Source organism: Enterococcus sp. DIV0682 (assembly GCF_051712685.1).
Lineage (GTDB): Bacteria > Bacillota > Bacilli > Lactobacillales > Enterococcaceae > Enterococcus > Enterococcus faecalis.
Window position 1 is genome coordinate 741545 of sequence record NZ_JBIOPK010000001.1, and the last position, 57399, is coordinate 798943.

Sequence of the window (57399 nt, forward strand, 5' to 3'; positions counted from 1 at the left end):
ATGAACTACATTAAAGCACAAAAAGTGAATCAAAAAGTCACTGTTCAATTTACTCAAGATGGCAAAGCAAAAGAAGCGACCGGCAAATTAATTGAATTGCCAACAGATAAAAAAGCGGGGATTGGTATTGGTTTGACCGATCATACAGAAATTGATTCTTCTATCCCAGTATCTATTGAAGCGGGTGATATTGGTGGGCCATCGGCTGGGTTAATGTTTACTTTGCAGACCTATGAACAATTAAGTCATAAAGATTTACGTAAAGGTCATGAAATTGCTGGAACAGGTACGATGAACAGTCAAGGAATCGTTGGTAGAATCGGAGGCATTGACAAAAAAGTTGTAACTGCCAGTGAGAACGGCGCAGAAATTTTCTTTGCACCCGATGATGAAATAACTTCAGAAATGAAAAAAGTTGAGCCGAAAATCAAATCGAATTATCAAGAAGCACAAGAAGCTGCGAAAAAAATTGGGACAAAAATGAAAATTGTCCCAGTAAAAACGGTTCAAGATGCCTTGAACTATCTAGAAAAATTAAAATAAAAGTGTGCCTGGGCCAAAAATTACTAGTGATTTTTGGTCCAGGCGCATTTTTTGTTAAAAAATGCGTAATTATATTTTGAAGGGAGGACAAACGATGGATTGGTTGAAACAGTTACCCAAAAAGTGGCTATTGCTAGGTAGTGGCGCGTCTATAGTTATTTTGATAACTCTATTAGTGGGCATTTATTTGATGGTTAATAAGGAGCCACGAGTAGACACCACAATGTGGGAGGAGACAAGTCTGACCACTACGGCAGAGGTCGCCACAGATGCCACAAAAGAAAGGGCAGAAACAATGATCTATGTTGATATTAAAGGCGCAGTGAAAGTACCAGGAATCTATCAACTAAAAAATCAGCAGCGGATTTGGGATGCTTTAGCTTTAGCTGGAGGTGTGAGCGAGGAAGCTGATACTACCCAGGTCAATTACGCTCAAAAAGTAAAAGATCAAATGATTATTTACGTGCCCAAAAAAGGAGAATCAGTGGCACAGTCATTAGAAACGCTGCAGGAATCAGCACCTGCTCAGCAAAATCAGGAGGAAAAAATCAACCTTAATACGGCAACAGAAGCAGAGCTACAAACGATTTCAGGAATCGGTGCGAAAAAAGCACAAGAGATTATTCGCTTTCGTGACGAACAAGGACCGTTTAAAACCGTCGAGGAACTGAAAAATGTTCCAGGTATTGGAGAGAAAACAGTAGATCGTTTAAAAGACATGTTGACAGTGACTGGCTAACTTTTAACAGAAAATTCCTGAGAATTCTTGACTATGGGATGCGGATAACATACTATTTGTAATAAGATTAAATGATTTGGCAAATCGAACACAGGAGTCATTAAAAATAAAGGAGGTTTATTATGGAACGAATTCCATGGGACCAATATTTTATGGGACAAAGCGTCTTATTATCATTAAGAAGTACTTGCACACGGTTAACTGTCGGAGCAACCATTGTTCGCGACAAACGAATTATTGCAGGAGGTTACAATGGTTCAGTCAGTGGCGGAACGCATTGTATTGATGAAGGATGCTATGTTGTTGATAATCATTGCGTTCGAACAATCCACGCAGAAATGAATGCAATTTTACAATGTGCGAAGTTTGGCGTCCCTACAGAAGGGGCAGAAATTTATGTGACACATTTCCCGTGCCTGCAATGTACAAAGATGATTTTACAAGCAGGGATTAAAAAGATTTATTATTTAAAGGATTACCGTAATGATGAGTATGCCCTAAATTTAATTGAACAAGTAGGTGCCACGGTTGAAAAAGTGACTTTAGTACCAAAATATTTTGCCGAATTACAATGGGGAGAAGAATTTGCCACACTTGAGGACAATCCTTCCTCAGCTGAGGAATAATTGGTTCTTCATAGCTCTGCTGACTAGTTGTGGGCTGTGGTGTTTTTTCGCACCTAGTCTATTAGGAGCTCTTCTTCTTTCTATCACTGTTATCCGTATTGTCTGTACAAAAAGTTTTCCTGTTATATTGGGAGGTTTTTTGTGCAGTTTTTTAATAGTAGGGGGCATATTGATTTTCCAGTGGTTAAAGCCAGTCTCTTTGTTGCCTAAAGAAGTCCGCTTGTCAGGACAGCTAACGATATTGCCAGATGAAATACAAGTCGATGGTGATCAAGTAAAATTTCCTGCCAATTGGATCGTAAAAGGCAAAAGGCAGAAAGTACTGGCATTTTATCAATTAAAAAGTGTGAAAGAAAAACAGCAATGGCAACAACTAACCACAACCATTCAGGCAACCGCTGTAGGTATTTTAGACTCGCCCCAAGGTCAAACCAACAAAAATGGCTTCAATTATCAACTATTTTTAAAGAATCAAGGAATCGAAGCTATTTTATTCATTGAGGAGATAGGACAACCGCGTTCCTTTTTTTCTTGGCGGTTTAAAGAAATCATTAGCGGCTGGCGGAAGTGGGCGATGGTACATATTCAGAAAAATTTTGGTGATACTAGTGCAATGTACATGAATGCGTTGCTTTTAGGTTTTCGTAATGAAGAATTTGCTGAAATAAGCGATAAATTTTCAGCATTAGGCATTTTGCATCTTTTTAGTTTGTCAGGGATGCATGTTTCTTTTTTCCTTCGTTTATTTCGCTTGCTAATGCTAAGAATTGCTCGCCGAACGCAAGAAAGTTATTTTTTGTGGCAATGCGCTTTTTCACTGATATATGCTGGTTTAACAGGATTCTCAGTCAGTGTCATGCGGGCGCTTTTACAAACAAACCTCAATACGTTCAATCGACGGTTTAATTGGCAGGTTCCGGCCCTCGATTGTTGGAGTTTAACTCTCTTAGTGCACTTGATTGTTCAGCCAACCCTCTTTTTTTCAGTCGGCGGTCAATTTAGTTATTTACTTTCCTTTGTTCTGCTGTTTTTAGAGCAAACATTGGTCGGTTATTCTTCGCCTTTCATTAAAAATTGTGTAGGCTCTTTCCTATTGGCTGTGGCTTCCTTACCTATTTTAGTCCAATCATTTTATGAATGGCCCTTGTTAGGAAGTTTCTTAACATTTCTCTTGTTACCAATTTTTGAACGGTTCTTGTTACCGCTTTTGACGTTGAACTTTTTTCTAGTGATTATTATGCCAGCACGTTATTTAGCAGCCTTGCTCGAACCACTATTTTTAACAATGAATGGCTTATTTGAGTGGGTGCTAGTTCACTTAAATCCGAAGCTGACCATCGGCTATTTAAATGCTTGGATACAAATTAGTTTGTTATTACTAATCGGACTTTCAATGATTTATTTAGCAGACAAGTCTAAAAAAATTCTTTTCTCAATCGGACTACTAATTGTTTTGATAAATAGTAAATACCTTTCGCCAATTGGCATTGTTGCAATGATCGATGTAGGCCAAGGGGATAGTTTGTTTATCCAAGCGCCTTTTCACAGAAAAAATACACTGATCGATACAGGTGGTCGGTTGTCTTTTGACAAAGAAGCTTGGCGGCAACGGAAAAATAGTCGATCAGGAGCGGAATATTCAGTGATTCCTTTTCTCAAAAGTCAAGGGGTCAAACGTTTAGATGAAGTGATCATCACACACGCACATGAAGACCATTTTGGCGATTTATTAGCCATTGCGCAGAAGGTTCCAATTTCTGTTCTTTATTTCCCTAAAGGAGCAGCTGAAGCCAATTTTTCGTTTCGCCAAGTCTTGAAACAACTCCAAAAAAGCGGAACAGACTGTCGGCCAATTTTAGCATCCAAGCGAATTAATGGGCCCGTTTCTTTTCAAATTTTATCACCAAATAAGAGCAGTATTGGGGGCAATAATGACTCGATAGTGTTTTCCACACAATTAGGCGGACGGCATTTTTTATTTACTGGTGACTTGGAAGCCGAAGGAGAAGAACAAGTGTTGGCTCGCTATCCCCAGTTGAAAATCGACATCTTGAAAGTCGGTCATCATGGTAGTAAAACGTCGTCTACTAAAAGATTTATCAAACAGCTTAATCCGCGAGAAGCATTGATTTCAGCTGGACTGAATAATCGTTTTAAACATCCTCATCAGGAGACATTAGCGACGCTAGAGGAGCAAAAAATAAATTATTATCGGACCGATCTTCAAGGAATGATTTATTATCAATGGTTACCTTGGCAAGGGCTTTCTAAAGCCAAATTTGTTAAAGAACAAGACTAGTATTTCCAGAAGTAACATGATAGGATAAACAAGAGAAACGAGAAAAGGAGCGAGCCAATGGAGTTACAAAAAGCTTTGAAAGAAGTGCGAGAGCAAAAAATCGCTCCAGTGTATTTATTAATAGGAACAGAACTTTATTTAACTGAATTATTTAAAACAACATTGATGAAAGAATTGTTGACGGAAGAGGATGATCAATTTAACTTTTTCTCATTTGATATGGAGGAAACACCTTTAAGTGCAGCGATTGCTGAAGCGGAAACAATTCCGTTTTTTGGTGATTATCGCCTTGTCTTTGTGGAAAATCCTTACTTTTTAACTGCCGAAAGAAAAACAAACGGTGTGGAACATGATGTCAATCTTTTATTGAATTATTTGGAAAGTCCATCACCAACAACTGTTCTTGTTTTTATGGCCTCATATGAAAAATTAGATGAACGCAAAAAAATTACCAAAGCATTGAAAAAAAATGCCACAGTAGTTGACGTCAATCCAATGGATGAAAAGGCTATTCGTCAGTACATTTCTCAAACGATTGAGAGCGAAGGGTACACTATTCGCTCCGATGCTTTTGATTTATTACTTCAATTGACAGACTTGAACTTATCAAAAATTATGGGAGAATTACAGAAGCTGTATTTATATGCCCTTGAAACGAAGACAATTACACGAGGTGCGGTTCAAGAATTAGTCCCTAAGTCTTTGGAACATAATGTTTTTGATTTAACCAACGAAGTACTTTCTGGAAACAGTGAAAAAGCTGTTCAATTGTATGAAGATTTACTTTTACAAGGAGAAGAAACCATTAAGTTAAATGCAATCTTATTGAATCAGATTCGCCTTTTTCTGCAAACAAAAATTTTGGCTAAGATGGGCTATCAACAAGCGAATATCGCTGATACATTAAAGGTTCATCCTTATCGAGTCAAGTTAGCGTTACAACAAGTCCGACGATTTGAATTGTCTCGATTAGAAAGACTTTATGATGAATTAGTTGAAAATGATTACCGCATGAAAACGGGCCAAATGGATAAAGAATTACTATTCCAATTATTTATTTTAAAATTGACTGCGCAAGCAAAATAAGAAAGTACCAGAGACAATCGTCATACAACGATTGTCTCTGGTACTTTCTTATTATTTAGCTCCTAATAGTTCTTCTTTTCCATGAACAAGCTGTGTCAACATGGCACAGAAAGGTGTTGCTACGTTGTATTTTTGTCCTTTGCGCCAAACAGCACCATTAATGTAATCAATTTCTGTGAGACGATGATTTTTAATTAAATCTTGATACATAGACGGATAGTGCAAGCCAATACCGTTTGGATCATAAGTTTGAGCAATATGTGTATAGACTTCTGCTTGATCTAAATGAATGGCTTCTTTTTCTGCGACTGCTGCAAATTCACTGATTAATGTTTTAACAAGGGATTCACTAACAGGTAGTGCGCCAAATTCGGCAATATTACAATCAAGGATTGTACACAAACCGTTTAGCGTACCATTGACACAGGCTTTCCGCCAAATAGAGTAGCGAACATTGCTACTATAGCTTGGATTTAAACCAGCTTTTTGGAAGACATCAACGACTTCTAAAGCAAATTCTTTACCAGAAGGATCAATATTTTCTAATTCAATTTCGCCATCACCTAAAAGTTTAACACGTCCCGGTCCTTCTAAACCAGCTGTCCACATGGTAATGCCAACCAAGATGTTTTCTTTTGGCACATATTTTTCTAGTACATCTTCATGACCTAAGCCATTTAATAAACATAGTACATACGTTTTTTCAGTAATCATTGGTTGAATCGCTTTAAACATTGCATCTAATTGTTGTGCTTTGGTTAAAGCAATAATTAAATCTACTTGTTCATTTTGATGGTCAATTTCTTCTGGTGAGAAGATTGGTAGTTTTGCGACAACTTCTTCTCCATTAAAATCAGCGATTAAACCATGTTCACGAATGGCTTCAATGTGCGCGGGCCATTGATCGATTAAAGTTACATCATTTCCGCCTTGATGCAACATAATTCCTAAACGGCTGCCCATAGCGCCGGCACCAGCAATTGCAATTTTCATGTGTATCCATCTCCTTAAAAGTTCTTTAACCGTTATTATTATACAGCAACTTTCCTAAAAATGAATAAATGGGACTTGCAAATTTGTTATTTTTTAAATGTTTCCTAAAAAGTAAGGATTGCATCAAATGGTAAAGTAAGCTAAAGTAAAGCGTGGAAAAGTTTATAAATGAAAGTAGAGGAATCGTTAATGACGAAAGAAAAATTTTGTCGAGAATCACGAGTGATTCAAACACATCGTGTATTTCCCTTTGATTTAAATCCCTTTGGTGCACTATTTGGTGGGAAATTAATGTCTTTAATTGATGATGCCGCATCCATTTCCGTTTCACGACATTGTCGGAGAGGGGCAGTTACAGCATCTTTAGATAACTTGAATTTTTTAAAACCTTTAAAAGAAAATCACTCAGTGTGTGTTGAAACGTTTGTTTCTGGCGTGCATCATAAATCGATGGAAGTATTTGTTAAAGTTGTAGGAGAAGATTTAACAACTGGAGAGCGTTATTTAGCGGCGACTTGTTTTACAACTTTTGTAGCCATTCCGTCTCATATGAATCCTGAAAGTGACTTCCAATTAGCGGCAGTCGTCCCAGAAACTGCAGAAGAAAAGTTGATTTGTTCCAATTATGAAACGAGAAGACAACAACGTTTAGCTTTGCGAGAAGAGACTAAATTATTTAGTCAACATCTCACAACAGATTTACCGTGGATTGATTCACCTTTATAAAAAAATGTCCGAGTCTTTGTGAAAACAGACTTGGACATTTTTTGATGAAAAAAGAAGCTAACATGAATGCTAACTTCTATCTCACATTATTTAGCTAATTTGCTTAAACGAATTTTATCGCGGTTAGCTTTGTTTTTATGGATTAAACCTTTAGTTGCAGCCATATCAACAGCTTTAACAGCTTCGTTGTATAAAGCATCGACGTTATCAGCTCCAGCAGCTACAGCTTCTTCAAATTTCTTGATTGCTGTACGCATTGCGTTTGTTTGAGATGAATTTTTCGCATTCGCGTTAGCACTTGTACGTACGCGTTTGATTGCAGATTCGATATTTGGCATTTGTTTCACCTCCGATGATTTAGGTTTTACACTGGTCAGCCAATGTAATTCAACAGTAATCATTATACCTAATCCATTGTTCCATTGCAATAAAAGACGACAAGTTTTTTTCCTTAACAGACAATTTCAAGAAAAAAATAAGAAAATTTGCCAGAGCCTTAAGAAAAAAGCATACATTTTTTTTAAAACATGCTATGATAAAATAGATAAATGAAAAATGGTGGTGTCTTTGTGAGTATTGCATTATTGGTAACGATTACTTTGGTAATGGGTGTAATTTTTGTTAACGGTTGGACGGATGCGCCGAACGCAATTGCAACCGCTGTCTCGACTCGGGTGTTAAAACCGAATGTCGCAATTTGGATGGCTGTTGTGATGAACTTTTTAGGTGCATTAGTCATGACCTTTTTTAATGCCCAAGTAGCTGAAACGATTAGCAACATTGTTAGTTTTGACGCAAATGGAAACGCTTCACAGGTGGCTTTGGCTGCTTCGCTTTTTTCAATTGTGGTTTGGGCAGTTGCTGCGTGGTATTTTGGTATTCCCACAAGTGAAAGCCATGCGTTAATTGCCGGCTTGACTGGTTCGGCAATGGCATTAGGTGGTTTGGGTGCAGTCAATGGCTCGGAATGGATCAAAGTGCTTGTTGGTCTAGTTGTTTCTACCGTTATGGGCTTTGGCGGCGGTTATTTGATTGCCAAACTTGTTGTGAAAGCTTTCTCGGCTGTGCCTAGAAGAAAAGCCAACAAATTTTTTACAGTTGGACAAGCCTTTGGTGCAGGAGCTAATGCTTTTTTACATGGTGCGCAAGATGGGCAAAAATTTATGGGCGTGTTCATGTTAGTGCTTTTTTATAATAATTTAGTCGAAAAAACAGGTGGCGGTTTTGTGATTCCGTTATGGGTTATGGTTCTGTGTTCCATTACAATGGGCATTGGAACTTCTGTGGGCGGCATGAGAATCATTAAATCAGTCGGGATGGATATGGTAAAACTTGAACGCTATCAAGGCTTCACTGCAGATTTAAGCACGGCTATTTGTTTATTTTTAGCATCGGCTTTTGGGATTCCAGTTTCAACTACTCATACAAAAACAACAGCGATTATGGGAGTAGGTGCTTCTAAGCGAATCTCAAGTGTTGACTGGCGTATCGTGAAAGAAATGCTGATAGCATGGATTTTAACTTTCCCAGGATGTGGGCTGATCGCTTATGTGATGTCAAAATTATTTATTGCAATTTTTTAAGGAGAGAAAAACATGGCACGTAAAAAACAATTTGATTATTTTGGAGAATTAAACCAGTTAGCAACAAATGCTTATGAAGCGGCAAAGGTTTTGCAAGAAATTGTAGACAATTATTCATTAGAAAACTTAGTAAAAAAATCAGAAGTGATTCATCAATTGGAAAAAGAGAATGATGAAATTGTTCGCAAAATTTTAAATGAACTCTATATTTCCTTTATTACGCCGATTGATCGAGAAGATATTGTCGATATTACGGATCACTTAGATAACATTATTGATAGCATTAATAGTTTGTCTTATTTACTTGATCATTTAGTTGTCGAAGAAATGATTGCGCCCGCGCTAGAATTAACTGCTTATATTGTTAAAGCGACAGAAGGCGTTAAATCAGCAACGAAGGAATTTGCAAAATTTAAGAATTCTAAAACGTTAGTTTCATTGATTGATGAAGTGAATACGATTGAATCTCAAGGCGATAAATTATACAGTAGCGCCATGAAAGATTTGATGACCAACGAAAAAGATTTATTAAAAGTTATCAAGTGGAAAGATGTTTACGATCAGCTTGAGCGCACGATTAATGATTGTGAATCAGCTGTTAATATTATTGTCGGAATTGTCATCAAAAATACGTAAAGAAAAGAGGGGGAGCTGTTGGTTAAAGTAATTATTGATGCTGATGATTTTGGGATGTCAGAAGCGATTAATCATGGCATTATCAAAAGTTATGTCGATGGTTTAACAACGTCGACACTTTTGATGCCCAATTTACCAACAGCAGAACACGCCGTTGCGTTAGCAAAAAATTATCCAGGCTTATTTGTAGGTCAGCATACGAATTTTTTATTAGGGAAACCTTGTGCGGACCCATGTATGATTCCTTCACTGGTAGATGAACAAGGCAATTTTCATCGCTCTTCTTATTATCGTCAACAAAAGCAAGTAACCTTCGTATATGAAGAAGTACGACTTGAAACGATTGCACAATTGACGCGCTTTAAGGAACTAACTGGACATTATCCTGAACATTTTGATTGCCATTCGATTGGTGATGAAGTGGTTGATCAAGTATTTTTAGAATTAGCAGAAGAGTACGGACTTCATACAACCCTGAAATATAGTGGGGAAAAAGAATATCCACCGCAACAAGGTTATTTCCAGGTGACACATTTGTTAGAGTCTGGCGCGTTATCTTATATTCACGAAGGCGTATCAGTGGAGAATTTTTTAGAAGATGACTTTGGTTTATTACGGATGCCGGAATCGGCAATTGCTGAGATGCATTTTGATGTTGGGTATTTGGATCAATTTGTGTTAGACAATTCTTCTTATACCACTTTACGCTGCAAAGAATTAGCAACGATTTGTGATCCTCGTGTTCGTCAGTGGTTTGAAGAACAGGGGATTGAGCGGATAACGTTTGGCGATTTAAAAAAATAAAACCGTTGCTTTCAATAGTGAAAGCAACGGTTTTATTTTTATGAGAATAACCAGTAGCCAATTAAAATCGCACCTAAAATTACACGATACCAACCGAAAACTGTAAAATCGTTTTTCTTCAAGTAATTCAATAAGAATTTAATCGCAATGATGGAAACAACGAAGGCAACAATAGAGCCAGTTAATAAAATAATGATTTCTTCTGACCCAAACGTATTTCCTTTGGCCAAGAATTTAAAGATTTTTAAAAAACTTGCTCCAAACATTACTGGAATTCCTAAGAAAAATGAAAACTCTGTTGCAACAAAACGTGAGGCCCCAATTAAGATTGCCCCTAAAATGGTCGCTCCTGAACGTGAAGTTCCTGGAATTAATGCCAGTACTTGGAAAGCACCAACGATTAAAGCGGCTTTATAAGTGAAGTCTTTTAGATTAGTACACTTCGGTGCAACATTTTTATTTCGTTTTTCAATGATAATAAAAGCAATCCCATAAACAATTAACATAATCGATACTGTTAAAAAGTTATAAAAATGTGCATCTAAATAATCATCAAATTTTAGACCAATAACTGCCGCTGGTAAACAAGCGACTAAGACTTTAGACCAAAGAATCCAAGTATCTTTTTTCTCTTCGCCATTTTTCTTTGGTGAGAAAGGATTCAATTTGTGGAAGTATAAAATAACAACCGCCATAATCGCTCCCAATTGGATAACGACGTTGAACATTTCCATAAAATCTTTACTTAGATCGAGTTTAATAAACTCATCCACTAAAATTAAATGTCCGGTACTACTAATTGGAAGCCACTCGGTAATTCCTTCGATAATACCAAGAATAATTGCTTTCCATAGGTTAGCAAAAAGCATGTCACCATTCCTTTCTGAAATAAATGCAAAATACATCAAGTATAAGTATACCCGCTGACAAAGTAAATGCCAATGCAAATTCTTATTTTAAAATAAATTTTAGAATTATACAAAGGTGCCACTTGTAATTCATGAAACTTTTTTCTATACTAGTGATACTTTAAAAAATGGGGGAAGAGAAATGTTTGGATTTTTGAAGAAAAAGAATGAAGTTGTCGAAAATAATACAATGTATGCCGTTGCCAATGGAACCGTTATCCCAATTAGTGAAGTGAATGATCCTGTTTTTTCACAAAAAATGATGGGAGATGGCTATGCAGTAGTTCCAGAAAATGGTGAAATTTATGCACCTATTGAAGGAGAAGTTTTAAGCGTTTTCCAAACAAAACATGCCATTGGTTTAAAAATGACAAACGGTCTTGAAATTTTATTACACATGGGTATTGATACGGTAGAGTTAAACGGGGCACCGTTCACTATTAAAGTGAAAGAAGGCGACCAAGTGACTGCAGATACGGTGGTCGCAATTGCTGATTTAGAGGCAATTAAAGCAGCTGGTAAAGGAACTGAAATGGTTGTCATTATTACCAACATGGATAAAGTAGCACAATTTTCGTTAGAGAAAACTGGCGTGGTTACAGCTGGTACACCAGTTGGCTCTGCCACAGCCAATTAATGTAGTAGACGAGGTCGGGACAGAACCGTTTAGCTCCGAGAAATAAGAAGAAATTTCCGAAAATTGATCTTTGATTTTTGGAGACCAAGTAGGTATTGTTCATCATCGAATCACTACGTTCTTCGTGATTCTCAACAATTTCGGCTTATTTCCGAAGGACCTTCAACTCTTAGAGCTTTAGCACTTAGAAGTTGTTGAGATCGGAGCAACGCGGAGTGTTGCTTCTATTCCCGCCGTTTATCAGTTTTTGAGCGTGGAGCAAAAATCCAAAGTGATTTTTGTTCCACGCTCGTTTTTTTTGAACAGAAATAAAATTTTATTTTGGAATTAAAAAATATTTAGAAAAATAGTTGAAATTTTATTTCAAACAAGTTATAATGAAAGCGTATTAGAGAGGAGCTAAAAAGATGTATGGTATTTCAGTTTTTCTTGGTGAAGAGATTACAAACGATACAATTATTTATATCAAAAAGATGAAAGCGCTTGGATTTGATGGTATTTTCACTTCTTTACACATTCCAGAAGATGATACTTCCCTTTACCGCCAACGCTTGACTGATTTAGGGGCAATTGCTAAGGCAGAAAAAATGAAAATTATGGTAGATATTTCAGGTGAAGCGTTAAAAAGAGCGGGTTTTTCTTTCGATGAATTAGAGCCTTTAATTGAGTTGGGCGTAACTGGCCTCCGGATGGACTATGGCATTACGATAGAACAAATGGCTCATGCTTCACATAAGATTGATATAGGATTGAATGCTAGTACCATTACACTGGAAGAAGTAGCTGAGTTAAAGGCTCACCAAGCGGACTTTTCTCGCTTAGAAGCTTGGCATAATTATTATCCAAGACCTGAAACAGGCATTGGAACAACATTTTTTAATGAAAAGAACCGCTGGCTTAAAGAATTAGGCTTACAAGTTTTTACTTTTGTGCCAGGAGATGGGCAAACAAGAGGCCCAATTTTTGCTGGTTTACCAACATTAGAAAAACATCGGGGGCAAAATCCTTTCGCCGCTGCCGTTGGTTTGATGGCTGATCCTTATGTCGATGCTGTTTATATTGGTGATCCCACAATTAGTGAGCGAACCATGGCTCAATTTGGTTATTATCACCAAACCAATCAATTTCTGTTAGAAGTAGCACCTAGCAAGAGCCACTATTTGAAACGAATACTTGGGACTCATACCAATCGTTTAGATGCTGCAAGAGATGTTTTGCGAAGTGAATTATCAAGAACGAGTGAAATGTTCAGAAAAGATGAAATTGCAACGATTGAGTCAGAGCAGACTGAAGCACGTCCAGTGGGAACCGTAACGATTGATAATGAAAAATATGGTCGCTATATGGGAGAAATTCAAGTCACACTTGTGGACTTGCCGAAAGATGAAAAAGTCAATACGATTACACGAATTATTGAAAAAGATCAAACGATATTGCCGTTAATCAAGGCAGGCAATCAATTTACGCTAGTCACGGAAGGAACGATAGAAAATGAATTTAGAAAACTTAACAACTGAACGTAGAAATGAAAATACAATGGGCTTAGATGAGATGAGTGTCAAAGAAGCTTTACAAAAAATGAATCAAGAAGACCAAAAAGTTGCAATAGCAGTGGGTCAAGAATTAGCAGCCATTGAACCAGTGGTAGAAGCCATCATCAAAAGTTTCAATCAAGGCGGCCGCTTGATCTACATGGGCGCTGGTACGAGTGGTCGGTTAGGTGTCTTAGATGCAGCCGAATGCGTACCAACTTTTGGCGTCGAGCCAGAGATGGTTCAAGGCCTCATCGCTGGTGGTCAAAAAGCAATGACTGTCGCAGTAGAGGGTGCCGAAGATTCAAAAGAACTAGGTCGTCAAGATTTAGTTGATCTAAAATTATCAGCAAATGACATTGTTGTTGGGATTGCAGCCAGTGGTCGGACGCCTTATGTAATTGGCGGTTTAGAATATGCTACAACGGTGGGAGCAGCTACCGCAACTGTGGCATGTAATAAAAATGCCGAAATTAGTAAATATGCGCAAATGCCGATTGAAGTAGATGCAGGACCTGAATTTTTAACAGGTTCGACTCGCTTGAAATCTGGGACAGCTCAAAAATTAATTTTAAATATGTTATCAACTATTTCCATGATTGGTATTGGGAAAGTCTACAATAACTTAATGGTTGATGTAAAACCAACCAATGAAAAATTAGTGGAGCGTTCCAAACGGATTATTATGGAAGCAACGGGTTGTAGTTATGAAGTTGCCGAACTAAAATTTGTAGAGGCAGAAGAAAATGTGAAGTTAGCAATTGTAATGATTTTAACTGATAGTACTAAAGAAGAAGCAACACAAAAATTAATTGACGGGAATCAATTTATCAAGAATACATTAAATTAAGGAATTAGGAGGGTGTTTTAACATGGCAGAAGAAAGAATTAAACGCATTGCTGATGGGATTTATAAAGAAGTTGGTGGTCAAGAAAACGTGGACAAAGTCATTCATTGTATGACTCGTGTTCGTATGGATATCCGCGATTATGACAAAGTGGATATTGAAGGATTGAAAAAAATTGATGGCGTTATGGGCGTCGTAGAAGATGATACGTTACAAGTAGTTGTTGGTCCAGGGACTGTTAACAAGGTTGCACAAGAAATGGTAGATCAAGCAGGTGTCAAATTGGGAGAACCATTTAATCATGACACCTCAACTGATGCTTCAGCAGGCAAATCTGGAAAAGATTTAGTAGAAGAAAAAGCCGCTCAAATGAAAGCACAACAAAAAGCGAAACAAAATAACACTTCACCATTTAAAAAAGTATTAAAAGCTATTTCTAGTATCTTTGTTCCGATGATTCCTGCCTTTGTTGGGGCTGGTATTATTGGCGGGATTGCAGCTGTTATGTCTAACTTAGTTGTTGCTGGTGATATTTCAGCTTCATGGCAACAATATATCGATGTCTTAAATATCATTAAAAATGGGATTTTTGCTTATTTAGCTCTTTACACTGGGATTAACAGCGCCAGCGTTTTTGGTGCAACGCCAGCGTTGGGTGGTGTTATTGGGGCAGTCACAATGTTGACAGGAATGAATCCGGATGCTCCAATCAGTAATATTTTCACTGGGGGAACATTATCTGCAGGACAAGGCGGAATTATCGGTGTTATTTTTGCCGTATGGTTATTATCATTGTTAGAAAAACAATTGCATAAAATTGTCCCAGAATCAATTGATATTATCGTAACGCCAACCATTTCACTTTTAGTGATTGGCTTAGCAACTATTTTCTTAATCATGCCTGTAGCCGGAGCTATTTCTAATGGCTTAGTTGGTATTATCAATGTTGTCTTAGAAAAAGGTGGCATGGTTGCTGGCTTTACTCTTGGTTTAACCTTCTTGCCAATGGTAATGTTTGGTTTACATCAAATTTTGACGCCAATCCACATTGAAATGATTAATCAAACAGGGATGACTTTGTTATTACCAATTCTGGCCATGGCTGGTGCGGGACAAGTCGGTGCAGCTTTAGCATTATGGATTCGTTGTAAATCAGATAAAAAATTAGTTGAAATGATTAAAGGTGCCTTGCCAGTTGGGATTTTAGGTATTGGTGAACCATTAATCTACGGAGTTACTTTACCATTAGGACGTCCATTCATTACTGCTTGTATCGGCGGTGGTATTGGTGGTGCAGTAATTGGTGCCTTCGGTAATGTTGGTGCGATTGCTATTGGACCAAGTGGGGTGGCTTTAATTCCATTAATTGCCAACAACCAATGGCTTGCATATGTATTAGGTTTATTGGCTGCTTACGCAGGTGGTTTTGTAGCAACGTTATTCTTTGGGATTCCTAAAGATATGCAAACAACTAAATAATAAATAGAAAAAAGGAGAACTTGGCTTCTCCCTTTTTCTTTGTTAAAATTTAATTGCGTAGGAAATGGTGTATCAGGAGGGGTGTTTATGCAACAAAATATTGTCTTATCTATCCAAGATCGTCTACAACAATTACCAAAATCAGAACGAAAAATCGCAGAATATATTTTAAAAAATACAGAAACAGTTATTTCAATGAATGCGCAAGAGCTAGCGAAACAAGCAGGATCAAGTCCAGCGGCAATTATTCGCTTTTGTCATTCTATGGATGTGAATGGCTTCACAGAGTTGAAACTTTTATTATCTGCAAATCTTGGCCAAATGAAGCAGCAAATGTATACTGAAGTTACTAAAGGGGAATCAACAGCTGATATTAAACAAAAGTTACAGGCGCGCTTTGTTCATGTGGTTGAGCGAAGCGGTCAGACATTAGAGGATGTCGCAGTGAATGAAGCCGTTGATTTGTTGGAAAAAACAGAAGTAATTTTTGTCTATGGGTTGGGCGCCTCTTCGTTGGTTGCTCAAGATATTTATCAAAAGTTTACGCGCTTAGGCCGAACGGTATTTACAACATTGGATCATCATTTATTTGCTTCTATGTTAGGCTCAACAGAAAAGCCTAGTGTTTTTATTGTTATTTCTAATTCTGGAACGAATAAAGAAGCAAGTACTTTAGCTGATTTAGCGAAGCAGCAAGGGATTCCTATTATTAGTATCACACAAGATGAAAAATCAGTGATTGGTGAAAAAAGTGATATCGTCCTTCAAACCTCTAGTGGGGAAGACGTGCCATTGAGAAGTGCGGCTACTGTTTCCTTGGTGGCACAATTGTATGTAGTTGATGTTTTATTTTTTGCTTATGCAGCAAAAAACTATAAGGAAACCTTAGAAAAAATTCAAATTTCAAGAAAAAACGTAGAACGTTTAAAAGAATAAATAAAAAGAGAAGGTTATCTGTCATTTTGACAGATAACCTTCTCTTTTTTTACAACAAACGGCGCTTTTCAGCGATCTTTTTTCCCTTTTCAATATAAGAAATATCATTAATTCCTTGAATGGTAAATGTTCCTTTTTCGTAAGTTAAGGTCGTCACGCTACCATTCTCCAGCGCCATCTGCATAGGCAAACTTGCATCAATTAAGGAAAGTAAAAAGGAAATTGTTAGTCCATGGGAAACCACCATGACTTTGCCGCCACCATTTTTTTCTCGATGATGAGCGATATCTTCGAAACCAGACCAAACACGATCACGGATAACTTCATAAGGCTCCGCCCAGTCAGCCGTATCGGCTTCAATAATAGCATTTGCTAGCTCACGATAGGTAATCTTCGTGGTCATCATGTCCTCATAACTTTTAAAAGCTAAAATGCGTGGCACCACACCCCAAAGTTCACCATCATAGCCACCATCTAAAGAACCAAAACACCACTCACGAATCCGTTTATCGGTTAGGTAAGGAATCTTTTGGTGGTTTTGATGTTCTTGTAAAATAATCTGAGCGGTTTGCATGGCACGACCACTATCACTACTATAGGCTTCCTTAAAGTCTATATCCCTAAGACCTAAGCCTAAATGATAAATGCCTTCTTCTCCTTGTTTGGTTAAGGGGGTATCTGACCAGCCTTGGGTTCGGCCAATCGTATTAAACATCGTTTTTCCGTGACGAATAATATAAAGTGTCGTTGCTTCAGTCATTGCTACTCCTCCTAAGTTTCTTTAAATAGTGAATAAATCTCTAATTAAAAAATGGGTTTGTGGCTTTTTCATGTTGAATGGTCGTGGCATCACCATGGCCTGGATAAACAGGAAATTCTTCTGGTAAAGTGAATAGATAGGTCGTAATGCTGTGTAATAATTGTTGCATATCACCAGTGTGTAAATCGGTACGACCAATACTACCTTTAAACAATGCATCCCCAACAACAACAAAATCATCAAAGACAAAGCTGACGCTACCAATTGAATGACCAGGTGTTGGGACTACGGAAAATTTCATGCCGCCAATTTCATAATCGGTTAGTTTAAATTCATGTTCGGCGGGTTGAACAATAATATTTGCTATATCGTCATGTCTGCCTAATCCTGAAAGATTCAAAATAGGATTGGAAAGCCACGCTTGTTCTAATGGACTAACATAAACAGGGATTTGATAATGATGGCGCAATTCTTCTACCGCACCAATATGATCATAGTGAGTATGTGTTAATAAAATAGCGGCTGGGTTCTTCCCTAAACGGGTAATTTCTTGAATTAGTTTTGCTCCTTCTGCACCTGGATCAATAATTAATAATGCTTCTTCATTATAAACAAGATAACAGTTTTCTTGAATAACACCTGTTCTAATTTGTTCGATCTGTATCATCTCAGGACCTCCTAAAGTTCTAACGATTCTCTTCAAGTATACCGAAGAATCTTAAGAATAGAAAGTTTTCTTGTTTATCCAAAGAAAAAATAAATCATTCTTAGAATGTTCGGTTTTTGCTTGTTTGAACACGTATTTTTTTAAAAAAAATCACATTTTTATAGTTATTAAGCGAAAGTTTATGTATAATCTTCATGTGATAGTAAGGAGGAGTATTAAATGTTTCATTTTGTAATAAAAGGAACAGGTTTTTCTAGTAAAAATTTGCAAGAGATTAAAGTTTATGAAGAGACACTTTTTTGTATAGATGAGGCCGGAGTAATTCAGGAAATAATTGAACCAGATGCTGAAGCGTATGAAACTGTGCTAGCAGAACAAAAAGAGGCACAACGTTTTCAAGAATTGCCCCAAGATTCTTATCTTTTACCCGGCTTTGTTGATTTACATGTCCATGCACCTCAGTGGGCACAATCAGGGACCGCCTTGGATATTCCATTGTATGAATGGCTGAATACGTACACGTTTCCTTTGGAGTCCAAATTTGCAGATTTAGCATTTGCCCAACAAGTCTATGATGAATTGGTAACCCAATTGTTAGCTAATGGGACAACAACAGCCCTTTATTTTGCAACCATTCATTATGAAGCTAGCCGTCGTTTGGCAGAGATTTGTGCGGAAAAAGGGCAGCGTGGCTTAATTGGTAAAGTTGTAATGGATGATCTTAATGAGAATCCAGAATACTATCGTGATCAAACAACGCAACAAGCATTAGAAGAAACGGAACGGTTTATTCAAGAAATTCAAACATTAGCGCAGCAAACAAAACAAGGCGTGTATCCCGTTGTAACTCCGCGTTTCATTCCAAGTTGTACAGAGGAAGCACTTAAAGGATTAGGAGAATTAGCAGCGAAATATCAAGTCCATGTTCAAAGTCATTGTAGTGAGAGTGATTGGGAACATCAATTTGTTCAAGAACGTTTTGGAAAAAATGATGCCCAAGCATTGAATGATTTTGGTTTATTAACAGAAAAAGCAGTGATGGCACATGCAGGCTTTTTAGAAGAAGCAGATATGAATTTATTCCATGAAACAGGGACGGCTGTGGCGCACTGCCCAATCTCTAATGCTTATTTTGGCAATGCAGTGACACCGATTGCAAAAATAGTACATCAACATCAAGTAGAAGTTGGTTTAGGTAGTGATCTTTCAGGTGGTTTTTCACCAAGTCTTTTTGACAATTTAAAGCAAGCGGTTATTTCTTCTAGAATGTTAGAAGATGGTGTCGATGCTACAAAAAAACCAGAAGTACGAGGTGTTAAAACAGCACGGATTACCGTAAATGAAGCGTTTTATTTAGCTACTGCTGGTGGTGGTCAAGCGCTAAGTTTACCAATTGGAAAATTAGAAAAAGGGTATGCTTGGGATGTTCAAATTATTAATACAAGCTTGTCACAAGCACGAATCCCTAAAAATCCAGGGGAATCATTGCTTGATATTTTCCAAAAAATCTTATATTTAGCACGACCAGAAAATATTCGAGAAGTCTGGGTACAAGGTGAAAAAGTACATGATAAAAATTTAATGTCAGCAACTAAAGGAGTATAAAAAATGAGTGAAAAGAAACAAAATAATCTTCATTTAACAGTGGGGCCAGAAGATTCAGTATCTTTTGGGCAGGCCACTATGTTAGGGATTCAGCATGTCTTAGCAATGGACGTGTACGTCGTACCTGTGATCATTGCTTCAATTATTGGGATTAGCACAGCACAAACGTCTTCTTTAATCCAAGCAACATTCATAGCAGCAGGACTTGCCACGATTATTCAATCTCATTTTTGTATGAGATTACCAGTTGCGCAAGGCCCTTCATTTATTCCAATCGGGGCAATTGCAGGAATTTATTTTGCCAATAACCAACAAGGAAATGGCTGGGGCGCAGTTTTAGGTGCTAGTTTAGTGGGGGCAATTGTTGTTATTATATTAGGATTTACTGGTATCTTTAATCGTTTAATCACTAAATTTGTTCCACCAATTGTGGGAGGAACAATTATTTTTGTGGTGGGGCTTTCGTTAATGCCAGTCGCTTTATCGGATAATATTTACCACGCAAAAGGGGAATTAGGACAAAATATTTTATTAGCATTTATAGCAGCGGGTACGTTGATCTTCTTTGCGCTCTTAGGTTCTGCTTTGAAAAAAGGGCGGATTTTCCGCGTTTCTTCTGTCATTTTGGCATTATTATTTGGGAGCATCGCGGCACAATTATTAGGAGTACTTGATTTATCAGCCGTTAGTGAAGCGGCTTGGTTTAGTTTGCCTCAGTTACCATTAGTTAACTTTTCTTTCCAATTTGACTGGTCAGCCATTGCCACGATGTTAGTTATTTATCTGGTTTTAATGGCGGAAACAACAGGCACTTGGTTTGCTGTGAGTCATGTTGTCGCTGAACCTTTGACCGAAGAAAAAATTAATCGCGGCGTAATTGGCGAAGGCTTAGGTTGCTTAGTTTCTTCATTCATTGGCGGCACGCCAGTAACTAGTTACTCTACAAATGCTGGGATTATTTCAATCACTGGAGTTGCTAGTCGCAAGGTTTTTGTGGCTGCAGGTGCGTGGTTTGTCTTATTTGGCTTATCTGGAAAACTTTCCACCTTGATTTCGGCCATTCCGGCACCAGTTATCGGCGGTGTTTTTGTGGTTGTTTGTGGCATCATTTCTGTAAGTGGAATGAAAGTCATGAGTGATGTAACAATTCATGAAAAAGAGATGTATGTAATTGCCGTTCCGATTATTATGACGTTAGCGTTGACATTGTTACCAAAAGAGTTTTTGGAAACTTTACCACAATTTTTACAATATTTATTTAGTTCACCCGTGGCAACTGCCTCAATTGTTGCTATTTTATTGCAGGCCATTTTACCAAACGTTCAAGAAGGGTAAAAAGATTAATTTTCGTTAAAACGCCTTTGACAAGTGGCGGTAAATAGTGTAAATTAACAATGGTGTTTGTAAACACGAACGTTAAATGACCGAATGTTCGGTTTTTACGTTATTTTTGTAAATAACTAGGAGGCAGTAAGTATGAAAGTTTTTGATTATGAAGATGTCCAATTAATTCCCAATAAATGTATCGTGAATAGTCGTTCTGAATGTGATACTACAGTAACTTTAGGAAAACATTCGTTTAAAATGCCTGTCGTTCCAGCGAACATGCAAACAATTATTGATGAAACGATTGCGGAAACCCTTGCTGAAAATGGTTATTTTTATATCATGCATCGGTTTGATGAAGAGGCGCGAGTGCCATTTATTAAAAAAATGCAACAAAAGGGCTTGATTACGTCAATTAGTGTGGGTGTGAAAGAAGGGGAATACGCTTTTGTTGAAACGTTAGCCCGAGAAGGTTTAGTTCCTGACTACGTGACAATTGATATCGCCCATGGTCATTCAAATGCGGTGATTAATATGATTCAACACTTGAAAAAATCTTTACCAGAAACGTTCGTTATTGCGGGCAATGTTGGAACACCAGAAGCCGTTCGCGAATTAGAAAACGCTGGAGCCGATGCCACCAAAGTGGGGATTGGACCAGGAAAAGTTTGTATTACTAAGATTAAGACTGGCTTTGGGACAGGTGGCTGGCAGTTAGCGGCTTTACGTTGGTGTGCCAAAGCTGCTCGGAAACCAATTATTGCAGATGGTGGGATTCGGACCCATGGAGACATTGCAAAATCTGTGCGTTTTGGGGCAACTATGGTCATGATTGGTTCACTATTTGCTGGACATGAAGAATCACCAGGTGAAACAAAAGTGGAAGATGGCGTTGTTTACAAAGAATACTTTGGTAGCGCCTCTGAATTCCAAAAAGGCGAAAAGAAAAACGTTGAAGGTAAAAAAATCTGGTTACGCCATAAAGGGAAGTTGGCAGATACTTTAGTCGAAATGCAACAAGATTTACAATCTTCCATTTCATACGCGGGAGGTCGCGATTTAGAAGCGATTCGTAAAGTTGATTATGTGATTGTAAAAAATTCTATTTTTAATGGTGATACCATTTAAGATTCAACTATAGACTGAAAAGAAGACAGCACGTAGTGCAGAAATTAAAATGATTTCTGCATTACGTGCTTTTTTTACTTTACCTATCGTAGTAATCGTGTTAAGATAATTACAACGACAGACGTAGTACGATAGTTGAAGTACTTGAGGGAGGAATTTATGTGATTGGTAGTGATGCAATTCGAGGATACAACGATACCTTTATTCTCTCAATCTTACAATCCGGCGCTTCATATGGTTATGCGATTTCTAAACGCATTCGTGAAATTTCTAAAGAACAATATTCGATTAAAGAAACGACACTTTATTCTGCTTTTACACGTTTAGAGAAAAATGGCTACATTGAATCATTTCCAGGAGAAGTAACGCATGGCAAAAAGCGGACCTATTATCAAATAACCCATGCAGGAGAGTGTTATTTAGAGGAAAAGTTACTAGAATGGGAAGTAACAAAAGACGTCGTCGAAGCATTTGTAAAGGAGATGGGAAAATGAAAATTATAGAAGAATTTATTGATAGCTTATTTTCAGGCGTTGTTGAAACATCTGAAACAAAACAATTAAAGGCGGACTTATTAGCAAATGCTGAGGATCGTTATGAAGATTTGCTCAGCCAAGGAAAATCGGAAAATGAAGCAATTGGTACAATTATTTCTGAATTTGGTACTATTGATGAATTAATGGAAGAATTGAATTTAGAAAATAAACAAGTGGATGAAACAAACGATTCAATGAACGGTTTGCCAGAAATTTCAGTGGAGGAAGGACTTGACTATTTAGCTGTCCAACGTAAAGGTGCTATTCAAATTGGTCTTGGTGTTGTTGCAATCATGGTGGGTGTTGGCTTGCTGGTTGGTATGCGTGGTGTTCTTTCTAACGGTCTTGGTTTAGTTTGTCTTTTCATAGGTGTGGCAATCGGCGTTCCATTATTTATTGTTGCTGGTAATCGGTTTGTTGCAATGGACAAACAACTGGGGCAACGATTGATTCCGATTAAGTTAAAAAAAGAAGTTGCACAAAGAGAACAAAGTTTTCAACGATCATTTATTTTTTGTATGGCAGCGGGCGTCGTTTTTTGTATTTTGGGTTTAATCCCAGTTGTTGTCTTTAGTAGTGGTCTTCATCTGATGATGCGCCGTTCCATGCATCAAATGATGGGCGGACAATATTATAATGGAACGATGGGGATTAGTTGGCTCTTCTTTTTAGTATCGGTTGGTGTCTTCTTGTTTATATTTGGTGGAGTAATTAAAGGAAGTTTTAATAAATTGTTGAATGAAACTTATTTTTATTCAGAACATGTTGGTCATCCTGATTTTGCCCCTCAACAAACAAAAACAGAGGAAGGACCTGTGGGAAATCCTGTCGGTGCAATTATTGCATCCGTTTATTGGCCCTTAGTTGTTGCACTCTATCTATTTATTAGTTTTGTTTTAGGGGATTGGCGGTTTAGTTGGTTAATCTTTATGTTCGCAGGAATCTTTTATAACACCATCCAAGCATTTTTACACAAACATTGAGACAAACCTGTTAATAGTAAAACAGAAAAGTGGGACATTCGTCAAAACGGCTGTCTCACTTTTCTTGTATTTTCGATTGACAAAAGCATTAAACTGGATTACTTTTAACTCATCCAATTGTTGAGGTGATTGCTATGTGGCAACTTAAAAAAGAACAAAATGTTCCCATTTATCGCAGTATTATGGAAATGATTGTTCAAAAGATTCAAACTGGCGAATTATTACCAGGCGAAAAAATCCCTTCGGAACGTAAACTGGCAGAGTACTTGTCTGTCAATCGTTCAACCGTTGTTCATGCATTAGACGAACTGGTGGACTTAGGCTGGATTGTGCGAAAAAGAGGGAGTGGAACGATTGTCAACGAAGGGAAATGGGGGGTAATGATGACGCCACGAACGGATTGGCATCGTTATTTAGAACAAAATGTGTTCAAACAAGTACATCCCTTGGTGGCAGAGATTGAGTCACGTGCTAAACAAAATTTGCCGACTGACTTAGATATGTATACAGGTGAGTTGCCGTTAGACTTAATTCCCAGTTTCGATTTTCCAGCATTAAATTGGAAACAATTTTTAAAAGAGGAAGCACAAGATGAATTAGGTTATTTTCCGTTAAGAAAAGAAATCCAAGCCATTACAGCAACGGAATATCAGCTTCATTTACCAAGTGAAAGTTTATTGCTTACTTCAGGTGCGCAACAAGCACTTTTTTTAGTTTTGCAAGTTTTATTGAGACAAGGAGATAGTGTTGCCGTAGAAGATCCATCTTTCTTCTATGCCTTACCAATTTTCCAAGCTGCTGGTGTGCGCTTATTTGGTGTGCCCATGACAGAGGAAGGGATTGATCTTGAAGCGCTAGAACAAACAATCCGACAACATCGCATCAAAATGGTTATGGTTAATCCTTCCTTTCAAAATCCCACTGGGACAGTGATGCCTTTAAGAAAAAGAGAACAGCTCGTGAAAGTTTGTCAAACGTATCAAGTTCCTATTTTAGAAGATGATGTTTTTGGGCAGCTAAGTTTTATCCCGAAAACAGAAATTCCTCCTTTAAAAAAATTAGATCCAGATAATGTCTTGTATATCGGTTCGTTGTCAAAAATTTTAGGTTCGACCACGAAAATTGGTTGGTTAAGTGCGCCCGCCTCTGTGACGAAACAAATTGCAGAAGCCAGAAAAATGATGGATGTTTCGTTGAGTATTTTTCCGCAGATGCTCGCTAAAATGGCGATTGAAGATCCTTCTTTTTCTGAAAAAATTACGTTATTAAATAAACAAGTGGAACAACGAGCAACAGATGTGTATCAAGTATTTAAATCGTTGCCAGAATGGGAAGTTTCGCCAGTAAAAGGTGGTTTTTATTTATGGGCACATTGGCGTCAAGGGGCACTTAAGCCAGAAGATTGGCAAGTGTTTTTACGAGAAGGTGTTTTGGTAGCACCAAGTGTAGCTTTTAGTGAAAAACGTGGAAGTATTCGCTTGAACTGTTCCCGAATTTCACCAGAAGAAATGCCTCTTTTTTGTGAGCGAATGGTACGGATTACACGACAGCTTTCTGAAAATAGACAAACAAAAATAGAACACTAAGTAAGATTTTTCTTATAAAAATCATTTGCTGAGAGAAAACGCTACAACTTCCCTTTTCTAAACGAATATCCAATGCTATACTTAAAAAGTAAAAACAAAAAAACAAATGAGGTGTTTTCCATGTCTTGGGAACAAGTTTACCAACAATGGTTAAATGAAGAAAATATTCCAGAAAATTTAAAAAATGAATTAAAGGACTTAAATACAGACCCTGAAAAATGTGAAGATGCATTTTACGCACCATTAGAATTTGGGACTGCCGGGATGCGCGGGATTTTAGGCGCCGGTATTAATCGAATGAATATCTTTACGGTTCGTCAAGCGACAGAAGGGCTTGCACGTTTTATGGATACGCAAGATCCTGAAACGAAACGTCGCGGTGTAGCCATTGCCTATGATTCACGTCATATGTCTCCAGAATTTGCAATGGAAGCAGCTAAAACATTAGCTAAACATGATATTCCTTCTTTTGTGTTTGAAAGCTTACGACCAACACCAGAATTATCTTTTGCGGTCCGCTACTTTAAAGCTTTTGCGGGAATCATGATTACGGCTTCTCACAATCCAGCTGCCTATAATGGCTACAAAGTCTATGGTGAAGACGGTGGTCAAATGCCGCCAGCTGATGCAGATGCATTAACTAAATATGTTCGTAGTATCGAAAATCCTTTGAAAATTGATGTCTTATCAGATGAAGAAGTTGCCCACAGCGGTTTAATTAACATTGTTGGTGAAGAAGTCGATAACGCGTATTTGAAAGAAATTAAAACAGTTACGATTAATCAAGAATTAATTAACGAAATGGGTAAAGAATTAAAATTAGTTTACACTCCCTTACATGGAACTGGGAAAATGTTAGGAGAAAAGGCATTAAAACAAGCCGGTTTTGAAAAATTTGTTTTAGTACCTGAGCAAGCCGTTGCTGATCCTGACTTTACTACAGTTAAGTCACCAAACCCTGAAGAACATTCAGCTTTTGAATACGCGATTCGTTTAGGGGAAAAAGAAGGCGCTGATTTATTGATTGCAACAGATCCAGATGCTGATCGTTTAGGTGCTGCTGTGCGGATGCCAAACGGAGACTACCAAGTATTAACAGGAAATCAATTAGGTTCAATTATGATTCATTATATTTTAGAAGCCCATCAACAAGCAGGCACGTTGCCTCAAAATGCTGCGGTTCTAAAATCAATCGTTTCTAGTGAACTTGCTACAGCGATTGCTGAGAAATATAATACGAAGATGTTTAATGTTTTAACAGGTTTCAAATTTATTGCTGAAAAAATTCAACAATACGAAGAAGACCACAGTCAAACGTTTATGTTTGGTTTTGAAGAAAGTTATGGTTACTTAGTGAAACCTTTTGTTCGTGATAAAGATGCAATTCAAGCGTTAGTTTTATTAGCAGAAGTAGCGGCTTTCTATAAAAAACAAGGAAAAACATTATACGATGGCTTACAAGATATCTTTGAAGAATTTGGTTACTTTGAAGAAAAAACTATTTCCGTAACAATGAGCGGAATTGAAGGCAGCGGTAAAATCAAAGCTTTAATGGCAAAATGTCGTGAACAAGCGCCAACTGAGTTTGCCGGGATTCAAGTTGCTCAAACGGAAGATTTTAAAGAATTAACACGCACTTTTGCAGATGGTCAAACAGAACAATTACAAACGCCTCCTTCTGATGTGTTGAAATATCATTTAGAAGATGGTAGTTGGATTGCTATCCGACCATCAGGAACAGAACCAAAAATTAAATTCTATCTAGCGACAAAAGCAACAAGTAGTTCAGAAGCTTCTGAAAAAATTGCTGCGTTTGAAGCAGTCGTTAATGAATTAACAAAATAAAATAAACGAAACAGGCTGTACGGAAAAAAGTACGAATGTTAGTGTTTGTGTCAAAAGCTAATTGACTTTTGACACAAACACTTTATTTAACTAAGGAGGGAATGCTATGAAAATTGGCTTTATCGGTGCTGGCAGTATGGGCGGTGCCATGATTAAAGGGTTACTGAAAGCTGAGGCAGTCAAGAAGGAACATTTATATGTGAAAGGCGGCTCAAGTGGAACCGCAGAAGCACTTCAAAAAGAGTGGGGCTTTCAACTTGTCACAGATTATGCACTTTTCCAAGAATGTAAGGTTATTTTTATTGCGACAGGAGCAAAGGTTGTGTTACCTGTCCTTCAGGAATTAGCCCCTCATTTTTCCAACGAAAGTCTATTGATTTCTGTTGCAACAGGTCATACCATACAAGAAGCACAAATGGCCCTTGGCAATAAAGAAGCCAAAGTTGTTCATGCCATTCCTAATACACCAGTTAGCGTGAATCAAGGCGTGATTGGCGTAGCCTTGGCACCAACAATTGAAGGCCAAACGAAGGAACTGGTAATGGAACTTCTTGCTACTTTAGGGTTAGTCAAAGAAATTCGTGAAGCACAACTAGAAACTTTTGGCACTGTGGCTGGTTGCAGTCCAGCTTTTGTTGATATCTTTATGGAAGCATTGGGAGATGCAGCAGTCTTAGAAGGGCTACCAAGGAACTTATCTTATGAAATTGTCGCTCAAATGATAAAAGGAACGGCGACCTTAGCCTTAGACACGAAAAAACACCCAGGAGCATTGAAAGATGAAGTGACTTCTCCAGGAGGAAGTACGATTCGCGGTGTCGTAGCTCTAGAAAAAAATGGCTTCCGTTATGCCGTGATGGATGCAGTTCAGCAAGCCAACCACGAATAGATGAAGAAAGTTGGAAAATCGACAAGTTTGTCATTTTTCCAACTTTCTTTGTGCCATATTTTTCGTAGGAAAGAACAATCGCAGTTCTTATTTTAAAAAACTCTGTGTTATAATGAGTGCAAAGTGAGGCGACTATAATGAAACAAATGGAAGAAATCAAACAAGTAAGTCAATTATATAAAGTATTAAGTGATCCAACACGTTTAAGAATTTTGCTACTTTTAAAAGAAGGCGAGCATAACGTAACGGCGATTAGTGAACAATTGGGAATGGAACAGTCCGCCGTTTCTCATCAACTAAAATTATTAAGAGATAGCCGGGTTGTCAAGGCACGTCGTGAAGGAAAAACGATTTTTTATACATTAGATGATCATCATGTAATAGATATTTTAAATCAGACCTTTGAGCATATTGAACATCGATAAAAAGTAGGGAAAAAATAGCGTAACTAGAATAGCGCTGTTGATGGAGGTAAAAATGAAGGATACCTTAAAGATCGGGTTACTAGGATTAGGGACTGTAGGCACTGGCGTTTTAACTCTTTTGAAAGAACATCAAGAGAAAATTTCACAAGTGACAGGAATGAATGTAGTCATTGAAAAAGCATTTGTCCGAAATCTTGAAACGAAACAAGCGCAAGCGGAAGAATACGGTCTGTCTTTAACAACTTCAATTGATGATATTTTAGAAGATAAAGAGATTCAAATCGTTGTGGAATTAATGGGAACCATTGAACCAGCCAAAACGTATATCATGAAAGCTTTAGAAAAGGGCAAACATATTGTGACTGCTAATAAAGATTTACTGGCGCAACATGGGAGTGAATTAGTAGCGTTAGCCCAAAAACATCATTGTGATTTATATTACGAAGCAAGTGTTGCTGGCGGGATTCCTATTTTAAGAACAATTGCTAATAGCTTAGCGGCAGACAATATTCAACAAGTTTTAGGGATTGTGAACGGTACGACGAATTATATGCTTACGCAAATGGTTTCTGCTGATAAAAGTTATGAAGAAGCTTTAGCAGAAGCGCAAGCGTTGGGCTTTGCTGAAGCGGATCCGACAAATGATGTCGATGGAATTGACGCAGCCTATAAAATGGTTATTTTAAGTCAATTTGCTTTTGGGATGAATGTTTCATTACCACAAGTTGATATTCGTGGAATTCGCGGATTGTCTTTAGATGATGTCGCCATGGCTAAACAACTGGGGTATGAAATCAAATTGATTGGCTCTGCTGAACAAAATGAGAATAGTATCTCGGTGGAAGTGGCCCCTATGCTAGTCAATCAAAAGCATCCTATTGCATCTGTTCGGAATGAGTACAATGCAGTATTTATAAAAAGTGCAGGCGTGGGCGAATCAATGTATTACGGTCCAGGAGCTGGCGCTAAACCGACAGCAACCAGTGTGGTCAGTGATTTAATTACGATTGCTAAAAACATTCGCTTGGCAACGACTGGCCATATGTTCAATTCGTATCAACATAAAACCCAATTGACGAGTTCCGAAAATGTATTTGGGCAGTACTATTTTTCATTAGATGTTCCAGATACACCAGGACAATTTTTGCAGTTGACGCAATTAATGACTAAAGCAGAAGTCAGTTTTGATCAATTAGTTCAACAGAAATCAGATGGACAGCGAGCAAGAATTGTTGCCATTACACACCAGATATCAAAAGCACAAATGCAACAAGTTGTGACAGCTATTCAAAATACGGAAGCCTTTCAGTTATTGAATGTAATGAAGGTTATAGGAGATGAGTAAACATGTATGAAGGTTTGTTAAAACAGTATCAAGCGTATTTGCCCGTAACAGAAAAAACACCAATGATTTCTTTAGCCGAAGGAAATACGCCACTGATTCCTTTACCTAATTTATCCAAAGAATTAGGTATTCAATTATATGGAAAATACGAAGGCTTAAATCCCACTGGCTCATTCAAAGATCGCGGGATGGTGATGGCTGTAGCAAAAGCGGTAGAAGAAGGTGCCAAAGCGATTGTTTGTGCTTCTACAGGAAATACTAGTGCCGCCGCTGCTGCGTATGCCACAAGAGCAGGCATTAAAGCGTATGTAGTGATTCCAGAAGGAAAAATCGCACTGGGAAAATTGGCGCAAGCTATTATGTATGGGGCGGACATTATTTCGATTCCAGGTAACTTTGATGAAGCATTAAAAGCGGTGCGAGAGATTGCGAAAACTGAGGCAGTTGCGCTAGTTAATTCAGTGAATCCTTATCGCTTAGAAGGGCAAAAGACAGCAGCTTTTGAAGTTTGTGAACAATTAGGTCAAGCGCCCGATGTCTTAGCGATTCCAGTTGGAAATGCCGGCAATATTTCCGCTTACTGGAAAGGCTTTAAAGAATGGCATGAAAAACAAGGAACAACTTTACCAAGAATGCATGGTTTTGAAGCAGAAGGTGCCGCAGCGATCGTGAAAGGCCAAGTGATTGAGCAACCTGAAACCGTGGCAACAGCGATCCGGATTGGAAATCCTGCTAGTTGGCAATTAGCAGAACAGGCACGCGATGAATCGGGTGGTTTCATTGATGCCGTGACAGATCAAGAAATTTTAACGGCTTACCGAAAAATTGCTGCTCAAGATGGGGTTTTCATTGAACCTGGTTCGGCTGCCTCATTAGCTGGAGTTATTCAACATGTTAAAAACGGTAAAATCAAAGCAGGTGAAACCGTCGTGGCAGTCTTTACTGGTAACGGACTGAAAGATCCTGATACAGCAATGGAGACAGAAGTAACTATTTCAAAAATGAGTGACGTGGAAGAAATGCGTCTGCACTTACGAAAAGGAGTCGCAACACTATGAAAATAAGAGTACCTGCCACTAGTGCCAACTTAGGACCTGGCTTTGATTCATGTGGCATTGCATTATCCGCTTATTTAACAATCAACGTTTTAGGTGAAAGTGAATTTTGGGAAATTCAACATACTTTGGGAGAAGAAATCCCTACTAATGAAGAGAATTTATTAATTCAAACGGCATTGAAAATTGCACCAGAATTAACACCAAAAGTTATTCGGATGGTTTCTGATATTCCCCTTGCAAGAGGACTAGGCAGTAGCTCAAGTGTGATTGTAGCAGGCATTGAATTAGCTAACCGACTAGCACATTTAAATTTGTCCCCTAAAGAAAAAGTCCGTTTGGCCACAGAGATGGAAGGACATCCGGATAATGTTGCCCCAGCTATTTTAGGAGATTTCGTGGTGGCTAGCCATGTAGAAAACCAAGTCTACCATGTCAAACATCATTTTCCAATGTGTGATGTCATTGCATTTATTCCAGAGGAACCATTATTTACCGAAAAAAGTCGCGCTGTTTTGCCCGAAAAATTGGCTTATAAAGAAGCAGTCGCGGCCAGCTCAATTGCCAATGTTATGATTGCCGCAATTTTAAACGGGGATTTACCTTTAGCAGGCAAAATGATGGAACAAGATAAATGGCATGAAACGTATCGTCGTTCATTGGTTCCTCACTTAAAAGAAATTCGTCGTTTAACTCAGCAAAGAGGTGCTTATGGTTCTTTCTTAAGCGGTGCTGGTCCAACTGTGCTAATCTTGTCGCCAGAAGAACGAACCAACGAAATTGTTCAAAGCTTGGAGAAATTATCTACCAAAGCGAGCATCCAAATTTTCAATATTGATCAAGAAGGCGTTCAAGTCTTTTAAAAAAACGAGAAAAAATCACTAGTGATTTTTTCTCGTTTTTTTTTAATCCTCGGAGGTTTCCGTGGAATAATAACTATGATCTTCTAAGTTCAAAGCATTAAGAATCATTGAGGCAGTTTCTTCAATTGAAAGAGAAGCGACATCAATAACGATACAACCTAATTTTTGATAAAGATCATTAGCAAAAGCCAGTTCTCGCCGAATTTTTTCAATATCTGAATAAGAAGTATTTTCAGGTAATCCATATGCGCGCATTCGTTCTTTACGAATCCCGTTTAAAACATTGGGATCATTGGTTAAGCCAACAATTTTTTTAGGGTCCATTTCGAATAATTGTTTCGGTAAATGTGCTTCAGGAATTAGTGGCAAATTAGCAACTTTTAAGTTCTTGTTGGCTAAAAAGAGACTTAGCGGTGTTTTAGAAGTTCGGGAAACGCCAAGAAGTAACACATCCGCTTCTAAAAAGCCTCGTGGGTCCTTGCCATCGTCATATTTGACAGCAAATTCCATTGCTTCAATTCGTTTAAAATAATTTTCATTCAGATGATGTAAGGCACCTGGTTCCCGCATGGGCGCGACACCTGTTAATCGTTCGATTTCCGCAACTGGTGGTGTCAAAATGTCAAAATGGAACAATTGATGCTCATTGAAAAATTGATTAGCAATCGCCACGAGATGATCATTAATAATAGTATGAAGTACCATGGCTTCTGCTTTTTTGGCATCTTCTAACGCTTGCACCAGTTTATCTTCGTCTTTAACGAATGTTCGTCTAATCAAAGTAAAATCAACAGTGGGGTACTGGGCCATTGAAGCAGCCGCCAATTTTGAAGCGGTCTCGCCAGCAGAATCTGAGATGACAAAAATCGTCACACATTTTTTTTCTTCAGAAATAGTCATAGAGGGTAAGTCCTTTCTTGCATTTTTAATAATTTTATTATACCATAAGTCCAGAATCTATTTCGTAATGATTCTGATTTAGGTTGGTGAGGGAGGAAATGGCGATGGCACCAGTAAAAACCAATATTGAACAAGCCTTAGAAACCATGAAAGCCAGTGGATTAAAATATACTAAAAAACGAGAATTACTGATGAGCTATTTGATTAAGCGAAATCGGTATGTTTCTGCACGTGAAGTGTATGAATTTATGAATGAAACCTTTAAAGGAGTCAGTTATGATACGGTTTATCGTAACTTGCATGACTTTGAGCGCTTGGAATTGCTGGAAAAAACAGAATTAAATGGCGAGCAAAAGTTTCGCTTCCGTTGTTGCCAAGAGGTGGAACATCATCATCACTTTATTTGTACGGTTTGTGGCAAAACGGAAGAAATTCACATGTGTCCGATGAATTTTTTTGAAGAACAGTTAAAAGGTTGTTCAATTGAAGGACATCGCTTTGAAATACTTGGTCGTTGTGCCGATTGTTGCGAAAAATAGCGAATAAGACGAAAAATCAAACAAAAATTTCGTATTTTATCAGTAGAGTGGTTGACGGTTATTTATGCTTTAGCTATAATATAACAAGGACAGTATTTTAATTTGTGGGTTTTTCCCACAAATAAGAAAAACGGTTACTTTTTAAGCTCGGAGGGAGGGAATAACATGTCAAAAACAGTCGTTCGTAAAAACGAATCTCTTGATGATGCTCTTCGTCGCTTCAAACGTTCCGTTTCAAAAGCGGGTACTTTACAAGAATCACGTAAACGTGAATTCTACGAAAAACCAAGTGTAAAGCGTAAGAAAAAATCTGAAGCAGCTAGAAAACGTAAAAAATTCTAGTTTTGAATGAATTGGAGTTGGTGGTATGTCATTGCTAACCACATTGAATGACGACATTAAAACAGCGATGAAAGCTAAAGACAAAGAAACTTTAGCCGTACTTCGTATGTTAAAGACTGCCATTCAAAATGATCAGATTAAAGCGGGCCGTGAATTGAACGGAGAAGAAGAACTCACTGTATTGTCTCGTGAGATGAAACAGAGAAAAGATTCTTTATCAGAGTTTGAAAAGGCGGGACGCGACGATCTTGTTGAAAAAGTAAAAGTTGAAATAGCAATTGTTGAAAAATATATGCCTCAACAACTAACGGAGGAAGAAATTCGTCAACTAGTTCAAGAGGTAATGACGCAAACTGGCGCCACTTCACCAAAAGATTTTGGTAAAGTGATGGGCGCTATGATGCCGAAAGTCAAAGGCAAAGCCGATGGCAACCAAGTTAACGCAATTGTGAAAGAATTATTACAAGAAAACTAAGAGCGTTATCGAAACTAGGACAGGATACTGTCCTAGTTTTTTTATACAAAGAGAAAACCGGTAGCTTTTTCCGGTTTTCTCTTTTTTGACTTTCAAAGTCAAATCAGGTACGACTTCTTTTTAAACAGATAAGAATGTGGTATCATTGTAAAGGACTATATAATAAAGGAGATGGACGTTTTTTGACAGATAATCAGTCAAAATCTTTGGAATTAATACTTACTGATTCTGATGATGCACACATGCTTTTAGGAACACATGATAAACATATCAAATTTTTAGAAGAGAATACCCACGTAACGATTAATAGTCGTGGCGAAGTTATTCAGTTAATTGGCGAATCATCAGAGGTAGAGTTAGTCGCTTCCGTGTTAAGAGCGCTACAAACATTAATTCAACGAGGCATCAAAGTGCATACGCCAGATGTCGTTTCTGCTTTAAAAATGGCCAAAGCTGGAAATTTAGAGGCGTTTATTGCCATGTATGAAGAAGAAATTATGAAGGACCATCATGGTCGGGCAATCCGAATTAAGAATGTTGGTCAAAAAAAATATATCGATGCAGTTAAAACTCATGACGTCATTTTCGGGGTGGGACCTGCGGGGACAGGAAAAACCTTTTTAGCCGTGGTGATGGCAGTAGCAGCCTTGAAAAAAGGCGAAGTACAAAAAATTATTTTAACTCGTCCAGCGGTGGAAGCTGGCGAAAGCTTGGGCTTTTTACCAGGTGACTTAAAAGAAAAAGTCGATCCTTATTTACGTCCAGTTTACGATGCCTTGTATCAAATTTTTGGTATGGATCATACAAATCGTTTAATGGAACGCGGCGTTATTGAAATTGCCCCGCTTGCTTATATGCGTGGTCGTACATTGGATGATGCTTTTGTCATTCTAGATGAAGCACAAAATACTACGGTTGCCCAAATGAAAATGTTTTTAACTCGTTTAGGGTTTAGTTCAAAAATGATTGTTAATGGAGATACTAGTCAGATTGACTTGCCACGTGGTGTAACAAGTGGTTTAGTTAACGCCGAGCGTACGTTAAAAGACATTGAAAAAATTGCCTTTGTAAATTTTGAAGCCAGTGACGTTGTGCGTCATCCGGTTGTAGCACAAATTATTCAAGCCTATGAAAAAGAACAACAAAAGCATTCCTAAGCAGTTAGGGAAGGAGTGAAAGTACCTTTTGAAAAAAGTACTTACAAAGTTAGGGGATCGTTTAGGTAAAGCCTATTTACCTATTTTATTAGCCGTTTTTTCTCTTCTTTTATTTATGATTATGTTTGGCAGTGTCCATCAGAAAAGAGTAGAAATTAAAGAAGGTCAACTGGCCGAGAAAACCATTCGTGCAAATAAAAATATCGAGAATACCTACGAAACAGAACAAAGAAAAAAATTGGCAGCAGAAGCTGTCACACCCGAATATATTTATCAAGAAGATACGGCATCTGTCCAACATAATCGTATTGATAAATTATTTAAATTGATTGATTCTGCGAATGAAAAAGTAGACAAAGAGTACAGCAACAAGCAAGCGAAGGCCAAAAAGGAAGAAACGATTCCTGCGCCGACCGTGGAAGAACGAGTGGCTAGCTTAAAATCATTGTTTGAATCTTTACCGCAAGATGAAGTTACGTTTTATCAAAGTTTTCCTAATGTTTTTTATCAAACAATCTTTACATTAACCTCTGAGCAATTAGATAAGGTTCGTTCAGAAAGTTTGATGTTGGTGGATGACGCAATGCAAAATCACGTTCGAGAATCTGATTTGGATAAAATTCGCCAAGAAGCTAACGGTAAAATTCAATACTTAGATATTACGAGTACCATGCAACAAGTCATTCGTTACATTGTTAACCAAGGGATTGTGGTAAACGATATTGCCAATGAAAAACGAACAGAAGAGCTACGCCAAAAAGCGATGAATGCTGTTCAACCCGCAATGATTTATCAAGGCGAAATTATTGTTCGTGAAGGTACTCAAATTGATGCAAAAGCGGTCGAAAAACTTGAGTTACTAGGAATGACTAGTCAAAATACCTCTATTTTTCCGATGGTGGCATTAGCATTAGCTATTTTACTTCAAGTTGAAGTGTTGATTTTCTTTACAAAACAAGTGACTGAGCCTTCGCGACAACGCTCGTTTATTATCTTTTACACGGGTGCTATGCTAATCAGTGTTATTTTAATGAAATTCTTCCAGATTTTCCAAACAGAGCAGTTGATGTATATTCCCTTGTTCTATCCGGCAGCCTTTGCGCCGCTGATTCTAAATCATTTTGTAAATCGTCGTTCAGGGATAATCGCTGCCATTTTCCAAGTCGTTTTTGCGTTATTTATCTTTTATAATTCTATCGGCACAAACTCGTTGACGGTTATTCTGATTATGTACTTATTCTCAGGATTTCTAGCAACAGTTGTTAAACGGAAACGGATGAGTGAGCAAGTTTTCCCAGCTTTAATGTGGGTAGTGGTCTTTCCTGTTTTCATGGCGGTTGTCTTAATGATTTATCAAGGGATGAGTTTAACAGATGGTAAAACGTGGACAGCTTTAATTTGTGCAAGTGCAGGAACGGTACTTTCATTTTTAGCAACAATGGGCTTGCATCCATATATCGAATTATTAGTGACCGATGATAGTATGATTGTCTTGAATGAATTAAGTAATCCGAACCATCCGTTGTTAAAACAACTGTTAGAAGAAGCGCCAGGTACCTATCATCATAGCATGATGGTGGCTAGTTTGAGTGCTAACGCTGTTGCTGAGATTGGCGGGCGGTCGCTATTAACACGAGTTGCTTGTTATTACCATGACATTGGCAAAATTAAACACGCCAATTTCTTTGTGGAAAACTTACCTGCTGGTGCAGAAAATCCACATAACTTTTTATTACCAGAAGATAGTAAACAAATTATTTTTGGCCACGTAATTGATGGCGCCAAAATTTTAGAAGAGTACAATATGCCGCAAATGGTGATTGACATTTGTCGTCAACATCATGGCACAACATTGATGAAATTTTTCTATGTGAAAGCAAAAGAACGCAATCCTGAAATTAAAGAATCCGACTTCCGTTATCCTGGGCCACGTCCACAAACACGAGAAGCAGGGATTGTGAGTATTGCTGATACTTGTGAGGCTGCTGTGCGGGCGATGGATCATCCGACCAACGAAAAAATTCAAGCCTTTGTGCATAATGTGATTCAAGATAGAATTTCAGATGGCCAATTAGATGAATGTGGGTTAACGATGAAAGAGATTCGCATCATTGAAAAATCATTAATTAATGGATTATGCAGTACCTTCCATTCACGGATTAAGTATCCAAAAATGAAAGCTGAAGCAGAAGAAATGAAAGATGAACAAGAAAAGAGAGATGACTAATGGATATTACTTTCATTGATGAAACCGAGAAAGTACCAACAGAAGAAATCAAAGAAATCGAAAACTTGCTGCAATTTGCAGCGGGTTTTCTAGAAATTGCCGAAGATACGGAGATGTCGGTGACTTTTACAGATAACGCAGGTATCCAAGTGATTAATCGTGACTATCGGGGCAAAGATATGCCTACAGATGTCATCAGTTTTGCTTTAGAGGATGAAGGGGAAGACGAATTGCCAATTATTTTTGATGATGAAGAGTTGGCAGAGCTACCACGGAATCTAGGTGATTTAATTATTTCAACAGAGCGAGCAGCAGAACAAGCAGTTGAATATGGGCACACATTGGAACGAGAAATGGGCTTTTTGGCAGTACATGGCTTTTTACATTTGAATGGGTACGATCATATGGAACCTGAAGATGAAAAAGAAATGTTTGGTTTACAGAAAGAGATTTTAGATGCGTATGGCCTTAAAAGATGAGCAAACAGGAAAAAATAAACATTTTATTAATTCATTAGAATTTGCCTGGCAAGGAATCAAAACAGTTTTTCGAGAAGAACGTAATATGCGCAAACATGTGGCGTTTGGTGTCACGGCCATTGTGTTTGGTTTCTTGTTTTCCTTAACACTTGCTGAATGGCTGTGGTTGTTATTGGCTGTTTTTCTTGTCTGGTTGGCAGAAATTATCAACACAATTTTTGAAAATGTCGTAGATATGTTTACGGATTTTCACTTTCATCCAATCGGAAAAAAAGTCAAAGACATGGCCGCAGGAGCTGTTTTATTAACAGCCGGTTTCGCAGTGCTAGTAGGACTAATTCTATTTGTACCAAAAATTTTACAAATCATTCAAATGTGGAAATAAGAGGAGAAATACAATGACAACTGAACATAAATCTGGTTTCGTAGCCATTGTCGGCAGACCAAATGTTGGAAAATCAACATTGTTAAATCGAATTGTCGGCCAAAAAATTGCAATTATGAGTGACAAAGCACAAACAACTCGTAATAAGATTCAAGGAATTTATACAATTCCTGAAGCACAAATTGTTTTTATCGATACTCCAGGGATTCACAAACCTAAACACCGCTTAGGCGATTTCATGGTGGAAAGTGCCTACAATGCGATGCGTGAAGTAGATGCTACTTTATTTATGGTAAGTGCTGATCAAAAACGCGGGAAAGGTGACGACTTTATTATTGAACGATTGAAAAATAATAATAGTCCAGTCTACTTGATTATTAATAAAATTGACAAAGTCCATCCAGATGATTTATTGAGTATTATTGAAGACTATTCGAAACAAATGGACTTTAAAGAAATTATTCCCATTTCTGCCACTGAAGGAAACAATTTTGAGCATTTAATGGATGTTCTCGTTGAGCAAATGCCAGAAGGACCACAGTATTTCCCTGATGACCAAATTACGGATCATCCAGAATATTTTATCGTTTCTGAATTAATTCGTGAAAAGGTGTTACTTTTAACAAGAGATGAGATTCCTCATTCTGTCGCTGTCGTTGTGGACTCAATGAAACGAGATGAAAACGATAAAGTCCATGTTCAAGCAACCATTATTGTGGAACGGGACAGTCAAAAAGGCATCATCATTGGCAAAGGCGGAAAAATGCTGAAACAAATTGGTACCAAGGCGCGTCAAGATATCGAATATTTATTAGATGACAAAGTGTATTTGGAGCTTTGGGTAAAAGTCCAAAAAGACTGGCGTGACAAAAAAATCTATTTACAAGATTTTGGTTATCGCAAAGAAGAATATTAAGAAAGTAGTGTTTGGGAAGCGAGTGTATAAACGAACTTTCCAAACACTACACTAATTTACATAAGAAATGGAAGTGAATTGAATGGCATTAGGGGAGACCAAAGGCATTATTTTATTTACGAAGGATTTTAAAGAGAAGGATAAACTCGTCAAAATTTTTACAGAATCCTATGGAAAATTGATGTTTTTTGTGAAAGGCGCGCATCGAAAAAATAATCCTCTTTTGCCAGCGATTCTGCCATTTACAGAAGCCGTCTACATCGGAAACTTTAGAGAAGAAGGCTTATCTTTTCTCAATAGCAGCAAAGAAGTTCAACCTTTTCGAAACATTCAACAAGACATATTTATTAACGCATATGGAACATATATTTTAAACTTAGTCGATGCAGCAATTGAAGATCAGCACTATGACCCTAATTTATTTCAATTTACCCACATGGCATTATCCGCTTTAAATGAGCAAAAAGATCCGGAAATCATTACAAATATTTTTGAAATTCAATTGTTAGAACGGTTTGGTGTACGACCAGAATGGCATCATTGTGTGGCTTGTGGCGAAACACAAGGGAAATTTGACTACTCTTCAAAGTATAGCGGTGTGCTTTGTGAAAAACATTGGCATTTAGATGAACAGCGCTACCATGCAGATCCTAGAGCAATTCATTTTATTCGCTTATTTTCGCAAGTCTCCTATGAAAAAGTCCAAAACATTCAAGTAAAAGAAGAAACTAAGAAGAGTATTCGAGAAACGATTGATATGTTATACGATGAATATGTCGGTTTGCATTTAAAAAGCAAAAAATTTATTGATCAAATGAAAACGTGGGAAAATACGTTGAAAATTCCACCACGAAAGAAGGAAGAAAAAGAAACATAAACAAGCAGACGTTTTTCTGAAAAAAAATTTGACAACTTCCCTCAGACACCGTATTATGATAGAGAAGTTAAATACGTACGAAGAAAAAGAGAAGTAAAAAGAACCCTCTGTTAAGCGAATCTGGGAGAGTGGGAGCCAGAAACACGGAACTTTTGAAAGGCACTTTGGAGTACGACAAACGAAGCTGCCGATGAACACATCGGAAGTAGGGTGGAACCGCGATAATTATTCGTCCCTATGTCTATTAATAGGCATGGGGACTTTTTGCATGTTCCTCACTGCGACTGACACAAAGTGTCAGAGCAGATGTGGAACAGTACAAGGTGACCAAAGGGAACGTTGTCTCCTCTATGTTAAAACAAACTGCTTAGCCAAAAACATGGAGTAGATGATGAACAGTACAAGGTGACCAAAGGGAACGTTGTAACCGAATAAAAAAAGCAAACAGTTAACACCAAAAGAAAAAATAGTAACGTTTATTCAAAAAAGCTCAATTGGCGCAAATGCGACAGAGTAGATGATGAACAGTACAAGGTGACCAAAGGGAACGTTGTCTCCTCTATGTTAAAACAAACTGCTTAGCCAAAAACATGGAGTAGATGATGAACAGCACAAGGTGACCAAAGGGAACGTTGTCTCCTCTGTGTTAAAACAAACTGCTTAGCCAAAAACATGGAGTAGATGTGGAACGTTATAACAGCATAAAAATTATCCCATTCTACAAAATTGTTTCTCTGTAGCCCTTTTTAAATTTACATTCCCGAAGCAAAGCCAATCCCTATGTCTATAAAAAATATTCCAAGGAGGAAAACAATGAAAAACAAGTTAACCGTACAAGAAATGATTTTAACCTTGCAAAAATTTTGGTCATCTAATGGCTGTATGTTAATGCAAGCCTATGATACAGAAAAGGGAGCCGGCACCATGAGTCCTTACACGTTTTTACGTGCCATTGGACCTGAACCATGGAATGCTGCCTACGTAGAACCTTCTCGTCGTCCAGCTGATGGACGCTATGGTGAAAATCCAAACCGTCTATACCAACATCATCAATTCCAAGTTGTAATGAAGCCTTCTCCTGAAAATATCCAAGAACTTTATCTAGAAAGTTTGAAATTATTAGGAATTGATCCATTAGAACATGACATTCGTTTTGTAGAAGATAACTGGGAAAATCCCTCAATGGGTTGTGCTGGTTTAGGTTGGGAAGTTTGGTTAGATGGCATGGAAATTACCCAATTTACGTATTTCCAACAAGTTGGCGGCTTACAATGTCATCCTGTCACTTCTGAAATTACTTACGGGTTAGAACGCTTGGCATCATATATCCAAGAAGTCGAAAGTGTCTATGATTTAGAATGGACACAAGGCGTTAAATATGGTGAAATTTTTGTGCAACCTGAATATGAACATTCAAAATATTCCTTTGAAATTAGTAACCAAGAAATGCTTTTAGAAAACTTTGACAAATTTGAAAAAGAAGCTAAACGCTGTATTGAAGAAAGCTTAGTTCATCCAGCCTATGATTATATTTTAAAATGTAGCCATACATTCAATTTATTAGATGCTCGCGGCGCTGTCTCTGTAACGGAACGTGCAGGATATTTAGCCCGCATTCGGAATATGGCTCGTTCCGTAGCGAAAATTTTTGTGGCTGAACGTGAAAAATTAGGGTTCCCATTATTAAATAAAGATCAAAGTGTATCCAAGGAGGCAGAATAACATGGCAAAAGATTTATTATTAGAAATTGGCTTAGAAGAAATGCCCGCACATGTTGTCACACCAAGCCGTATCCAACTTGAAGAAAAAGTAATCAAATTTTTAGATGAACATCATTTAGACTATGAAACAGTGCAATCCTTTGCCACACCTCGTCGCTTAGCCGTGAAAGTAACTGCGATTCCTGAAAAACAAGCAGATGTTGAAGAAGAAGTAAAAGGTCCAGCGAAAAAGATTGCTTTAGATGCTGAAGGAAATTGGTCAAAAGCTGCACAAGGTTTTGTACGCGGCCAAGGAGTTACAACTGAGGACATTGTTTTCAAAGAATTAAATGGCGTCGAATATGTCTATGTGACGAAGTTTACCAAAGGCCAAAGTGCCAAAGAGGTATTAACAAAATTAAATGACGTGATTACAAGTCTAACTTTCCCAGTAACAATGCACTGGGCAAACTATGATTTCGAATATATTCGTCCAATTCATTGGATTGTGGCACTACTTGATGATGAAGTAATTCCTTTCAAAGTGTTAGACGTGACGACAGGGCAAACTTCTCGTGGCCACCGTTTCTTGGGAGACGATGTGACGTTCCAACATGCTAATGAATATGAAACAAAATTAAAAGAACAATTTGTAGTGGTTCAACCGAATGAACGGAAACAAATGATTGTTGATCAAGCGAACGCACTCGCTGCAGAAAAAAATTGGCAGTTAGCTTTAGATGAAGAGTTATTGGAAGAAGTTACGAATTTAGTGGAATATCCAACTGCATTTGTAGGCAGTTTTGATGAAAAATATTTATCTGTTCCAGATGAAGTATTAGTGACTTCTATGAAAGAACACCAACGTTACTTTGAAGTTCGTAACGACCAAGGCTTATTAATGCCGCATTTTATCGCTGTTCGCAATGGGGATAATGTTCACCTTGAAAACGTGATTAAAGGAAATGAAAAAGTGTTAATTGCTCGTTTAGAAGATGCAGAATTCTTTTACAATGAAGATAAAAAATTAACGATTGAAGCATGTGTTGAAAAACTAAAAAATGTGACTTTCCATGAAAAGATTGGCTCAATTTATGAAAAAATGCAACGGGTTGCTTTGATTGCACAAATCATTGGTCGAAAAGTTGGCTTATCTGAGGAGGAATTGGAAGATTTAAAACGTGCCTCTGAAATTTATAAATTTGACTTAGTAACAAATATGGTTGGTGAATTCCCAGAATTACAAGGAATTATGGGAGAAAAATATGCCTTATTACAAGGCGAAAAAACAGCCGTAGCAACGGCGATTCGAGAACATTATCTACCAACTTCCAGTGAAGGTGAATTGCCAGAAACAGCAATCGGGGCTGTTTTAGCCTTAGCCGATAAGCTTGACAGCGTCTTTTCATTCTTCTCAGTTGGTATGATTCCAACAGGTTCTAACGATCCTTATGCACTTCGTCGTCAAACCTATGGCGTTATCCGAATTATTGAAGATAAAGGCTGGACCTTCCCATTAGTTCAATTACAAACAGAAGTTGATGCAGCAGTGAATCAAGATGTTGAGAAATATGGCGTTTTACTAAACGAAGGACAAGCAGAAGTCGTTGAATTTGTGAAAGCTCGCTTACGTCAATTATTAATGACGAAAAATGTTCGCCATGACATTATCGATGCAGTGGTGTCTGCTGAGCAAGCCGATTTATCGAAATTATTTGCTTCAGCGAATATTTTAAAAAGCCATTTTGAAGATCAAGATTTTAAACCATCAATGGAAGCCTTAACGCGTGTTATTAATTTAGCGAAAAAAGGTCAAGAACTTTTAGGTGATACTGAAGAAGGGATTGATCCAAGTCTGTTTGAAAATAAGGCAGAAAAAGAACTGTATCAAGCAGTTAACGATTTATCTGAAGCATTTGCGACACGCACGATTGCAGAAAACTATGAAGCACTAGTAAATCTACGTCCGTTAATTGATGCGTACTTCAATGAAACGATGGTTATGGTTGAGGATGAAAAAGTTAAACAAAACCGATTAAAACAATTAATGCAAATTGCTAAAATGGCGTTATCAATTGCTAGCTTAGATTTATTAATTGTAAAATAAAAAGCGCTGTTTTTCGACCGCTAAGGAGGAACCGACAGCATGTCTGAAACAACGTTTGAACAAATTTTAACACAATTATCAAAGCCAGCTGTTCGTGCACTAACGAATGAAAAAATCAACAGTGTGGATGAACTCTACGCACGAGGCCGAAAAGCGTTACTTTCGTTGCATGGCTTTGGTCCAAAGTCTATTCGAACTATTGAAGAGATGACTGGGAAAGAATTGAAGTAAAAAAAGGATCGCCGTTTAGAGGCGATCCTTTTTTTATTTACGTTTTTGTTTTCCAGCATTGCGACCTTTATTGCCGTTTGCTTTTGGTTGGTTCGTTTTTTGCGTTACTTTGTTTGTTTCTTTTGGTGTCACATCCTTAATAGGAGTAACCACTTGTTTTGGTGGGTTATTTTTCAATTCTTCTTGTACTTGTTTTTTAATTCTTGGACGTAAGAGGATATTTGTGATGGCAGATTGAATACATGTGAAAATACCACCAACTACCCAGTAAAGCGCTACGCCTGCAGGTGAGCTAAAGGACATGAAAACAATCATTAATGGTGAAACAATCAGCATTGATTTCATTGTTTTCTTTTGTTCTTCAGGAATACCAATCATTGAAATATAGCCTTGAGCTAAATAGGCTAAACCAGCTAATGCCACTAAAATCATATTTGGTTGCCCTAAATTCATTCCTAAGAAGCTTGCTGTGGCAATACCTTTTGTATAACGAGCAGCAAAGAACAGAGATGAGAAAATAGGCATTTGAATTAATAAAGGCAAACAACCAATTCCGCCAACCATACTCACATTGTTTTCTTTATAAATCTTTTGTAGTTCTGCTTGTGCGGCCATTTGTTCTTCACGCGTACTTGCTTGTTTCATTTTTGCTTGTGCAACATCCACTTGGGGTTTGATTGCTTGCATTTTTTCCGTTTGGATAAAGCTTTTTTTCGATTGATGTAAGCCTAACGGTAAAATAATGATCCGTACAATAATGGTGATAAAAATAATCGCCCAACCATAGTTCCAATTAAAGTTATCGACAAGATAAGTAATTGCATTACTCATCGGTAAAACAAGGAAGTTATAGACAAAACCTTCACCAGTTGGTTGTCCATCTGCTCCTGTTTTCACACAGCCTGATAAAAACATTACTAAAAATAGTAAGCCAGAGCCGTAAAGCCATCGGTTTAATTTACGCATGTAATTCGGTCCTTTTCTAAAAAATTTTTACATGGTTAACTATACTTGAAACAGCGCTCTTTTTCAATCAAAATCGAAAAGAAGCTCTTACAAAAATCAATAAAAATCAGGAACTACTTGCTGTTCAAGGCTTCTTCCCAAAGAAATCAATCGTTAGAAAGTAAGTTTATTGAATCACTTTAAATTGTTCCGTTTCTTCTAACAAAGGGTCTTCTTGAATATCAACATACGTTACACGTCCCGCTGGACTGGGGGAATCTTTGATTTTTTTGATAAATGTTTCCATTATGTCTTCGGGTGCAATTGCTGTAATTGAAACGGACCCGTCGTCTTCGTTCCTCACTGAACCAGTGACACCTAATTGATCTGCCACCATTTTGGTCATGTAGCGGAAGCCAACACCTTGGACACGCCCTTGTACATTCATTCTTAGTTTTTCCATGAGAGACACTTCCTTTGCTTTTTTCTTTATGATAGCGATTTTTCTTGGTTCTAGCAAGTATCCAAGCAAGCTAGAAGCATGCTATAATACAAAGGCGAGGTGACTTATGAAAGAAATTACATCAACGAAAAATAACCAATTAAAAGAATGGAAAAAATTACACAAAAAGAAGTACCGAGAAGAACTGAACCAATATATAATAGAAGGATTTCATTTAGTTGAAGAAGCTGTGAAGGCCAATGCCGATGTCCAGTGGATTTTGTTTAACCAAAGAGGTCAACAAGAATGGGGAACTTGGTTAGCTGAACAAGAAACAGAAAAATTAATTTTTGTAAGTGATGAGGTTTTAAATAGTTTGTCGGAGCTGCCAACTTCACAAGGAATTTTGGCAATTGTCACCTTGGAAACGCAACAAGAGCAGTCGCTTTCTTTTAAAGGTGGTTGGTTACTTTTAGATAATATCCAAGACCCTGGTAATGTTGGTACGATGATTCGCACAGCTGATGCAGCGGGTTTAGCAGGCGTGATTTTAGGTAAGGGCACAGCAGATATTTACAATACAAAAGTGTTGCGCTCAATGCAGGGAAGCCACTATCATTTACCAGTTCTTCAACGAGAGTTGACTGAAGTGGTTCAGGCATTCAAGAAGCAAGGTCTACCAGTTTTCGGTACAGAACTAAATGAAGCTGCGATTGCTTATTATGAACAAGAGGCAGTGGAAAATTATGCGTTGATTTTAGGCAATGAAGGTAGCGGGGTTTCGCCAGAATTGTTAGCAGAAACCACGAAAAATCTTTATATTCCAATGAAAGGTCAAGCGGAATCATTGAATGTCGCTATCGCAGCAGGCGTGTTAATGTTTTATTTTGAAAATAATCAATAACAGAAACGAGTGTCAAAAAATGCTGACTATCAAAAAGACAACCCAGTTAACAGAAAAAGAATTAGAAACCATTATGGCTATTTGGCTGCAAACGAATCTAGAAGCTCATCCATTTGTCGCACCAACTTATTGGCAAGAAAATAAGGCATTTGTCCGCGCTGCGTTGCCAAAAGCAACACTGATCTTAGCGGAAGAAGAGGGTCAGATAATTGGGTTTTTAGGCTTAATGGATAACTATATCGCAGGAATTTTTATAAAAAAAGCGTTTCAAGGGAAGGGCATCGGTCAGAAATTACTGCAAGTAGCAAAAGAAGAACAGGACATCTTATCTTTGGCTGTTTACAGGGAAAATCAAGCAGCTTACGCCTTTTATCAAAAACAAGGCTTTGTCCAACAAAAGCGAACCATCGATGAAACGGGAAACGAAGAATGTCATCTTGTTTGGCAAGCGCAGTAGGAGCGACATTTCTAGTTTTAAGGCTTGCTATTTTTCTGAAAATATCTTATACTGTTAAAGGTGTGATTTTCACACACGAAATCCACATTCTTTTCCATCTGCGAAGTGGTGCTACTACGGTAGTTCTTCAAGGAGTTGACGAAAAGAAGAGGAAAATAAAAACCAAACTGGAGGAAACACAACATGGCAGTAATTTCTATGAAACAATTACTAGAAGCCGGCGTACACTTTGGTCACCAAACTCGTCGCTGGAACCCAAAAATGAAGAAATATATCTTCACAGAAAGAAACGGTATCTACATCATTGACTTACAAAAAACAGTGAAATTAGTAGATGCAGCTTACGATTACATGAAAAACGTTGCAGAAGAAGGCGGCGTTGCTTTATTCGTAGGAACTAAAAAACAAGCACAAGAAGCAATCAAAGATGAAGCAATCCGCGCTGGTCAATACTATGTAAACCATCGTTGGTTAGGTGGTACGTTAACTAACTGGGATACAATCCAAAAACGTATTGCTCGCTTGAAAAAAATCAATGCAATGGAAGAAGACGGCACTTTCGAAGTTTTACCTAAGAAAGAAGTTGCTGGCTTAAACAAAGAACGTGAACGTTTAGAAAAATTCTTAGGTGGTATCGCTGATATGCCAAGAATTCCAGATGTAATGTACATCGTTGACCCACGTAAAGAACGCATTGCTGTTCAAGAAGCACACAAATTAAACATTCCAATCGTTGCAATGGTTGATACAAACTGTGATCCTGATGAGATCGATGTTGTAATCCCTTCAAATGATGATGCAATCCGCGCCGTGAAATTAATCACTGCTAAAATGGCTGACGCTTTCATCGAAGGTAACCAAGGGGAAGACCAAGCAACTGAAGAGTTATTCGTTGAAGAAACACCAGAAGCAACTTCAATCGAAGAAATCGTTGATGTTGTTGAAGGAAATAACGAATCAGCTGAATAATAATGATTACGGAGCTGTCTCAAAGGCTAGGCGACAAAAAGCCTGATTCTCCTTTGAGATAGCTTTTTTAAAAAGAATTGATAATATCCGAGGAGGACACAAATAATGGCAGACGTTACAGCTAAAATGGTAAAAGAATTACGCGATATGACTGGCGTTGGAATGATGGACGCTAAAAAAGCATTAGTAAAAGTAGAAGGCGACATGGAAAAAGCCGTAGACTTTTTACGTGAAAATGGTATGGCTAAAGCAGCGAAGAAAAATGACCGCATTGCGGCTGAAGGTTTAGCAAACGTAGCAACTGTAGGTAACGTTGCAGCAATCGTTGAAGTAAACTCAGAAACTGACTTCGTTTCTAAAAACGAAATGTTCCAAGATTTAGTTAAAGATATTGCGACTAAAGTTGCTGAAAACAAACCAGCTACGATGGAAGAAGCAATGGCTATTAAAACTGAAAAAGGCACAATCGAATCTGATTTAATCGAAGCAACAACTGTTATCGGTGAAAAAATCAGCTTCCGTCGTTTTGAAGTTGTCGAAAAAGCTGACAATGCTGCATTTGGCGCTTACTTACACATGGGTGGCCGTATTGCTGTATTAACAGTTATCGATGGCACAACTGACGAAGAAGTAGCGAAAGATGTTGCTATGCACATCGCGGCAATCAACCCTCGCTATGTCAACGAATCTCAAATTCCTCAAGAAGAATTAGAACACGAAAAAGCTGTGTTAACTGAACAAGCATTAAACGAAGGTAAACCAGCAAATATCGTTGAAAAAATGGTTGTTGGTCGTCTACAAAAATTCAAAGCAGAAATCGCTTTGGTTGACCAACCATTTGTTAAAGATCCAGATATGACTGTCGAAAAATTTGTTGCTTCTAAAGGCGGCGAAGTGAAATCATTCGTACGTTTTGAAGTTGGCGAAGGTATCGAAAAACGTGAAGATAACTTTGCGGATGAAGTAATGAGCCAAATGAAAAACTAAGAGCATCAAACGCTCGGTTGAAAAGCCGTGAATCATAAGTATCTAAACAGACAGCGCTCCCCAAAGGAAGCTGCATAAATTGATTACTGCTTGATTCAAGGCAGTCTTTCAGCCATTTGGGAACGCATAACTTTGATATGCGCTCCCTTTTTTTAGGCAAAACCAGTGGATCGCACTGCTTGGTCTAAAAAATCATTTTGGTGAAAAGTCATCTAAATGAGGAATTGAATGATTTTTAGAGAATCTTGGAGGGAATTATGATGGTTAAACCTAAGTATCAACGTGTCGTATTAAAGTTAAGTGGAGAAGCGCTAGCCGGAGAAGACGGTTTTGGCATTAAACCACCAGTCATTAAAGAAATCGTCCAAGAAATTAAAGAGGTCCATGAATTAGGTATCGAAATGGCCATCGTGGTTGGCGGCGGAAACATCTGGCGTGGACAAATTGGTGCTCAAATGGGCATGGAACGTGCACAAGCTGATTATATGGGCATGTTAGCTACTGTGATGAATGCCTTAGCATTGCAAGATACATTAGAAAATCTTGGTGTGCCTACACGTGTTCAAACATCAATTGAAATGCGTCAAATTGCAGAACCATACATTCGTCGTCGTGCAGAACGTCATTTAGAAAAAGGCCGCGTTGTTATTTTTGCCGGAGGAACAGGAAATCCTTACTTCTCGACAGATACAACGGCTGCGTTACGAGCTGCAGAAGTAGATGCGGATGTCATCTTAATGGCGAAGAACAATGTTGATGGTGTTTATTCTGCGGATCCACGTGTGGATGAAACAGCGACAAAATTTGAAGAACTAACACATTTAGATGTTATTTCTAAAGGGCTGCAAGTAATGGATTCAACAGCAAGCTCATTAAGTATGGATAACGATATTCCTTTAGTTGTCTTTAACCTAAATGAAGCAGGAAATATCCGTCGTGCCATCCTTGGTGAAAATATCGGAACAACTGTAAGGGGGAAATAAAGAATGTCTAAAGAAGTTTTAGCAACAGCCAAAGAAAAAATGACAAAAGCGGAAGAAAGCTTACGCCGTGAATTAGGTCAAATTCGTGCTGGTCGTGCGAACGCAAGTCTATTAGACCGTATTCAAGTAGAATATTATGGTGCACCAACACCAGTTAACCAATTAGCAAGTATCAATATCCCAGAAGCACGGGTATTAATGATTACACCGTTTGACAAAAATTCTATCGCTGACATTGAAAAAGCTATTCAAATGAGTGATATCGGCATTAGCCCAACCAATGATGGAAATGTCATCCGTTTAGTGATTCCACAATTAACGGAAGAACGTCGGAAAGAATTAGCCAAAGACGTGAAAAAAGAAGCGGAAAACTCAAAAGTTGCTGTCCGTAACGTTCGTCGTGATGCAATGGATGAGTTGAAAAAAGCTCAAAAAAATGGCGACATCACTGAAGATGAATTACGTTCATTTGAAAAAGATGTTCAAAAATTAACAGATGATAGCATCAAAAATATCGATGCGATTACTGCTGAAAAAGAACAAGAACTTTTAGAAGTATAAAACCAATCACTAATAAAAATTATTGAATCCAGAGAAGCAAATGCTCTGGATTTTTTTGTATAGATGAGAAAGGCGTATCTCAACGCTCTCTTTGCGAAAGTCATTCTAAAGTAATTATTTAAGAAAACGCTTTCTTGAATAAATTTTTTTATTCTACCAGAATTTTTTTCTTTGTGTAGGGACGATCACTTAAAAATATAGAGAAACTTTGAAATATCAGCCTTTTAAAATTTTCCTTCACAAATTGAATCCTAAAATTTGATGATAAGAGTTGTTATTTTTAGCAATTGTAATTTGCGATTCATTCTCAATTAGGCTAAAATGAGTGAGAACGGAAAAACGATTAAAACAAGTTGGAGGGAATTGTACATGTCTGTGTTAGAAATCAAAAATTTACACGTATCAATTGAAGATAAAAAGATTCTAAAAGGGGTCGATTTAACAATTAATACTGGAGAAATCCATGCAATTATGGGACCTAATGGAACTGGTAAATCTACTTTATCAGCAGCAATTATGGGAAATCCTAACTATGAAGTCACAGAAGGAGAAATTCTATTTGACGGCGTCAACGTTTTAGATTTAGAAGTAGACGAACGCGCTCGCTTAGGTTTATTCTTAGCAATGCAATACCCAAGCGAAATTCCAGGAATTACAAATGCTGAATTCATGCGTGCAGCAATCAATGCAAAACGTGACGAAGACAACAAAATGTCAGTCATGCAGTTCTTAAAAAAATTAGATAGCAAAATGGAATTATTAAATATGCCTGAAGAAATGGCTGAGCGGTACTTAAACGAAGGTTTTTCTGGCGGCGAGAAAAAACGAAATGAAATTTTACAATTATTGATGTTAGAGCCTACGTTTGCCATTTTAGATGAAATTGATTCAGGCTTAGATATCGATGCGTTAAAAGTAGTTTCTAAAGGGGTTAATGAAATGCGCGGCGAGAACTTTGGTGCGTTAATTATTACCCATTATCAACGCTTATTGAACTATATCACGCCAGATGTTGTTCATATCATGATGGAAGGCCGCGTTGTGAAAACCGGTGGGGCTGATTTGGCAAAACGTTTAGAAACAGAAGGCTATGCTGGTATCAGCCAAGAATTAGGTATTGATTACAAAGAAGAAGCGTAAGGAGGACAAGATAAATGAAAAAAGTAAATCTAATGGATTATCTTGACGAAGTCACCGCTTTTTCACTAGAACATGAAGAACCAGCTTGGATGACTGAATTGCGAACAACGGCTTTAAGAAACGCTGACGAAAGTGAGTTACCACATATTGATCGTGTGAAATTTCATCGTTGGCCTTTATTAAATGTTCACATGGAAAGTTATGTGCCTTCTGAAGGAAATGTCGCAAGTTTTGATCAAATGAAAGACAATCCTTTAATTGTTCAACAAGGATCTTTTCATGCTTTTGAGCAATTGCCAGCCTCATTAGCGGAACAAGGGGTAATTTTTACAGACATTTTTACTGCTTTACAAGAGCACCCAGAATTAGTTAAAGAATACTATATGACTAAAGCTGTATTACCAGAAGAAGATAAGCTGACAGCAGCTCATGCAGCTTTCATGAATAGTGGCGTTTTCTTATACGTTCCTAAAAACGTAGTGATTGAAGAGCCCATTGAATCTTTGTTTATTCAGGATTCAGATAGCAACCAACCTTTCTTTAAACATGTTTTAATCGTTGCAGATAATCATAGTGAATTCAGTTATTTAGAACGTTTTCAATCAACCGGTCATCACGCAGAGAAAGCTTCGGGAAATATTGTTGTGGAAGTAATTGCCAAAGATGGCGCAAAAGTTAAATACTCAGCTGTGGATCAATTAGGGAAAACTGTAACGACTTATATGAATCGTCGTGGCTATATTATGCGGGATGCCTCTGTTGATTGGGCTCTAGGCGTCATGAATGATGGCGATGTTGTGGCTGATTTTGATTCTGATTTAGTTGGCGAAGGTGCTCATTCAGAAGTTAAAGTCGTTGCAATTAGTGCAGGTAAACAAACACAAGGCATCGACACACGAGTGACAAACAAAGCGCCACATTCGATTGGTCATATTTTACAACATGGAGTCATTCGTGAACGTGGTACTTTAACGTTTAACGGAATTGGCCACATTTTAAAAGGCGCAAAAGGAGCCGACGCACAGCAAGAAAGTCGTGTTTTAATGCTGTCTGATAAAGCTCGTGGTGATGCCAATCCAATTCTTTTAATTGATGAAAATGAAGTGACTGCCGGACACGCAGCCAGCGTTGGTCGAGTAGATCCAGAAGAAATGTATTATTTAATGAGCCGCGGCTTGCGTAAAGAAGAAGCGGAACGTTTGGTGATTCGTGGCTTCCTAGGTTCTGTCATTACAGCAATTCCAGTTAAAGAAGTACAAAATGAATTTGTAGAAGTAATTGAAGGGAAGTTAAACGCATGATGGATGCAGCAACCATTCGTCAATCGTTTCCTATTTTATTTCAAGAAGTTAATGATGAACCGCTAGTTTATTTAGACAATGCTGCGACAACCCAAAAACCAACGGCAGTTTTAGATGTTTTACGACATTATTATGAAACCGATAATGCCAATGTTCATCGTGGGGTGCACACGTTAGCCGAACGAGCAACGAAGGACTATGAAGCCTCCCGCGAAAAGGTTCGCCAATTTATCCATGCCAAAGAAACAGCGGAAGTTTTATTTACACGAGGAACAACAACCAGTTTGAATTGGATTGCCAAAAGTTATGGTGACTTGGCAGTTACAGCTGGGGATGAAATCGTCATATCTTACATGGAACATCATTCAAACATTATTCCCTGGCAACAATTAGCCAAACGTACAGGAGCCATTTTGAAGTATATAGACGTCACTGAAGACGGCTTTTTAGACATGGCAAGTGCACGTCAACAAATTACAGAAAAAACGAAAATTGTTTCGATTGCTCATGTTTCAAATGTGTTAGGGGTCATTAATCCAATCGAAGAATTAACACAATTAGCCCATCAAAATGGCGCTGTGATGGTGGTAGACGGCGCGCAAGCAGTTCCTCATATGCCTGTGGACGTTCAAGCCATCGATGCTGATTTTTATGCATTTAGTGGTCACAAAATGTGTGGACCAACTGGAATTGGTGTCCTTTATGGCAAACGTCATTTATTGGAACAAATGGAACCTGTGGAATTTGGTGGCGAAATGATTGACTTTGTTCATCTTCAAGAAAGTACTTGGAAAGAGCTTCCTTGGAAATTTGAAGCTGGCACACCTAATATTGCCGGGGCAATTGCCTTAGGTGCCGCCATTGATTATTTAACAGAAATTGGTTTAGAGGCCATTCATCAACATGAAGCAGCCCTTGTTCACTATGTTTTGCCGAAGTTGCAAGCTATCGAGGGCTTGACGATTTATGGTCCACAGAATCCAAAAGACCACACAGGTGTGATTGCTTTTAATATTGAAGGTTTACATCCACATGATGTGGCTACGGCGTTAGATATGGAAGGGGTCGCTGTCAGAGCGGGTCACCATTGCGCGCAACCGCTATTAAACTATCTGAGCGTGCCAGCAACTGCACGGGCAAGTTTTTATTTATACAATACCAAAGAAGACGCAGATCGCTTAGTTGAAGCGATTAAAGCGACAAAGGAGTTTTTCCAGCATGGCACTTTCTAAATTAGATAACTTATATCGCCAAGTCATTTTGGACCATTCTAGCCACCCACATCACCACGGAACGCTAGATGCGTCTAGCCAAACAATTGAACTGAATAATCCTACTTGTGGAGATGTGATTGAACTGGATGTGGCCATTGAAGACGGTGTGATTAAAGATATCGCCTTTCAAGGAAGTGGCTGTTCCATCAGTACCGCAAGTGCTAGTATGATGACTGATGCGGTCTTAGGAAAAACAATCGCCGAAGCAACGGCCTTAGCAGAGGATTTCTCTCAACTTGTTCAAGGAAATGAAGTGGCCGAAGATGAAAAATTAGGCGATGCAGCAATGTTAAGCGGCGTAGCTAAATTTCCAGCTCGGATTAAATGTGCAACCCTGGCTTGGAAAGCCTTAGAGCAGGCTGTTGCTAATAACGGCCAAGGCGAAGCCGGTCATTTACATTGTGAAAAATAAAGAAAGGGTGACGACGAATTGAGTACAGTACCTGAATTAGAAGAATATAAATTTGGCTTTCACGACGATGTGGAACCAGTCTTTAGTACCGGAGACGGCCTAACAGAAGACGTCGTTCGCGAAATTTCTCGCGTGAAAGGCGAACCAGAATGGATGCTTGACTTCCGTTTAAAATCGTTAGAACAATTCAATAAAATGCCCATGCAAGAATGGGGTCCAGACCTGTCAGATATTGACTTTAGTAAAATTAAATATTACCAAAAACCGAGTGATAAACCTGCGCGCGATTGGGATGATGTACCTGATAAAATCAAAGAAACCTTTGAAAAAATTGGGATTCCCGAAGCTGAGCGTGCTTATCTAGCTGGGGCTTCTGCTCAATATGAATCAGAAGTTGTTTATCATAACATGAAAGAAGAATTTGAAAAATTAGGCATCATTTTTACAGATACTGACTCTGCTTTAAAAGAATATCCTGACTTATTCAAAGAGTATTTTTCAAAACTTGTGCCACCAACAGATAATAAACTGGCCGCTTTAAACTCAGCTGTTTGGTCAGGTGGAACCTTTATTTATGTACCAAAAGGCGTTCGAGTTGATGTACCATTACAAACATATTTCCGAATCAACGCTGAAAATACCGGCCAATTTGAACGGACCTTGATTATTGTCGATGAAGGGGCCAGCGTTCACTATGTTGAAGGCTGTACGGCACCCACGTATTCAAGTAACAGCTTGCATGCGGCCATCGTAGAAATTTTTACTAGAAAAGATGCTTATTGTCGTTATACCACTATTCAAAACTGGTCAGATAACGTCTACAACTTAGTAACCAAACGTGCTAAAGCTTACGAAGGTGCTACTGTCGAATGGATTGATGGTAACCTAGGAGCTAAAACAACTATGAAATACCCAAGCGTTTACTTAGATGGCAAAGGCGCCCGTGGCACGATGTTATCGATTGCCTTTGCTGGTGCTAACCAAATCCAAGATACTGGGGCCAAAATGATTCACAATGCGCCGAATACCTCTAGCTCAATTGTTTCAAAATCAATTGCTAAAGACGGCGGCGAAGTTAACTACCGTGGCCAAGTGACTTTTGGCAAAGACAGCGCAGGCTCGATTTCCCACATCGAATGTGACACGATTATCATGGACGAAAAATCAAAATCAGATACGATTCCGTTTAACGAAATCCATAACAGCCAAGTGTCCTTAGAACACGAAGCCAAAGTTTCAAAAATTTCTGAAGAACAATTATATTATCTAATGAGTCGCGGCTTATCTGAAGCCGAAGCGACAGAAATGATTGTTATGGGCTTTGTTGAACCATTTACGAAAGAATTACCGATGGAATATGCGGTTGAGTTGAATCGGTTGATTAGTTATGAGATGGAAGGCAGTGTGGGATAAAACCTAACTATAGGCTAAGAACGTTGATATTATAGCGTTCTTAGCTTTTTATTTGCCTTCAATCTCATAAATGCTATCCGAAAACCTATCTATTTGTTAGAAACCTAAATAGTTTGCTAACTTCTGGCTGGTGTTTTCCGCTTGTTGTGGTGTAACGTGGCTATAAATGTTCATGGTTGTTTTTACGTCTTTATGACCTAAGCGCTTTTGAACCTCGTTAATTGTTGCGCCAGCTTCAAACATAAGCGAACAAGCAGTATGTCGGAAACCATGAGGACTTATTCTTTTTAAAGTTAAGCCTTCTTTTTCTGCTTTGTCATAAATCCAATCAAGCCAATCGTTAACTACTTGCGGATAATATAAATCGTTACTCATATTGCTAAACATGAGTTGTTTTGCCTTTGAAGTATTAAACCCAAGTTTGAAATAATCTTCTTTTTGAATGCTAAACCATTTTTGCAAAATTCGTATCGTTTCATCATCTAAGCTGATGGTGCGGTATGAATTTTTTGTTTTTGGCGTTTGCAAAACAACTTGATCGTATTCATCAATGGCTATCGTTTTACCGATTGTTAGTGTCTTATTGAATATGTTGAAGTCTTTAATATATAGCCCCAACGCTTCTGATTTGCGCACACCAGCAATAGCAAGCAATCGTCGGCGAAGCTGGTCCTGAATTATTAACAGAAAAAAATGGCAAGACTACAGTCACACCACTTTCACAAGGTGAAAAAGCTCGTGGAATTGGTGTGACTTTGAAAGGCGGAAACACTATTGAACAACATATTCATATTGGACAAGTGGATGCAAATAATCCAAGTGAGTTAAATCGATTAAACAGAAAGATTTATCAAGCGGCTCAACAAGCAAATGCAGCACTAGGACTAGTTTAAACCGTGAAATGTTTTAATGGTAAAAGTAATTTAAAGTATTGCATGTTATAAAAAGCAAGAGGTAGCTAAATAGTCGGCTACCTCTTAAACTAGAATTGATAATTATAGCTTTTTAAATACTGTAATAAAATTATTTGATGTTTAAAATAATATGAATGTTGATTGGTTAAATATTCTAATCGTAACACGTCCATTGTGGGCGTGTTTTTTGGTATAATGATAACAAGACAGATAATTTAGGAGGGGAAAATGAATTATAGTGATAAATTATTTTTAGTTGAGCATTTGAAGTCAAAATTAGACACAGAGTTGTATGTTATTACACGAAGAGAAGATGGAATGCAACTGAATTTGCACATTAGCGGTCCAGCATACAGAGTTATAGAAATAAATAGTGATATTCAATTATTTATTGAAGAACAGCTTGAGTTTGGAAAAGAAACAATTAAATTTTTGGATGACAACACAGAAGTTATTATTAAATCATCTGATGTCGAAAATAATATGTACAATCCATTAAATGAAGCGCAACTAAAAAATATAATTGATAATGCTCTTAGAGAAAATAGAAAGGAAGATTAACATGAGTTACTATAATCATATGCACGATTCAAAGGGAACAGAAGAAATTTGTCATTCTTGTGGAAAAAAATTCACTTGGGAAGAGTATGGTGATATTTACCCGGGAGGAAAAGATACAGAGTATATTCGCTGTCCTTGGTGTAATGAGAATAATGGATCAATCAGAACTAGTGGATTTGTAAGTGTATCTAAGGTTGAAAAATAATGCCCCCAGCTAAAAAAAGCTATCTAAAAACTATCTATTTGTGAAAATAGTTGAGAATATACGAATTTTAGAAGATAACTTTTAGAGATTTTTTGTTGATATAACAGTATTTGTGTGTATTTAGATAGAAGATCGTTAAATGGAAGGGTCAGTAGGATAGTTTTTCACTCTACCAACAAAATAACAACGGAAAGCCAAACAAGAAAC

The 57399-nt window shown here is 37.9% G+C and carries 59 protein-coding genes and 2 pseudogenes (1 of these 61 running past the window's edge); 52 read left to right on the plus strand and 9 right to left on the minus strand.

The window, feature by feature from the left end:
- From IGK96_RS03590 to holA, 5 genes are all read left to right on the plus strand, one after another.
- Window positions 1-543, plus strand: partial view of a SepM family pheromone-processing serine protease gene (locus IGK96_RS03590; RefSeq protein WP_002399203.1) — the 3' portion only. It extends 528 nt beyond the left edge of the window; 543 of the gene's 1071 nt are visible here — the last part of the coding sequence; the start codon falls outside the window, past its left edge; its stop codon occupies window positions 541-543.
- Window positions 544-604: 61 nt separating this feature from the next.
- Complete coding sequence (locus tag IGK96_RS03595; RefSeq protein WP_161975111.1) at window positions 605-1282, plus strand: helix-hairpin-helix domain-containing protein; 678 nt, start codon at window positions 605-607, stop codon at window positions 1280-1282.
- 122 nt (window positions 1283-1404) lie between these two features.
- The gene (locus IGK96_RS03600) at window positions 1405-1908 is read left to right on the plus strand and encodes a ComE operon protein 2 (RefSeq protein ID WP_002395327.1); all 504 of its coding nucleotides are present in this window, start codon (window positions 1405-1407) and stop codon (window positions 1906-1908) included.
- Window positions 1909-1942: 34 nt separating this feature from the next.
- A complete protein-coding gene (locus IGK96_RS03605) occupies window positions 1943-4207 on the plus strand; it encodes a DNA internalization-related competence protein ComEC/Rec2 (RefSeq protein ID WP_161975112.1) in 2265 nt (754 codons plus the stop codon).
- A gap of 57 nt (window positions 4208-4264) precedes the next feature.
- Entirely contained in the window at window positions 4265-5293 is a 1029-nt protein-coding gene (holA, locus tag IGK96_RS03610) for a DNA polymerase III subunit delta (protein WP_002362655.1), read from the plus strand.
- 51 nt (window positions 5294-5344) lie between these two features.
- On the opposite strand, the gene IGK96_RS03615 is transcribed toward holA, so the two are convergent.
- Entirely contained in the window at window positions 5345-6286 is a 942-nt protein-coding gene (locus IGK96_RS03615) for a ketopantoate reductase family protein (RefSeq protein ID WP_010817509.1), read from the minus strand.
- Window positions 6287-6454: 168 nt separating this feature from the next.
- On the opposite strand from IGK96_RS03615, the gene IGK96_RS03620 reads away from it, so the two are divergent.
- Complete coding sequence (locus IGK96_RS03620; RefSeq protein ID WP_002382741.1) at window positions 6455-7012, plus strand: acyl-CoA thioesterase; 558 nt, start codon at window positions 6455-6457, stop codon at window positions 7010-7012.
- Between the two features lie 86 nt (window positions 7013-7098).
- Here IGK96_RS03620 and rpsT read toward each other — a convergent pair whose 3' ends face one another.
- Entirely contained in the window at window positions 7099-7350 is a 252-nt protein-coding gene (gene rpsT, locus IGK96_RS03625) for a 30S ribosomal protein S20 (RefSeq protein ID WP_002356703.1), read from the minus strand.
- A 210-nt stretch (window positions 7351-7560) separates the two neighbouring features.
- Here rpsT and IGK96_RS03630 point away from each other — a divergent pair, with 210 nt between their 5' ends.
- Genes IGK96_RS03630 through IGK96_RS03640 form a run of 3 tightly spaced genes read left to right on the plus strand, consistent with a single transcriptional unit; the run spans window position 7561 to window position 10035 of the window.
- Window positions 7561-8595: an inorganic phosphate transporter gene (locus IGK96_RS03630; RefSeq protein WP_002356704.1), complete on the plus strand. Its 1035-nt coding sequence runs from the start codon at window positions 7561-7563 to the stop codon at window positions 8593-8595.
- 12 nt (window positions 8596-8607) lie between these two features.
- Complete coding sequence (locus IGK96_RS03635) at window positions 8608-9231, plus strand: DUF47 domain-containing protein (protein WP_002400859.1); 624 nt, start codon at window positions 8608-8610, stop codon at window positions 9229-9231.
- An 18-nt stretch (window positions 9232-9249) separates the two neighbouring features.
- Window positions 9250-10035 (plus strand): ChbG/HpnK family deacetylase, encoded by a 786-nt coding sequence (locus tag IGK96_RS03640; protein WP_002374323.1) that lies wholly within the window; start codon window positions 9250-9252, stop codon window positions 10033-10035.
- Window positions 10036-10073: 38 nt separating this feature from the next.
- Here the strand turns inward: IGK96_RS03640 and IGK96_RS03645 are convergent, their stop codons facing one another.
- Entirely contained in the window at window positions 10074-10904 is an 831-nt protein-coding gene (locus IGK96_RS03645) for an undecaprenyl-diphosphate phosphatase (protein ID WP_002356708.1), read from the minus strand.
- A gap of 115 nt (window positions 10905-11019) precedes the next feature.
- Here IGK96_RS03645 and IGK96_RS03650 point away from each other — a divergent pair, with 115 nt between their 5' ends.
- From IGK96_RS03650 to IGK96_RS03670, 5 genes are all read left to right on the plus strand, one after another.
- On the plus strand, window positions 11020-11580 hold the full coding sequence (locus IGK96_RS03650) for a PTS sugar transporter subunit IIA (RefSeq protein WP_002380597.1): 561 nt from the start codon (window positions 11020-11022) through the stop codon (window positions 11578-11580).
- 407 nt (window positions 11581-11987) lie between these two features.
- Window positions 11988-13097, plus strand: coding sequence for a DUF871 domain-containing protein (locus IGK96_RS03655; protein ID WP_033917865.1), 1110 nt, complete (start codon window positions 11988-11990; stop codon window positions 13095-13097).
- Window positions 13072-13962 carry an N-acetylmuramic acid 6-phosphate etherase gene (murQ, locus tag IGK96_RS03660; RefSeq protein ID WP_002381571.1) on the plus strand — a complete coding sequence of 297 codons (891 nt, stop codon included), beginning with the start codon at window positions 13072-13074 and terminating at the stop codon, window positions 13960-13962. The genes IGK96_RS03655 and murQ overlap by 26 nt, the downstream gene beginning before the upstream one ends.
- A 22-nt stretch (window positions 13963-13984) precedes the next feature.
- Window positions 13985-15439, plus strand: a complete 1455-nt coding sequence (locus tag IGK96_RS03665; RefSeq protein WP_010776007.1) for a PTS transporter subunit EIIC — start codon at window positions 13985-13987, stop codon at window positions 15437-15439.
- Between the two features lie 87 nt (window positions 15440-15526).
- Window positions 15527-16375, plus strand: coding sequence for a MurR/RpiR family transcriptional regulator (locus tag IGK96_RS03670; protein WP_002382748.1), 849 nt, complete (start codon window positions 15527-15529; stop codon window positions 16373-16375).
- Between the two features lie 49 nt (window positions 16376-16424).
- On the opposite strand, the gene IGK96_RS03675 is transcribed toward IGK96_RS03670, so the two are convergent.
- Together IGK96_RS03675 and IGK96_RS03680 are read right to left on the minus strand one after the other, a co-directional pair.
- Window positions 16425-17135: a histidine phosphatase family protein gene (locus IGK96_RS03675; protein ID WP_002359733.1), complete on the minus strand. Its 711-nt coding sequence runs from the start codon at window positions 17133-17135 to the stop codon at window positions 16425-16427.
- Between the two features lie 40 nt (window positions 17136-17175).
- The gene (locus IGK96_RS03680) at window positions 17176-17802 is read right to left on the minus strand and encodes an MBL fold metallo-hydrolase (RefSeq protein ID WP_002372190.1); all 627 of its coding nucleotides are present in this window, start codon (window positions 17800-17802) and stop codon (window positions 17176-17178) included.
- Window positions 17803-18021: 219 nt separating this feature from the next.
- On the opposite strand from IGK96_RS03680, the gene guaD reads away from it, so the two are divergent.
- The 12 genes from guaD to thrB all read left to right on the plus strand — a co-directional run bounded on the left by guaD (window position 18022) and on the right by thrB (window position 31388).
- Window positions 18022-19407, plus strand: coding sequence for a guanine deaminase (gene guaD / locus IGK96_RS03685; RefSeq protein WP_010819541.1), 1386 nt, complete (start codon window positions 18022-18024; stop codon window positions 19405-19407).
- A gap of 3 nt (window positions 19408-19410) precedes the next feature.
- Window positions 19411-20742, plus strand: coding sequence for a nucleobase:cation symporter-2 family protein (locus tag IGK96_RS03690; RefSeq protein ID WP_002359736.1), 1332 nt, complete (start codon window positions 19411-19413; stop codon window positions 20740-20742).
- 141 nt (window positions 20743-20883) lie between these two features.
- Window positions 20884-21861: a GMP reductase gene (guaC, locus tag IGK96_RS03695; protein ID WP_002356720.1), complete on the plus strand. Its 978-nt coding sequence runs from the start codon at window positions 20884-20886 to the stop codon at window positions 21859-21861.
- Window positions 21862-22022: 161 nt separating this feature from the next.
- Window positions 22023-22355, plus strand: coding sequence for a PadR family transcriptional regulator (locus IGK96_RS03700; protein ID WP_002367058.1), 333 nt, complete (start codon window positions 22023-22025; stop codon window positions 22353-22355).
- The gene (locus IGK96_RS03705) at window positions 22352-23380 is read left to right on the plus strand and encodes a permease prefix domain 1-containing protein (protein ID WP_002356724.1); all 1029 of its coding nucleotides are present in this window, start codon (window positions 22352-22354) and stop codon (window positions 23378-23380) included. Before IGK96_RS03700 ends, IGK96_RS03705 begins: the two co-directional genes overlap by 4 nt.
- 134 nt (window positions 23381-23514) lie before the next feature.
- Window positions 23515-24966 (plus strand): PLP-dependent aminotransferase family protein, encoded by a 1452-nt coding sequence (locus IGK96_RS03710; RefSeq protein ID WP_064687302.1) that lies wholly within the window; start codon window positions 23515-23517, stop codon window positions 24964-24966.
- Between the two features lie 120 nt (window positions 24967-25086).
- Window positions 25087-26811: a phospho-sugar mutase gene (locus tag IGK96_RS03715; protein WP_002356727.1), complete on the plus strand. Its 1725-nt coding sequence runs from the start codon at window positions 25087-25089 to the stop codon at window positions 26809-26811.
- A 106-nt stretch (window positions 26812-26917) separates the two neighbouring features.
- Window positions 26918-27700 (plus strand): pyrroline-5-carboxylate reductase, encoded by a 783-nt coding sequence (gene proC / locus IGK96_RS03720; RefSeq protein WP_085442973.1) that lies wholly within the window; start codon window positions 26918-26920, stop codon window positions 27698-27700.
- Between the two features lie 116 nt (window positions 27701-27816).
- Window positions 27817-28125, plus strand: a complete 309-nt coding sequence (locus tag IGK96_RS03725; RefSeq protein WP_002356730.1) for an ArsR/SmtB family transcription factor — start codon at window positions 27817-27819, stop codon at window positions 28123-28125.
- 52 nt (window positions 28126-28177) lie between these two features.
- On the plus strand, window positions 28178-29470 hold the full coding sequence (locus IGK96_RS03730) for a homoserine dehydrogenase (RefSeq protein WP_002356731.1): 1293 nt from the start codon (window positions 28178-28180) through the stop codon (window positions 29468-29470).
- Between the two features lie 2 nt (window positions 29471-29472).
- Entirely contained in the window at window positions 29473-30528 is a 1056-nt protein-coding gene (gene thrC, locus IGK96_RS03735; protein ID WP_010823848.1) for a threonine synthase, read from the plus strand.
- Window positions 30525-31388 (plus strand): homoserine kinase, encoded by an 864-nt coding sequence (gene thrB / locus IGK96_RS03740; protein ID WP_010709745.1) that lies wholly within the window; start codon window positions 30525-30527, stop codon window positions 31386-31388. The genes thrC and thrB overlap by 4 nt, the downstream gene beginning before the upstream one ends.
- Window positions 31389-31430: 42 nt before the next feature.
- On the opposite strand, the gene IGK96_RS03745 is transcribed toward thrB, so the two are convergent.
- The gene (locus IGK96_RS03745; RefSeq protein WP_002382760.1) at window positions 31431-32288 is read right to left on the minus strand and encodes a pyruvate, water dikinase regulatory protein; all 858 of its coding nucleotides are present in this window, start codon (window positions 32286-32288) and stop codon (window positions 31431-31433) included.
- A gap of 98 nt (window positions 32289-32386) precedes the next feature.
- On the opposite strand from IGK96_RS03745, the gene IGK96_RS03750 reads away from it, so the two are divergent.
- From IGK96_RS03750 to IGK96_RS03805, 12 genes are all read left to right on the plus strand, one after another.
- Entirely contained in the window at window positions 32387-32827 is a 441-nt protein-coding gene (locus tag IGK96_RS03750) for a Fur family transcriptional regulator (protein ID WP_002387080.1), read from the plus strand.
- Window positions 32828-32992: 165 nt separating this feature from the next.
- On the plus strand, window positions 32993-33169 hold the full coding sequence (gene rpsU, locus IGK96_RS03755; RefSeq protein ID WP_002356740.1) for a 30S ribosomal protein S21: 177 nt from the start codon (window positions 32993-32995) through the stop codon (window positions 33167-33169).
- Between the two features lie 25 nt (window positions 33170-33194).
- Window positions 33195-33644, plus strand: a complete 450-nt coding sequence (locus IGK96_RS03760) for a GatB/YqeY domain-containing protein (protein ID WP_002356741.1) — start codon at window positions 33195-33197, stop codon at window positions 33642-33644.
- A 134-nt stretch (window positions 33645-33778) separates the two neighbouring features.
- Window positions 33779-34801, plus strand: a complete 1023-nt coding sequence (locus IGK96_RS03765) for a PhoH family protein (RefSeq protein ID WP_002356743.1) — start codon at window positions 33779-33781, stop codon at window positions 34799-34801.
- Between the two features lie 28 nt (window positions 34802-34829).
- Window positions 34830-37028: an HD family phosphohydrolase gene (locus IGK96_RS03770; protein ID WP_002356744.1), complete on the plus strand. Its 2199-nt coding sequence runs from the start codon at window positions 34830-34832 to the stop codon at window positions 37026-37028.
- Window positions 37028-37507 (plus strand): rRNA maturation RNase YbeY, encoded by a 480-nt coding sequence (ybeY, locus tag IGK96_RS03775; protein WP_002356745.1) that lies wholly within the window; start codon window positions 37028-37030, stop codon window positions 37505-37507. Before IGK96_RS03770 ends, ybeY begins: the two co-directional genes overlap by 1 nt.
- Window positions 37491-37892 (plus strand): diacylglycerol kinase family protein, encoded by a 402-nt coding sequence (locus tag IGK96_RS03780; RefSeq protein ID WP_002382764.1) that lies wholly within the window; start codon window positions 37491-37493, stop codon window positions 37890-37892. The genes ybeY and IGK96_RS03780 overlap by 17 nt, the downstream gene beginning before the upstream one ends.
- Window positions 37893-37905: 13 nt before the next feature.
- A complete protein-coding gene (gene era, locus IGK96_RS03785; RefSeq protein WP_002359745.1) occupies window positions 37906-38808 on the plus strand; it encodes a GTPase Era in 903 nt (300 codons plus the stop codon).
- 82 nt (window positions 38809-38890) lie between these two features.
- Entirely contained in the window at window positions 38891-39685 is a 795-nt protein-coding gene (gene recO / locus IGK96_RS03790; protein WP_002374343.1) for a DNA repair protein RecO, read from the plus strand.
- Between the two features lie 813 nt (window positions 39686-40498).
- Window positions 40499-41407 (plus strand): glycine--tRNA ligase subunit alpha, encoded by a 909-nt coding sequence (gene glyQ, locus IGK96_RS03795; protein WP_002379669.1) that lies wholly within the window; start codon window positions 40499-40501, stop codon window positions 41405-41407.
- Window position 41408: 1 nt separating this feature from the next.
- Entirely contained in the window at window positions 41409-43493 is a 2085-nt protein-coding gene (gene glyS, locus IGK96_RS03800) for a glycine--tRNA ligase subunit beta (RefSeq protein ID WP_085442972.1), read from the plus strand.
- 39 nt (window positions 43494-43532) lie between these two features.
- Window positions 43533-43724 carry a DNA-directed RNA polymerase subunit alpha C-terminal domain-containing protein gene (locus tag IGK96_RS03805; protein ID WP_113821031.1) on the plus strand — a complete coding sequence of 64 codons (192 nt, stop codon included), beginning with the start codon at window positions 43533-43535 and terminating at the stop codon, window positions 43722-43724.
- A gap of 33 nt (window positions 43725-43757) precedes the next feature.
- On the opposite strand, the gene yidC is transcribed toward IGK96_RS03805, so the two are convergent.
- Together yidC and IGK96_RS03815 are read right to left on the minus strand one after the other, a co-directional pair.
- Window positions 43758-44690 carry a membrane protein insertase YidC gene (yidC, locus tag IGK96_RS03810; protein WP_002356755.1) on the minus strand — a complete coding sequence of 311 codons (933 nt, stop codon included), beginning with the start codon at window positions 44688-44690 and terminating at the stop codon, window positions 43758-43760.
- Between the two features lie 166 nt (window positions 44691-44856).
- Window positions 44857-45132 (minus strand): acylphosphatase, encoded by a 276-nt coding sequence (locus tag IGK96_RS03815; protein ID WP_010706543.1) that lies wholly within the window; start codon window positions 45130-45132, stop codon window positions 44857-44859.
- A 106-nt stretch (window positions 45133-45238) separates the two neighbouring features.
- Here IGK96_RS03815 and IGK96_RS03820 point away from each other — a divergent pair, with 106 nt between their 5' ends.
- The 11 genes from IGK96_RS03820 (at window position 45239) to sufB (ending at window position 55512) form a co-directional block, all read left to right on the plus strand.
- A complete protein-coding gene (locus tag IGK96_RS03820) occupies window positions 45239-46015 on the plus strand; it encodes a TrmH family RNA methyltransferase (protein WP_002356757.1) in 777 nt (258 codons plus the stop codon).
- Window positions 46016-46034: 19 nt separating this feature from the next.
- Complete coding sequence (locus IGK96_RS03825) at window positions 46035-46472, plus strand: GNAT family N-acetyltransferase (RefSeq protein WP_010712668.1); 438 nt, start codon at window positions 46035-46037, stop codon at window positions 46470-46472.
- A 183-nt stretch (window positions 46473-46655) separates the two neighbouring features.
- Window positions 46656-47441 (plus strand): 30S ribosomal protein S2, encoded by a 786-nt coding sequence (gene rpsB / locus IGK96_RS03830; protein WP_002356759.1) that lies wholly within the window; start codon window positions 46656-46658, stop codon window positions 47439-47441.
- Window positions 47442-47546: 105 nt separating this feature from the next.
- Window positions 47547-48428 (plus strand): translation elongation factor Ts, encoded by an 882-nt coding sequence (gene tsf / locus IGK96_RS03835; RefSeq protein WP_002356760.1) that lies wholly within the window; start codon window positions 47547-47549, stop codon window positions 48426-48428.
- Window positions 48429-48688: 260 nt separating this feature from the next.
- Window positions 48689-49411 (plus strand): UMP kinase, encoded by a 723-nt coding sequence (pyrH, locus tag IGK96_RS03840; protein ID WP_002356761.1) that lies wholly within the window; start codon window positions 48689-48691, stop codon window positions 49409-49411.
- Between the two features lie 3 nt (window positions 49412-49414).
- Window positions 49415-49972, plus strand: coding sequence for a ribosome recycling factor (gene frr, locus IGK96_RS03845; protein ID WP_002356762.1), 558 nt, complete (start codon window positions 49415-49417; stop codon window positions 49970-49972).
- A gap of 369 nt (window positions 49973-50341) precedes the next feature.
- Window positions 50342-51112: a Fe-S cluster assembly ATPase SufC gene (sufC, locus tag IGK96_RS03850; protein WP_002356763.1), complete on the plus strand. Its 771-nt coding sequence runs from the start codon at window positions 50342-50344 to the stop codon at window positions 51110-51112.
- A gap of 14 nt (window positions 51113-51126) precedes the next feature.
- On the plus strand, window positions 51127-52413 hold the full coding sequence (gene sufD, locus IGK96_RS03855) for a Fe-S cluster assembly protein SufD (RefSeq protein ID WP_010817499.1): 1287 nt from the start codon (window positions 51127-51129) through the stop codon (window positions 52411-52413).
- Window positions 52410-53645, plus strand: a complete 1236-nt coding sequence (locus tag IGK96_RS03860; protein ID WP_085442971.1) for a cysteine desulfurase — start codon at window positions 52410-52412, stop codon at window positions 53643-53645. Before sufD ends, IGK96_RS03860 begins: the two co-directional genes overlap by 4 nt.
- Complete coding sequence (gene sufU, locus IGK96_RS03865) at window positions 53632-54099, plus strand: Fe-S cluster assembly sulfur transfer protein SufU (RefSeq protein ID WP_002356768.1); 468 nt, start codon at window positions 53632-53634, stop codon at window positions 54097-54099. The genes IGK96_RS03860 and sufU overlap by 14 nt, the downstream gene beginning before the upstream one ends.
- Window positions 54100-54117: 18 nt before the next feature.
- A complete protein-coding gene (gene sufB, locus IGK96_RS03870) occupies window positions 54118-55512 on the plus strand; it encodes a Fe-S cluster assembly protein SufB (RefSeq protein ID WP_002356769.1) in 1395 nt (464 codons plus the stop codon).
- A 96-nt stretch (window positions 55513-55608) separates the two neighbouring features.
- On the opposite strand, the pseudogene IGK96_RS03875 reads toward sufB, so the two are convergent.
- Window positions 55609-56169 (minus strand): annotated as a pseudogene (locus IGK96_RS03875) (site-specific integrase); the annotation flags it as partial.
- Here IGK96_RS03875 and IGK96_RS03880 point away from each other — a divergent pair.
- From IGK96_RS03880 to IGK96_RS03890, 3 genes and pseudogenes are all read left to right on the plus strand, one after another.
- Window positions 56160-56405: pseudogene (locus IGK96_RS03880) on the plus strand (phage tail tape measure protein); the annotation flags it as partial. The pseudogenes IGK96_RS03875 and IGK96_RS03880 sit on opposite strands and share 10 nt — an antisense overlap.
- 249 nt (window positions 56406-56654) lie before the next feature.
- On the plus strand, window positions 56655-56987 hold the full coding sequence (locus IGK96_RS03885; RefSeq protein WP_010823034.1) for a hypothetical protein: 333 nt from the start codon (window positions 56655-56657) through the stop codon (window positions 56985-56987).
- A 1-nt stretch (window position 56988) separates the two neighbouring features.
- Window positions 56989-57192, plus strand: coding sequence for a hypothetical protein (locus tag IGK96_RS03890; protein ID WP_010823033.1), 204 nt, complete (start codon window positions 56989-56991; stop codon window positions 57190-57192).
- Window positions 57193-57399 lie beyond the last annotated feature (207 nt).

What these genes read in the sequence shown, in the direction of transcription:
- IGK96_RS03595 (WP_161975111.1), top strand. Translation starts at nt 605, where the DNA reads ATGCGTAATTATATTTTGAAGGGAGGACAAACGATGGATTGGTTGAAA.
- IGK96_RS03600 (WP_002395327.1), top strand. Translation starts at nt 1,405, where the DNA reads ATGGAACGAATTCCATGGGACCAATATTTTATGGGACAAAGCGTCTTA.
- holA (WP_002362655.1), top strand. Translation starts at nt 4,265, where the DNA reads ATGGAGTTACAAAAAGCTTTGAAAGAAGTGCGAGAGCAAAAAATCGCT.
- IGK96_RS03615 (WP_010817509.1), bottom strand. Translation starts at nt 6,286, where the DNA reads ATGAAAATTGCAATTGCTGGTGCCGGCGCTATGGGCAGCCGTTTAGGA.
- IGK96_RS03620 (WP_002382741.1), top strand. Translation starts at nt 6,455, where the DNA reads ATGAAAGTAGAGGAATCGTTAATGACGAAAGAAAAATTTTGTCGAGAA.
- rpsT (WP_002356703.1), bottom strand. Translation starts at nt 7,350, where the DNA reads ATGCCAAATATCGAATCTGCAATCAAACGCGTACGTACAAGTGCTAAC.
- IGK96_RS03630 (WP_002356704.1), top strand. Translation starts at nt 7,561, where the DNA reads ATGAAAAATGGTGGTGTCTTTGTGAGTATTGCATTATTGGTAACGATT.
- IGK96_RS03635 (WP_002400859.1), top strand. Translation starts at nt 8,608, where the DNA reads ATGGCACGTAAAAAACAATTTGATTATTTTGGAGAATTAAACCAGTTA.
- IGK96_RS03645 (WP_002356708.1), bottom strand. Translation starts at nt 10,904, where the DNA reads ATGCTTTTTGCTAACCTATGGAAAGCAATTATTCTTGGTATTATCGAA.
- IGK96_RS03655 (WP_033917865.1), top strand. Translation starts at nt 11,988, where the DNA reads ATGTATGGTATTTCAGTTTTTCTTGGTGAAGAGATTACAAACGATACA.
- murQ (WP_002381571.1), top strand. Translation starts at nt 13,072, where the DNA reads ATGAATTTAGAAAACTTAACAACTGAACGTAGAAATGAAAATACAATG.
- IGK96_RS03665 (WP_010776007.1), top strand. Translation starts at nt 13,985, where the DNA reads ATGGCAGAAGAAAGAATTAAACGCATTGCTGATGGGATTTATAAAGAA.
- IGK96_RS03670 (WP_002382748.1), top strand. Translation starts at nt 15,527, where the DNA reads ATGCAACAAAATATTGTCTTATCTATCCAAGATCGTCTACAACAATTA.
- IGK96_RS03675 (WP_002359733.1), bottom strand. Translation starts at nt 17,135, where the DNA reads ATGACTGAAGCAACGACACTTTATATTATTCGTCACGGAAAAACGATG.
- IGK96_RS03680 (WP_002372190.1), bottom strand. Translation starts at nt 17,802, where the DNA reads ATGATACAGATCGAACAAATTAGAACAGGTGTTATTCAAGAAAACTGT.
- guaD (WP_010819541.1), top strand. Translation starts at nt 18,022, where the DNA reads ATGTTTCATTTTGTAATAAAAGGAACAGGTTTTTCTAGTAAAAATTTG.
- IGK96_RS03690 (WP_002359736.1), top strand. Translation starts at nt 19,411, where the DNA reads ATGAGTGAAAAGAAACAAAATAATCTTCATTTAACAGTGGGGCCAGAA.
- guaC (WP_002356720.1), top strand. Translation starts at nt 20,884, where the DNA reads ATGAAAGTTTTTGATTATGAAGATGTCCAATTAATTCCCAATAAATGT.
- IGK96_RS03705 (WP_002356724.1), top strand. Translation starts at nt 22,352, where the DNA reads ATGAAAATTATAGAAGAATTTATTGATAGCTTATTTTCAGGCGTTGTT.
- IGK96_RS03710 (WP_064687302.1), top strand. Translation starts at nt 23,515, where the DNA reads ATGTGGCAACTTAAAAAAGAACAAAATGTTCCCATTTATCGCAGTATT.
- IGK96_RS03715 (WP_002356727.1), top strand. Translation starts at nt 25,087, where the DNA reads ATGTCTTGGGAACAAGTTTACCAACAATGGTTAAATGAAGAAAATATT.
- proC (WP_085442973.1), top strand. Translation starts at nt 26,918, where the DNA reads ATGAAAATTGGCTTTATCGGTGCTGGCAGTATGGGCGGTGCCATGATT.
- IGK96_RS03730 (WP_002356731.1), top strand. Translation starts at nt 28,178, where the DNA reads ATGAAGGATACCTTAAAGATCGGGTTACTAGGATTAGGGACTGTAGGC.
- thrC (WP_010823848.1), top strand. Translation starts at nt 29,473, where the DNA reads ATGTATGAAGGTTTGTTAAAACAGTATCAAGCGTATTTGCCCGTAACA.
- thrB (WP_010709745.1), top strand. Translation starts at nt 30,525, where the DNA reads ATGAAAATAAGAGTACCTGCCACTAGTGCCAACTTAGGACCTGGCTTT.
- IGK96_RS03745 (WP_002382760.1), bottom strand. Translation starts at nt 32,288, where the DNA reads ATGACTATTTCTGAAGAAAAAAAATGTGTGACGATTTTTGTCATCTCA.
- IGK96_RS03750 (WP_002387080.1), top strand. Translation starts at nt 32,387, where the DNA reads ATGGCGATGGCACCAGTAAAAACCAATATTGAACAAGCCTTAGAAACC.
- rpsU (WP_002356740.1), top strand. Translation starts at nt 32,993, where the DNA reads ATGTCAAAAACAGTCGTTCGTAAAAACGAATCTCTTGATGATGCTCTT.
- IGK96_RS03760 (WP_002356741.1), top strand. Translation starts at nt 33,195, where the DNA reads ATGTCATTGCTAACCACATTGAATGACGACATTAAAACAGCGATGAAA.
- IGK96_RS03765 (WP_002356743.1), top strand. Translation starts at nt 33,779, where the DNA reads ATGTGGTATCATTGTAAAGGACTATATAATAAAGGAGATGGACGTTTT.
- ybeY (WP_002356745.1), top strand. Translation starts at nt 37,028, where the DNA reads ATGGATATTACTTTCATTGATGAAACCGAGAAAGTACCAACAGAAGAA.
- IGK96_RS03780 (WP_002382764.1), top strand. Translation starts at nt 37,491, where the DNA reads ATGGCCTTAAAAGATGAGCAAACAGGAAAAAATAAACATTTTATTAAT.
- era (WP_002359745.1), top strand. Translation starts at nt 37,906, where the DNA reads ATGACAACTGAACATAAATCTGGTTTCGTAGCCATTGTCGGCAGACCA.
- recO (WP_002374343.1), top strand. Translation starts at nt 38,891, where the DNA reads ATGGCATTAGGGGAGACCAAAGGCATTATTTTATTTACGAAGGATTTT.
- glyQ (WP_002379669.1), top strand. Translation starts at nt 40,499, where the DNA reads ATGAAAAACAAGTTAACCGTACAAGAAATGATTTTAACCTTGCAAAAA.
- glyS (WP_085442972.1), top strand. Translation starts at nt 41,409, where the DNA reads ATGGCAAAAGATTTATTATTAGAAATTGGCTTAGAAGAAATGCCCGCA.
- IGK96_RS03805 (WP_113821031.1), top strand. Translation starts at nt 43,533, where the DNA reads ATGTCTGAAACAACGTTTGAACAAATTTTAACACAATTATCAAAGCCA.
- yidC (WP_002356755.1), bottom strand. Translation starts at nt 44,690, where the DNA reads ATGCGTAAATTAAACCGATGGCTTTACGGCTCTGGCTTACTATTTTTA.
- IGK96_RS03815 (WP_010706543.1), bottom strand. Translation starts at nt 45,132, where the DNA reads ATGGAAAAACTAAGAATGAATGTACAAGGGCGTGTCCAAGGTGTTGGC.
- IGK96_RS03820 (WP_002356757.1), top strand. Translation starts at nt 45,239, where the DNA reads ATGAAAGAAATTACATCAACGAAAAATAACCAATTAAAAGAATGGAAA.
- IGK96_RS03825 (WP_010712668.1), top strand. Translation starts at nt 46,035, where the DNA reads ATGCTGACTATCAAAAAGACAACCCAGTTAACAGAAAAAGAATTAGAA.
- rpsB (WP_002356759.1), top strand. Translation starts at nt 46,656, where the DNA reads ATGGCAGTAATTTCTATGAAACAATTACTAGAAGCCGGCGTACACTTT.
- tsf (WP_002356760.1), top strand. Translation starts at nt 47,547, where the DNA reads ATGGCAGACGTTACAGCTAAAATGGTAAAAGAATTACGCGATATGACT.
- pyrH (WP_002356761.1), top strand. Translation starts at nt 48,689, where the DNA reads ATGGTTAAACCTAAGTATCAACGTGTCGTATTAAAGTTAAGTGGAGAA.
- frr (WP_002356762.1), top strand. Translation starts at nt 49,415, where the DNA reads ATGTCTAAAGAAGTTTTAGCAACAGCCAAAGAAAAAATGACAAAAGCG.
- sufC (WP_002356763.1), top strand. Translation starts at nt 50,342, where the DNA reads ATGTCTGTGTTAGAAATCAAAAATTTACACGTATCAATTGAAGATAAA.
- sufD (WP_010817499.1), top strand. Translation starts at nt 51,127, where the DNA reads ATGAAAAAAGTAAATCTAATGGATTATCTTGACGAAGTCACCGCTTTT.
- IGK96_RS03860 (WP_085442971.1), top strand. Translation starts at nt 52,410, where the DNA reads ATGATGGATGCAGCAACCATTCGTCAATCGTTTCCTATTTTATTTCAA.
- sufU (WP_002356768.1), top strand. Translation starts at nt 53,632, where the DNA reads ATGGCACTTTCTAAATTAGATAACTTATATCGCCAAGTCATTTTGGAC.
- IGK96_RS03885 (WP_010823034.1), top strand. Translation starts at nt 56,655, where the DNA reads ATGAATTATAGTGATAAATTATTTTTAGTTGAGCATTTGAAGTCAAAA.
- IGK96_RS03890 (WP_010823033.1), top strand. Translation starts at nt 56,989, where the DNA reads ATGAGTTACTATAATCATATGCACGATTCAAAGGGAACAGAAGAAATT.